The following is a 57,671-nucleotide window of genomic DNA, read 5'->3' on the forward strand; positions in this document are numbered from 1 at the left end:
GGCTTGAGGTGTAGTTAGCGACACATCACGATAGAAGCCACAGTGACCATCCCTATTAAAACCAGGTGAACAAATATCTTCAACAGTTTGAGCAAGAATGGAATTGGCAAGAAGCACGATAAAGATAGAATTGAATATTTTCATGTGTTGTAATTTGATATTTATTGGTGAAATTAATTATTACAATTTTATAAAAGTACTGTAGACAGCCCGTGCACATCTTGTAACCGTGTTGTATGGCCAGGGTTTTAAGAGTTTGCTAGGTTTCAACAAAAAAAAGCCATCTCTCGATGGCCTTTTCCCTTATGATTTTATTCCTTTCCTGATTATGCTGGCTGAGGCATCGGTGTATAGAAAAACTGCTCCGTGACAACTTTTCCATTCTCTACCTGATAGACGCAAACCTCGTCCATGGCGATCGGCTCATTCATGCCTTTGAGCGTGACATTGGACTTCATCGTAATGGAGAAAAAATTCTCTGCCACGAGTGGATCAGAAATGTCACTGGAGTGAAATTCAGCAAGCATATCGTTCCATTGTTTACCCTTTTGAGCAAGCGCCTCATATCCTTGTACGCGAGTTTCCCAAGGACCACCCTCTGGCTCGATGCTTACAATGTCCGGAGAGTAAAGGCTTTGGATGCATTCTTCGAATTTGCCTTCGCGACAAAGCTTTACTAACTGGTTTGCTACTTCTTGTGTCGTCATATATTTTGTGTTTGAGTTGAACATGCGGTAAAGAAATTGGTTAGAGTGACAGCCCTATGTCACCGGTTTGTCGAAATATGAAAAAATGATTGGTGGCAGTGGGGGAAATTTTCCGATCTTGGCGAATTCTATGCGTTTCTTAGTTGCATGTATTTTGTGTGTAGTGCTCATTCCGGGGCAGGGTCAGTTGCTTGACCTGGCCAAGGTGGAGTATCTCTATGTGCCTGGAAGTGGGGGGAATTTTGAATATCACCGTCAGGCGATAGAGGTAAACGTCCCGTTTAAGATCAAAGAGGGCGCCTATTTTTTTGTTGGAATGGACTATAGCCGCATGCTTTTTCGCTACAAAGAGGCGGAAGATTCTTACGACAAGACAAACGCTGAAAATTTCAAGTCCCTTGACCTGAACCTGACCTACACCTTTGAGATGAAAAACCATTGGCGGTTGGGCATTCAGGTGACACCCTCCTTCAATAGCAACTTGCAAGGAAAACTCATAGCTGATGACTTTCTGGTGAATGGAGTGATGGCATTTATCAAAACCAAAGATGGGACGAACGGAAAGAAACCCAATCGGCTTATTTTGGGATTGGCGTATTCTACGACCACCCGATTTCCCATTCCCTTCCCATTTGTGAACTATTACAGAAAATTTCATCCGCGCTGGTCCTACACCATTGGCGCGCCTTACTCCAACATACAATTTCATGCGTCTGAAAAAAATCGATTCAAGATTCATGCAGAAGGAGAGGCCTTCAATACGCACATACAGCAAGGCCTGATTGTAGAAGACGCCGGAGTTGCCGATAGGCTGAGGTTCTTTTTGATTAATGTAGGATTTCGCTATGAGTATAAATTTTCGGAACACATAGAATCATACCTGATTCTTTCCAGAACGGTACTTTCAGATCTTCAGCTCAGAAAAGGAAAGGATATCATCTTTCAGCCGTCGTTGGATAACGTGATGTTTTTCAGGTTAGGTGTGCGATGCAAAATATAGCTACTTCCAAAAAGTAGCAAGAAACGCGCGCCAGAATTGAGGCCTATTGAGCGAAAACATGACTTTCAAATCCTCTGGAATGGAACTCTCCTCATCCAAAAATCTGAAAACAGAATGAATCTTTGGCTTGGTATACAGCCGGGTGAAAATCTCCTCTCCCAGATCATTTCTGGAAGCCAATACATTCAGGAAAATGGAATCGTATGTCCTATACCGAGAAGTTGCAATCCCTCTCTCAGGTCTTTGTCGTTTTTTAATATTTTCCACGACCATCGAGGAGTAGCGATCGGCATTTTTAAATGAATAGCCAGATGAGGGTCGAACCCAGCCTCCAGCGGTGCCAATCTTGGTACAGTGCTCAGTGTGATGCTTGTGAAAGGGATAATTGGACATGGGAATAGCGCCCTGCTCTACTTCCGTGATTTGATAACTGTCAATTGCCAGATACGTCTGAATGTACTCTTTGAGATACTCATCATACGTTTCATCGGGCAGCAATTCGTCATTGAATAGCGTGAATTCAACCAGCGCTGTAGTTGAGGAAAGGGGCAGCACGTAAGTAAAGCTGGTGCTGTCTTCCCACTTTAGTCGATAGTCCATCATGGTGAAGGTGGCTGGGTCAAACATCGGTTTTTCTGTTTGAATGAACCAGCCTTTGAAATGTTGAATGAGCGAATGGTATTGGTCTCTCTTGCTAGCAAACTCTTCAGGGATTCGACTATCAAAAATGTGCTTGGACGTGTAGGTGTTTTCTGATCCTGTGATTTGATGACCTTCCACACTGACCACATCATCTTTTATCCAATCGACGTTCCTGGCCTTCGCAATTGTGCTTTTCGCATAGGCATAAAAGTCTGCCGATCGCACCATCTTGTACCGATAGGGTGCAAGGTCAAATGAAACGATTTCTTTTTCATTGTGAAAAAAGCCGGTGCTCCAGGTATGCGTAGCGAGTGTATCCCATATGGTTTCTCCTTTTTCCCAAAAGCACCACGTTCGGTCATTGGCTACTTTATCATCCTTGTCCAGGAGAAGGATGCGTTTTTCATTAAAAAAATCATCTTTGATCATTTTCAGTGCAAGCTGAAGTCCGGCGGCTCCAACACCTACAATCGCATAGTCATAACTGGCTTGATCCATTTCAGCCCTAAATATAAGTAGCCCCGCATTTGCAGGGCCACCACCACCAACATTCGCGAGGGCTATTTCCCCTGGCTCAATGATTCAATTCGGAACATTGGTATCCGAATTTTTCTAGTATGACAGCAATGTTTTCACAAGAAAAAATAGAGGATTCTACTTTCAAAACATGCTCCCAGTCGTCAAGGTCTACACTCCATCGCTGGATGTATTTCATCTGACTGAATATTTGATTGACTTGTTCTACATCCTTTCTGGTTTTGATATTGCTTTTCAAAATCAGCAGGTTGAGGTCTTTTTTCGAGCTAGTGAGTGTTTGCATAGGATTTAAAATTGAATGCGATACATCACGTCAGGGAAGAAGCCAATTTGGTCTACCACATTTACCTGATCGGTGACCTGATTGTATCTTCTGACGAATTCATTTTTTCTATTGGTTAAATTCTGGAAGTCAACAAAAAACTGATGAGAGACTTTCTTTCTGTTTAGCCGTACACCAAACTTGGCATCCCATCTGAAGTACTGTCCATACCTTTCACTAAAGGCAATGTCATCCTGACGCACTTCTCTGCCTAAGTTGTTGCGCGTAGCATCGATATCGAGCGGCGTGTAAGGACGACCTCCCGAGATGGTGGCTTTGGTGTCAAACGTCCAGGCGTTCTGTCCATTCGGACCAAACTTCCATTCCTTTCCGAAGAGGACGTTTAGTACGTAATTGTTATTAAACACAGTGTTTCGTTGAATGCCATCACTTCCTTCATATTGTGACTCGAATAATGAGGTCGTTAAAAGCATGTAATAGTTCCGGCTGAAGAATTTTTCCAGTGTGATTTCTGTGCCGTAATTGAATCCGGATCCATCACTTACAAGTGATCCCTTTTCCTCAAAAATGAAATCGTTCCCCTCATTGAGCACAGAATAGCTGGATGATGACTGCTCTACCGGTACATCAAAGATGCTTTGATAATATACTTCCGTTTTCAGTCTCCAATCCGTTCCTAGATTTCGGTCCATTCCCAAGACAAAATGATGCGCTTTGATGAAGTCCAGGTTTTGATTGGTTCGTTGCGTGTTGCCAGGAGTCACTTCTTCCTGATAGAAGAGCACGGGAGCAGGTACTGCTTGTCCGTGCAAGCCATAAGCGATGCTCCAACGCTGTACGGGCGTTTGTTGCCAGCTAATTGCTGCCCGCGGCTCGATGATGGATTTATCCATGAACTCATGATACTGACCATGAAGTCCGAAAGTGGTAGAAAGATTATCCGTGAGCTTATACTCTGCCTGTCCATACACCTGCAGCAGGTTGTAAGTCTCGTCTACATTGGTGGTGGTAAGGAAGTAATCCGGGATGTCGTCATTGTTAGCATCTGGAATAGATATCCGATTGTCCCGATCCTCTGCAAATAAGTCAAGATCATAGGTCTCGTTGAGGAACCCCGCCCGAAGGTTCCATCGTGCATTGAATTTAGTATTGAGCGTGGAAGTAATGGTGTAACGATTTTCCCTGTTTCGGACATTCGTCGCTCGATAGGTTCCTAAGAGCTGGTCATTGTCATCAAGCATTCGATTGTCTTGAAGGTATTCGTTGAAGTTTGTTGAAGCGCCGAATGAAGTCTTGAGATACGTATTCTGCCCCATGCGGATGGTGTGCGCCAATCCGATAAGCCCAAGTTCGTTTTGCACAAATGCATCTTGCTCAGGATTGGCGAAAAGGTCTGTGTCATCTATGTCTTCACCTAAAAAATCAATGCTACTCTTTCCGCCCAAGCCGAAGATTTCGAACCTACCAAGCTTGGTGTCCCCCAGGTTTGCCTTAAAAGAGATATCCTGATAGAAAGGAATAGCTGAGGTACCTGTTGCTGCTAAGCTTGCAATTCCGTAACGATATGAAGTCACAAAAGAGGAGTTGTTCTTTTTGCTGATGGGACCTTCTGCCATAAATTCTATTCCACTGAAGGCAGAGAGCTGGCCGGTGAATTCAAACTTGTCTGTATTCCCATTGCGGAAGAAGACATCAAAAACAGCGGAATTGGCATTGCCATATTCTGCAGGGAAAGCTCCAGTTAAAAAATCTGAGGTGCGGAGTAGGTTGGTATTCAAGGCATTTACAGGTCCTCCGGTTGTTCCTTGAGTAGCAAAGTGATTGGTCGTAGCAATGGGGATTCCTTCAATTCTCCAAAGCAATCCAATCGGTGAATTTCCTCTAACGACAATGTCATTTCGGGCATCATTGGTTGCATTGACTCCTGCAAATGAGGTAGCCAGTTTTGCAACATCATTTCTTCCTCCAGAGAAACGCGTCACTTCTTCTATGCTGAATGTTCTGGCACTTACTTTGGCCAGGTCATTAATGGGGAGATCTTTGTCTGCATCGGCCGTTACGACTACTTCTTGCAACTTCTCAACGGATTCTTCCAGGAGCACGCGTAGGATGACTTCTTTGCCTGACGTGACCAGCACATTGGGAAGTGAAATGCTTTTGTATCCAATGTAGGTTACAGCAAATGTCTGCCTTCCTACAGGTACATTTTCAATTCTGAATGAGCCATTGACATCTGCAATAGCTCCTTGAATGGGATCGGAACCCACCAGTTGAATGGTAGCTCCTATCAAGGGGTATTCTGCCTGAGCATCAAGTATGACGCCTTTGACAGTTTGATCTTGTGCCATACTCGCTATAGATACAAGTATTCCGAGGATGGTAATGATAGCTTTCGAATGTTTCATCGTGAATGTGATTGTTGTTTCGACGGCTAACCTATTGGTGAACACAATTGAAAGAAACGATAATCATAGCCAGGCGCTTCGTTAGTGCATTGAAACGTAATTTTTTCATGCTGAAACCGCAGATCAGGGGATCATACCGGATCGTCAAGTTGAGGTCTTAAATTCCGGGTTTCATCCGCGATTTTCTTGTCTTCGTTGGGTTTTGTGTCCGTATTCTGTCAAACCTTGATTTATCTTTAATCCAGTTATGAAATTACGAGAGGTATATATTCGCTGGATTGGCATTCCCATTGTGGCGTTGATCGCAGATTCAACGGATGGCGACCATATGACGGGTGAGCCCTTCTGGTATACCTTTTTTATCTCTCTGTGCTTTACTGCGGTATATTGGAATGGAGCTTGTTTTTTTATCTATCGCTTTCGAAAGATGTTTCCGGAGATTAGCCGCACGGCCAAAAGACTGCTTTTCACATCCTTGGGAATCATTTTCTGGATGACATTTGCAGGTATTCCAGTGAAACTTACATTTGGCCTTTGTACCGTATCGGAAGCATTCACCGTGGATACGAATTTTTTACCATTCAATTTTGTAGCCGCAACTGTAGTCACACTTGGATACGAAGCATTTTACTTTTTTGACAAATGGAAGGAACAGTTTACGTTGAATCAACAGTTGAAAAATCAGCAGATCAGGACACAGTATGAGGTGCTTCAAAATCAAATGAGTCCGCACTTTCTTTTCAATAGCCTCAATACACTCACAACGATTATTCCGGAAAATGCAGATGCAGCAGTCTCTTTTACGGAAAAGCTTTCTGAGGTCTATCGGTACATTCTCCAGAATAAGGATCGTGAGCTCGTAAGCCTCAGCGAGGAGATTGATTTTGTAAAGTCATACCTGTTTCTTTTACGCATGAGGTATCCCGATAACCTTTCGGTGGATTTCAAGATTGATAGCAAATACCATGATCTTACGATTCCTCCATTGACTTTGCAAATGCTAGCTGAAAACGCCATCAAGCACAATGTGGTATCCAAGGCCAAACCGCTTCACATAGATATTTATATTGAAAATGGTAAATCTGTGGTGGTGAAGAACAACCTGCAACGAAAAGACTCTTTGGATAAATCTACCAAGACAGGGCTGGAGAATATTCGAAAGCGTTATCGCATTTTAGGACAAAAGGAAATAGATGTAATCACTAGCACAACCAACTTTATGGTCGCTGTGCCACTCATAGATTTACTGGAGGAACGAGACCTGAGATTTACCTAACATGAAAGTATTAATTGTTGAAGATGAGGCTCCGGCTTTTAGGAGGTTAGAAAAAATCCTTTTAGAGATTGATCCAACCGTTGAAATTGTGGAGGTATTGGATAGCGTAGAAGAAACGGTGAAGTGGATGAATAATCATGAACGACCAGATCTCGCACTCATGGACATCCAAATAAGTGATGGCATAAGCTTCCAGATTTTTGATCAGATAGATGTGAAGTGCCCTGTTATTTTCACCACCGCATTTGATGAGTATTTGCTTAAAGCATTTAAGGTAAATAGCATCGATTATTTGCTTAAGCCAATCAAAAAAGAGGATCTGGAGCGGTCGCTTGAAAAGTACAAAAGCTTGCATGCCAGCTTTAACCAAAATGGGATTGACATGGCGGCTCTTCTAAATCAGATCAATTTGACTGAGGCTAAATACAAATCTCGTTTCTTAGTGAAGCAGGGAGATAAAATGCTGGCCATTCGCTCCGAAGATATTGTTTGCTTTCAAAGCAAGCATGGAGTTGTTCATATCAATACTAAAAATGAGAAAACCTACTTGTCAGATTTCACACTTGATGAGCTATCAACTCAGTTGGATCCTCGGTTATTCTTCCGTGCAAACCGTCAGTTTATTATAGATGCTGATTACATTCATACTGTGCACAAGCATTTTAAAGGGAAGCTCCTGGTAGAGCTTGAACACTTCTCGGATGAGCAAATTTTGGTAAGCAGTGAAAAAGCCACAGCATTGAAGCAGTGGCTAGATCAATAGGGCATTTCTAATTGCTTTTTGAGCTAACCAATTCAATTGAAAGCGCTGATGCAGGAACATTAAATTTGACAATTTTGGCAGGTTTTTCTTTCGCAATCCATATTCGATTTTGCGGCATTTTACCATCCGTCATGAGGTGAACAACTGTGCAATCAAAAGTGCCGGCAGGCGTGGTGACCGTTTCATCTTGAAGGTAATGCAGCGATGCGTCAGATACGGTCATGCTCGTAGGAATCAATACCTTCATATCAATGGTATCTCCAGCTGTGTAGTCAAGCGTTTGCATCAGCATGTAAAGCTCACTTCTGACAACATCATATTGGTACAGGGAGTCCACAGGATAATCATTGATCGTGTCTCGAGTAATTCGATACAGTCCGCGCACTTGCTTATCCGTTGCATTGAAATCTACATTGAGTTTTGTTGTATTTATCTGCATGGCAATCGAAACGTCTTCGAGTTCAAACCTTCCGGTATCAAACACAAATTCTGCCTCTTCATAGACGCTACCATCGTCGAATGATGAGGTATCTCGTGAAACAAGCTTGCCATTTTCAAAGTATGTACCGAAGATCATTGAACCGACCTTTGTGCCTGTTTTGTCCAGCATGTGGTAGGTGTTAACTACAGGCTGAATGCTTTGAAAGTCAACTTTTTTCCCAAGCCATTCTTTTTGTACAGCGGAGTTTTTTTCTGAAGGACTGCAAGCGATGAAGAGCAAGGTGATGATGAAGAGATAGTTTTTCATGGTTAGATTTTTATTCAAAAACACTTGATCAAAACTAATCCCATTCCATTAGAATGGGAACAAGACCGATTATCTAATAAGCCACTAACTATCCAGCCAGTCTTTGAATAACCGCACTTTTTCCCGGCTCACTATGATGTTTTCAATAAACGCTGGTTTCACAGAGACCAACAGGCGATTGTTAAAGTAAGAATCTATTGAATTGATACTTTTATCGCACAGCATGATGTGCCTATTTACTCTAAAGAAGCATGCAGGATCAAGTAAGTCTTGCAATTCATCCAATGAATGATCAATGATCATTGCATCTCCTTGATCGGTCTTTAGATATGTGGTGCTTGATTCACTGTAGAAATAGGCAATTTCAGACACATGTACCGATGTGTATTTAAGGCCGGTTTTGACCAGAAATTTCTGCTTGAAGGATGAGCTAAGTTGATTCTTGAGTTGGTTGATTGCATCGTTGATGTTGTCCTCCGACCCAACTTTCTTAAACTTCTCAATGGCCAAAATCAACTTGTCTGCCTGGACAGGTTTTAGCAAATAATCTAAACTATTGTACTTAAACGCATCCAGAACATATTTGTCAAAAGCCGTGGTGAAAATCACGTGAGGATAAGTATCTAGTTTCTCCAGGATGTCAAAACCTGTACCATCACCAAGTTGGATATCTAGAAATAGCAGATTGGGGCACTCATTTTCACTTAACCATTGACTGGCCGCTTTTACTGAGTAAAAGGTTTGAAGAATATTGACAGGGGTGTGCTCCGTTACCAATTTCAGTAATCGATCAGCAGTTAGTTTTTCATCCTCAATGATTATCGCATTCATGACAATGATAAGGGTAATCTTACTTTGAAGCTTTCTTCGCTATCCGTGATTTCTAGTGCCTTACCAGCAGAGAGTAGGAGCCTGCTCGAAAGGTTTTTCAAGCCGATTTTTGTGCTGGAGGCTAAATGCTCTTTTTTGCGCTTTTCATTTTCTACCACAATTGCTCTATTCCCTTCGTTTTTAATTGAAATGTGGAGCGGGTCATCAATGGAAAAGGAATTATGTTTTACCGCGTTCTCAACTAATATTTGGATTGACATGGGAGGAACAGCTTGATCGAGATTATCCAGTGAGATGTCCTTATCCACCACGATGGCCGATTGGTGCCTCATTTGAAGGAGAAAAACATAATTATCTAAAAAGTCGAGCTCCTCCTGCAAGGACACCACACTTTTTTCATCATTTTCAAGAATGTATCTGTAGATATCAGAAAGCTTAGCAATGAATTCTACAGCCGTTTTCGAATCTTTTTCTACAAGGGAGCTAAGCACACTGAAGCTGTTGAAGAGAAAATGAGGGTTTACCTGATTCTTTAATCCCTCATACTTGGCAGCTACCAGTTCCTTTTGAATTTGCTCTTTCTCTCTTGCCGTTCTTACAGCATAGGAGATATAGAGCTTAAAAATTTCGTATAGAATGATGATTTGAGACAGTACAAATCCTTGCGCACTCACAATTTGAAGGTTCTGCATAGTTGGTAGTCGCCCGGGATAGCAAAGTGGCTCAATAAAATACTGATTTATATAGGAAAAGAGTAACACAAAAGGCAGTACAACAAGTACTGCCTTAATGGATATCTTGTAAAGATCACTGTTAGATGAGATTCCATGCTTTTTATAAAAGAATGATATGGACCACGACGCTACTTCCCAGCATATGAGCACAACAGAAATTGTGTAAGAAAAGCTGATGAGATTAGTCAGGCTCCATTCAAGAAGCGAGTGTTCTCCAGTATCGGTAAATCGAAAAAAGAGAAATATCAGAAAGCCGATTAAAAGCCTAAATAGGTACTTCTTCATTTTTCAAAGTTACTCACCATCTTTTGAAGCTACACTTTTCTCAGGGTTAACACTGAATGTTAGTGTGGTACCAGTGACTTTTTGGGTGCTTTTACTTTTAGCAGATACGGTTGTAAAATATTGACCCGCTTCTACACCCTTAGCAGAAACCTTTACCAAGTAGTGATCCAAGTTTTCTGGGTCTTGAGTAACTTCAAATGTAAGTTCAGAACCACTCAATAAAGAAGGAGCTGAAAATTTCGCTTTTCTGGCTGCTTTGGATCGGACAATCCATAGATCGAACGTCGTGTCTCCGTCAACGTCAAGATTTAGCGTGTATTCCTGCGCATGAATCTTCGCACCTTTTTTCGGAGCTTCGAAGTTTTGAGCCATTGCTAATGAGGAAATAAAAAGTATAATAGATAGAAGGGTAACGTGCTTTTTCATAGTTGTATGCTTTTGGTTTTCATACAAATGACACGTGTGTTTAACTGCCTTCTACTACAATACTGACTGGACTGAGAGAAAACCTGTTGAGTTGTCAGTTTTAATGATTGAGCCGTTTCATCGATTTCAACAATTATAAGCGACTTCCGATTTTCCATGATTGCTAAAAGTCCATCCTGTCCCAGATGATTATAGGTTTTTTATACAAAACATGAAAAAATAAAAATAACAGCCTTATGTCTTTGTATTTATTTTTCATACATTTAGTGAATTAATCAATATTCGGAAAAATGAAAGGAACGAACCTTGGTGAATTTGAGGAGATTGTATTGCTCACAATAGCTTCCCTGATGTCTGATGCTTATAGCGTCAATATTGTCGATGAGATAGCAGAAGTCACTGGGAGAAAAACCAAACTTGGCGTAGTGCATGCTGTACTTAATCGATTGGAAAAGAAAGGACTAATCCTATCGGAGTTGGGTGAGCCAACTAAGGAGCGAGGCGGTCGAAGGAAACGATTTTTTCAAATCTCCCATGCGGGGAAGGTATCCTTGATGAAAGCCAAGGAGCAAAGGGATAGACTCTGGAATAACATTCCTGAATTAGTATTTCAGGATATCAGATGAGCGAAAATCGCAATATACCACCACGCTGGATGAATTGGCTCCTGGAGTTGTACTGTTCCAAAGAGCTATTGGAAGACCTTCAGGGAGATCTTCATGAATACTATGCCAGAAACTTAAAGAAGAGTCGATTCAAAGCCAATGCAATATTTATTCTGGATGTGATCAAGTTTTGTCGACTCTACACCATTCGAAAACCCAAAATACTAGGACAAATGACTTTCTTAAATCTAATGAACAACTACTTCAAGACTTCCGCGAGGAGCCTTGCAAGAAACAAGCTTTTCTCTACCATCAATATCCTTGGACTTGCCATTGCCATGTCAGTTGGGGTACTGATGATCACCTACATAAGCGAGCTTTTAAGTTTTGATACTTTTCATGAAAAAGGAGATCGAATTTATCGCGTGCAGTCTACGTATAGCAGTATCTCATCACCAGAGCCCAATGATTTTGCATCTACCTCAGTTTTCATTGGAAAAAAGCTAAAGGAGGAATACTCAGGTTTTGAGAAGGTATTGTTCATGAGACGAAATTTCAGGGCTGACCTGAATAAAGGAGAGAATACCATCTCCATTAGGGGTCTCTATGCTTCCAGAGAGTTTTTTGAAGTCTTATCATTTGGATTGGTTGCCGGGGATCCACTTACAGCTCTTTCTGAACCAAATTCTATTGTGCTGACAAAAAAATCAGCTGAAAAACTATTCAAAGATGAAGAAGCAATAGGGCAAGTTGTGATATCTGGAGATCAGTCGTATACAGTGACCGGAGTTGCCGAAAACCTCCCCAAAAATTCTCATATCCAGTTTGAAGCCTTGCTGTCGTTTGTGACATTAGAGAATAGATATGCAGATAGTGAAACCACTACTTTTTTCGATTGGAGAAGCATTTGGATGAACTATGTGTATCTGCTGCTCCCAGAAGGACAGGATCCGAATGTCATAAACGGGTATCTCAAAGACATTGCAATGGTAGAAAATGCCAAGACCGATCGGTTTAAAATCACTCATCAAGTGGAAAGCCTCGCCAATCTTGTGCCCAGCCAGGAGTTGTCCAATCAGATCGGACCAAGCATGAGTTGGACAGGCATCTATCAGTTGGTTTTCTTGACACTATTTGTCATCGTTTCCGCCTGCTTTAACTATACCAACCTTTCAATCGCAAGATCTTTGAGAAGAGCAAAAGAAGTCGGTGTGAGAAAAGTTGTGGGTGCAGGCAGGTATCAGATTTTTACCCAGTTTGTGTTCGAAGCTGTCATTGTCGCTTTGATTTCAGTGATCATTTCCTACGGTTTGTTTATGCTAGTGAAACCCTTCTTTATGGAGATAGTGATTGGCTCGAATGATTTGATTACTATGAACTTTCAATGGGTTCATGTCATCTATTTCATAGCTTTCGCGCTTTTCATTGGGTTAATAGCAGGTATACTACCCTCACTGGTCCTGGCCAAACTTAAAGCGATTTCAGTCTTTAGAGACGCATCGTCAGTTAAGCTAATGAAAGGTCTGAATCTCAGAAGGGTCTTGATAGTCTTGCAGTTTACTATGTCTATTTTCCTGATCATAGGATCGACTATAGCTTATCGGCAGTACAAATTTGCGCTCAATTTTGACATGGGCTTCACCACTGAAAATGTTTTGAATGTTTCTCTACAAAACAACGACTCTAAGATATTGATGACTGAAATGGAAAAACTTCCAGAAGTAAGTAAAATATCTCGCTCTGGGATGATTCCAAATACAGGAGAGATTTGGGGTGAAGAAATCAAGTATAAGGATCCTCTTGACTCGGCAGATGTATTTGTAAACTTTGTTGACAAGAGCTACTTCTCTACACATGAGTTCACTTTTTTGGCTGGAGGCTCTTTTCCGTATGATCAGGAAGATGGAGACGCAAAGTTTGTAGTTGTTGATGAACTCCTACTAAAGAGATTCAGTTTTGAAAGCCCTCAAAGTGCAATTGGTGAAGTGATAACTGTGAGTAGAAGACTGGAAGATTTGAAACTTGAGATTGTTGGTGTTGTAAACGAGTTTCAATACACTAAAATTCATAGCGAATCAGAGCCAGTCGCCTTAATTCAAGGAACACCGGAAGATTACATGCATCTCAACCTGGTCGTTAAAACCAACGATGTTGTGGCATTTATGGATAAGCTTGAAGCCATTTGGGCGGAAGTGGATCGTGTTCATCCTTTTGAAGCTCAATTTTATGATGACCTAATTCAGGAGTCTTATAATGCTCAAGCGACACTATTTAAAATCTTTGGATTTTTAGCTTTTTTGGCTATATCTATTGCAAGCATGGGCTTGTTAGGGATGGCTGTGTTTACAACCGAGACTCGCCGCAAAGAGATTAGTGTACGAAAGGTTCTTGGTGCAAGCATGAACAATTTAATGTTCATTTTATCCAAAGGGTTCATGGCGATGCTTCTTGTGTCAGCACTTATTGCTATGCCTCTTAGCTATTTGTTTTTCAGTGAGATGGTAATGGCAGATTTTGTCAATCGCATAACCATAGGTCCTGTAGAGTTACTTTCTGGAGTGTTTATTGTTTTCGCTATCGGAATACTAACCATTGGTTGGCAAACCTCCAGAGCAGCTAAAACCAATCCAGCAGACATGCTACGAGACGAATGATTTTCATATTTAATGAATGATTTAATAAAAGAATGAAGGGAACTAATCTTGGTGAATTTGAAGAAATTGTTCTTCTGACAATCGCTTCTTTGATGTCGGATGCCTATAGCGTCAACATTGTTGATGAGATAGCAGAGGTCACAGGAAGGAAGACCAAACTAGGTGTAGTGCATGCTGTACTCAATCGATTGGAAAAAAAAGGACTAATTCTATCGGAGTTGGGAGAGCCCACTAAAGAAAGAGGGGGCAGAAGGAAGCGTTTTTTCACCATTTCGCATGCAGGGAAAATTTCACTAATAAAAGCCAAAGAGCAGCGAGACAGGCTGTGGAGCAATATTCCAGAACTTGTTTTTAATGGAATTGGATGAAGGAAGAGAGTAAAGGGCCACCTCGTTGGATGAATAGAATCATTGAATTCTACTGCGACAAAGACCTTGTCGAAGATTTGCAGGGGGATCTTCATGAATACTATGCTCGAAATATCAAAAAAGGGCGACTAAGAGCAAATTTTATTTTTCTCCTTGACGTGATCAAGTTCTGTCGACCATACACTATTCAAAAACCCAAAATACTAGGACAAATGACATTCTTTAATCTACTAGGCAACTACTTCAAAACATCTATTCGAAGTATTGCCAGAAATAAGCTTTTCTCATCAATCAATATTATTGGACTGGCAGTATCCATGTCCATTGGTGTGCTAATGATTACCTATCTGTCTCAATTATTCGATTATGATGAGTTTCATGAGAATAAAGAACGGATTTATAAAGTAGGAACGCTCTATACGGACAATGACGGAGATGTCATTGACCTGGCGTCTACATCCGTTTACATAGGAGATATACTGAAGGAAGATTATCCTGGAATAGAAGATGTATTGACCATTCAAGGTTGGGCGGATAAAGATTTCACTTTTGAAGACAAAACACTCCAATTAGAAGGGATTTACGCCTCAGCATCTTTTTATGATTTTTTCAGTTTTGAAATGGTAGAAGGAGATCCAGAAACGGCGCTAAATGAGCCGTTTACAGTGGTATTGACAGAATCAGCTGCTAGAAAATTTTTTGAAGATGAGAGTCCTATCGGAAAAGTTTTCGAATCTGGAGAAGACTTGTATACCATCACAGGCGTAATGAAAGATATGCCATCAAATACGCACCTGCGGTCATTTGAAATGATCGAGTCTTTCGCAACTCGAAGGCACAAGGCTAAAAATAGTAAGGGATTCTCTAGCTGGGGTAATGTATGGAACTATCATGTATATCTTCTTCTGGATGAAAACACTTCACCAGAAACTGCCGAAGGGTATCTGGAAGCAATAGCGCTTGAAGAAAACGAAAAAAGAGATCGCTATTCACTCACCTTTGATTTGGTGAATTTGGCCAATTTGATACCAGGAACAGGCAAGTCAAATAACATTGGCCCGTCCATAAAGTGGAATGATATAAATAAACTATTGATATTGACCGGTATTATTCTCATTACCGCATGTTTTAACTATACAAATCTTTCGGTAGCTCGTTCGCTGCGGAGAGTAAAAGAAGTAGGTGTAAGAAAAGTAGTAGGAGCGACCAGGAAACAAGTTTTGAGTCAGTTTTTGTTCGAGGCTATACTTATTTCTGCAATAGCTCTGATTCTTTCCTTCGGCCTGTACCTGATGATAAAACCCGGATTTATCAAAGAAGTAATTGACTCAGAAGGAGTTGAACTTCCCTTTCGTATGAATCACATTTTTTGGTACATCTCTTTTGCTATTATCGTGGGGTTGTTTGCTGGACTTCTACCAGCAATGATCCTCTCCAAATTAAAAGCAATATCCATTCTAAAAGATGCGTCCAGATTGAAGCTTTTCAAAGGGCTAACGCTCAGGAAGGTGCTGATCGTTTTTCAATTTACCGTATCAATGGCTTTGATTATTTCAGCAACAATTGCCTATCGGCAGTATGAGTTTTCTATCAATTATGACTTAGGATTTAGATCAGAAAATGTGTTAAACATTAATTTAAGTGATTCCGACCTAGATGTGGAAATGCTTAAAACCGAGTTAGCAAAACTTCCGGAAGTTTTAAATTCTTCAAGTGCAATTATGTTACCAGGCACACAGTCACTTTATATGTTAGACATTCATTATAAAGCGGATTCGCTGGGTATATTCTATAACATGGTTGATGCAGATTATTTAAACCTTCATGAAATTTCCTACACAGCTGGAGAGGGATTTCCATTGGAACGAAAGGATAGCCTGGCTTACATTGTAATAGATGAAAAAATATGTGAGAAGTTCGGTTTTGAAAATCCTGAAGACGCCATTGGTGAGGTTTTTACGAATGCCAATGATGGTTATAGGCTTCAAGTAAGTGGAGTATTGAAAAATTACCAATATGCAGACCTTCAAAATGAACTGGGGCCTACAGCTTTTGTCCAAAACTACGGGCGAAGAGCTTATTATTTAAATGTGTTGGTCAAATCTGACAACATGATTGCATTGATGGATAAATTAGAGGAGGCCTGGAGAAGTGTGGATAAAGTTCATCCGTTTGATGCGGAATTTTATGATGATCAACTTCAAGAAGCATATGCTGAATACAAGACCATATTTCGGCTATTTACATTTCTATCACTTATCGCTATCAGCGTGTCGCTAATGGGTTTACTCGGTATAGCCGTATTCACCACCGAATCGCGGACGAAAGAGATAAGTGTAAGGAAAGTTTTGGGAGCTTCGGAAAAGAATTTAGTTTTTATTCTATCCAAAGGCTTTATCATGATGATCGCGATTTCCGCAATAATCGCAATCCCGCTAGCCTATTACGTTTTCGATACCTATGTCTTAGTGGAGTTTAGGGAGCGAATAAGTATTGGAGCACTGGAACTTTTACCAGGGGTAATGCTTATCATACTTGTAGCTCTGGTTACAATTGGCGGACAAACATTAAGAGCATCCAAAACAAATCCTGCAGACATGCTTCGAAACGAGTGATTTGACTTGATCTTGCTATTTTTCTGTTATGAACAGGAAAGAAGCCAAAGAAATTCTGACTTCCATGACTGATGGTGAAAGCTTGCTTAGACATGCTCGCACAGTCGAATTGGTCATGGAAGCTTACGCACCTAAGTTCGGAGAAGATCCGGAAGAGTGGGCCATCACAGGCATGTTGCATGATGCTGACTATGAAAAATACCCCGAAGAGCACCCCAATCGAATTGTCGCTATGCTCAGGGAGAAGGGGGAGGAGAAAATTGCACACGCAATCTCTGCGCATTATACTAAATGGAACATTTCGTATGACACCACACTTGATAAAGCTCTTCTAGCTTGCGATGAGTTGACAGGCTTCATAGTGGCTTGTTCACAAGTAAGACCAGAAGGTATTTCTACCCTCACGGCTAAGTCTGTGAAGAAAAAGTTAAAGCAGGTGAGTTTTGCCGCCAAGGTTGAGCGAGATGAAATAGCTAAAGGAGTGGAACTTTTGGGTGTGGATCAGACAGATCATATTACCTTTATCATAGATGTTTTGAAAGAACATAAAGAAGAACTCAATATCTAATCTACCCATCATGAAAAAGAAACTACTCATTGGCTTTGGAATACTCGTTGTATTGATCGTCGCATTTATGGTCTATGCGAACAACCGAAACAGGACCTTAAGCCCTCCAGGAGAGGCAAGCCTTTCGATTGGTGGAATGGAGGTCAATGTCAGTTACTCCCGGCCATCTGTGCGTAACCGAATGATTTTTGGTGAGGAAGAAGAAGGGGCCTTACAACCCTATGGTGTTTATTGGAGATTGGGAGCGAATGAGCCGACACTCGTTGAAGTCACTTCAGATTTCAGGTTTGGTGATGAATCTTTTGTAGCTGGTAAGTATGTGATTTATGCCATTCCGCGCAAAGGAGAAATGGAGATACGATTAAGTTCAGATCTACGGTTTTGGGGATATACAGAACCAGACTACTCGCAGGATCTGGCTACCGTCGTAGTGCCTGTGTCTCGTAATGAGCATGTGGAGCAATTCACGATTGAAACGCAAGAAGCGAAAAGAGGAGTAGAGTTAAAGTTTGCCTGGGGCAACTACCAGTGGGCATTGATGCTCGAAAAGAAATAATTAGGTCATCTTTTGCTGACCCAGTCTTTCAAAATCAAATTGAAAAGACTACTTGAAGTGAAAGATATCAGTGTATTTCAGACATTACTTTTTCTACAAGATCATCACACTTGGAAAATCCAAATTCAAATAGCGAAGAGGTTTGAGATTGATCGTATAGGCTTTCTTTTATCATAGCCTTGGCACGATGAATTCTGACTTTTACATTAGAAATGGATAAATCAAGGCAATCACTGATTTCTGCAATAGACATTCCTTCAACTTCTTTCATGATGTAAGCGCTTCTGTATTTCTGATCCAGTTGTTCGATCGCTGCTTCAAGCATTTGTTTTGCCTCCATTTGAATAAGTCTATTTTCAGGTGTGTGGTTTTCATCAGAAATCGCTATTTCACTTTCATCCTTGCCTATCAACAAATGGACTTGCTTATTTTTTTTAAGCCTGTACAGCGCTTTATTGATGCCTATGCGTATCAGCCACGTAGAAAATGCTGAATCGAGACGGTATTGTGACAGCTTTTCATAAGCTGCCAAGTAGGTCTCCTGCATCGCATCTTCGATATCTTTTTGATCCCTCAAGTAGCCTCGCAAAACCCGATATAATTTTTGATTATTCCTCCTCAAGAGTATTTCATAAAGACCTTTTTCTCCTGAAATAACCTTTTGCACTATTTGCCTTTCAGTGAGCTTATTGTATCTGCTATCGGTAATCGATATTGGGTTCATTCTTTAGATTATTTGAGTATTAGATTACACTTTCACGTGAAAGTTACAATGTGTAACCTTTTTTCATTTTTCTTATCCAATCCCGGAAACGAACAAAACAAAAAATGGAAACAACAGTAAAAAATGTATTTAACCTGCTTAAGTATGCTTACGGTATAGTACCTATAGTAGCAGGGTTGGATAAGTTCACAAATCTCCTAACTGACTGGACGCAGTATCTAAGCGAAGGGATGATCCCAATAGATGCCGGGGTATTCATGATGATCGTTGGAGTAATTGAGATTGTTGCAGGTATTCTTGTGCTTTCGAAGACAAAGATTGGCGCATTGATTGTGTCACTGTGGCTGATGCTAATTGCGCTTACACTTTTAGTGAGTTGGAATTATGTGGATGTAGCCGTTAGGGATCTAATGATGGCATTAGGGGCATATGTATTATACAAGATTTCGGATCACGTTTGAAGGTAGGGGCAGAGCAATCTGCCCCTTCTAAAGACTTTGTTGCAATCTTGTCCAAATTTCTTCAAGCCAATCTTCATGCTCCGGTTTCATTAGGGAAGACCTTAAGCAAATGAGGTATTCAGAGTCAATGTTGAAATCAACATTCTCAAATTTTGACGTTGGATATTTGTAAAGTGACAGATACAGGTGATTCTCCTCAGCTTTTGTAAAAAACTGCTGAGCTTTACCACTCATTTCACTTGTGCTTGATCCTTTGAGTGTCCAGGCCACTATGTCTGTTTCCGGAGCAACGACGGGTAAAAAATGATCACTACCCAATAGTTTTTTGTATAGCGCAACTGAGGCGTTTCTGGATTTTTTTAAATCCTTTGAGAACTCGCCATGAAGCACGGGTGGTAACAGCTGATGAGTGGCCCAGAGGCCAACGGCAGAGGCTCCGGCACGTGAGCATTCCAGGCTAATTTCTCCCAAATGAAGTTCATCAGAAGTAAAATAAGTGTAGGGTGAATCGTGGATATAATGTTTGGCTACCTCAGGGTCTTGGAAAAGAACACACCCGCATCCATAGGGCTGGAGTCCTTGTTTGTGTGGGTCAATTACAAGACTGTCTACCTGGTTTAAGTGAGCGTATTTTTTCTGGGTGTCAGTTTCCAGGTTATCAACCAAGCGAAAATATCCTCCATACGCCGCATCAGCATGTATTCTAAATGAATACTTCTTTTGTAATTCCAGTACTTCTACTAGTGGATCCACTGCTCCCAGGCCGGTAGTGCCCATGGTGCAGACTACCGTACCCACATCACCTTTCTTTAATTTTTTCTCCAGCACATCTAAGTCGAGTCTTCCTTGCTGATCCGATTCAACCTTTTCAAACTTCAGTTTAAGTACCTCGGAAATACGCTCATGCGTATAATGTGCTTGATCTGAGGCAATGATTTTTTTATCTGGATGTATGTTGCCCGCCACCCACAGTGCTTCAAGATTGGCCATCGTACCACCGCTGGTTAAGTGACCCAGGTGAGTCGTCCAGCCAAACATACCCGCTAAGTCTGCCACAACTTCCTTTTCCATGGGCGAACTAGCTTTGCTGCCATCCATGGCATGATTGTTTGGATTGATCCACATTGCCAGCATGTATGCTGCTTTGGCAATTGGGTGAGGCGGCTTCAGCATTTGCCCAACAAATAGTGGATGAAAATAGGGATAGTTATTCTGCATCTTTTCCGCCGTTTGCAGAATTACCTCTTCCATTTTGTCTGTATCGAAAGTTTGCTCCATGTCTGGAAGGTTAAATCCTGACTCAAGTTTTTCCAGAGCTTTTATAAGTAGTGTTATTGATTCTCGTTCCAGTTTCATATGTCAATCCATTCAGTTTTTTCTTCAATGGGTTTCTTTTCGTTTACTCGCTCAGAAGAATTACAATAACCAATATAAAAAAAGCCTATGCACGATTCATTGTCGGCCAACTCGATATGATCTCCAAGGAATTTACAAAGAGAAGGGCTACTCCAATACCCACCCAGCTGATATTGATCGAGCCCCAGCCAAATATTTTGCACAGCGCACGCTACTGATGCCACTTCTTCCCATTCGGGAACGCGTTCGTCAATGTCTCTATGGAGAATGATGGCGAGAACTGCTCCTGCTTTTTGAGGATTAGATTTAATTTTTTCAATTTTTGATGAGTTGAAATCTGGGGTTATCTCCCGATATTTTTTAGCAAGAAATTCACCGAGGTTCTTTTTTCCATTGCCTGTAAAAACCTTAAAGCGCCAGGGTTCCGTAAGTTTATGAGTAGGGGCATGATTGGCATTTAGAAGCAACTCTGTCAGAATTTCCTTTGGGATAGGCTTATTGATATATTGCAAAGGGTAGACCGATCGTCGTTTCCTTATGTTATCGTTTATTACACTCACTATTTTTTGAATTAAGAATGATTAAATCTAAAAACATATTGATTACCGGAGCTTCTACAGGTATTGGTTATGACCTGGCAAAGGTATTCGTTGAGCATGGTTATTCGGTATATGGAAGTGTAAGAAAACAAGCAGATGCAGAAAGACTTTCACAGGATCTCGGCGAAAATTTTAAGCCTGTACTTTTTGACGTGACAGATCATGCGGCTGTTGACAAAGCAGCGGAGAAATTGACAAAAGAAATTGGTGAAGAGGGGTTTGGCGGGTTGATCAATAATGCAGGAATTGCCATTGGTGGCCCTATGCTTGACTTGACAATGGAAGATTACCGACAGCAATTTGAAGTGAATGTGTTGGGCTTGATAAAAGTGACAAAAGCCTTTTTGCCATTGTTGGGGGCTCGCGTGAATCATGGGGTGGCACCTGGCAGAATTGTTCAAGTATCTTCCGTTGCTGGAAAAATTGGGATGCCATTCATGTCTCCGTATGTGGGATCGAAACATGCAGTGGAGGGGTTGTCAGAAAGTTTAAGGCGAGAGCTACAGCTATTTGGGATAAAAGTGATTGTCATTGGGCCTGGACCAATCAAGACTCCTATTTGGAATAAAGGCGTGTCTGAAGAAACAAGTGAGCGGTTTAAAGACTCTCCGTATGCAGAGTCCGTTCATATATTTCAAAACTCTTTCGTAAAAGATGCAATTCAAAAAGGCTGGACATCTGAAAAGGCGGCAAGAATCATCTTCAATGTTTTCGAGAAAACAAATCCGAAGTTTCGCTATGCACTCGTTCCTCAACGTTTTAAAAACTGGGTCTTACCCAGATTGCTTCCGAGCAAAGCTTTAGATAAATTCGTTGGTAAGAATTTGAAGCTAAGACCAAGAAAATGAAATTTGGAAGCGTAGAAAACCCTCAAGAAATAGATTTTAGTCTACCTGACGATCACCATGATACCGATCGTGTATTGAAGAAAGGCAAGGGCCTTCAAGAGGTATTTGTAGGTTGTGCAAAGTGGAATCGTCAGGACTTGAAAAAGTTTTATCCACGCGGTACCAAAGATGAATTGGAGTACTATTCTACGCAGTTCAATTCCATTGAATTGAATGCTACTTTTTATAATCATTTTCGCATTGAACAAATTGAAAAGTGGGTAGAAAAGACTCCCGAAGATTTTAAGTTTTTTCCTAAAGTACACCAAATGGTTAGCCACATAAAGCGACTGAATAATGTGGAAGAGCCTATTGAGCGATATGTGACAAATATTCGGGCGTTTGGGGACAAACTAGGCATGTGCTTCCTCCAGCTTCATGATAACTTCAAACCAGCAAATATGGAGCGTTTGATTACCGCCGTGGAGTATTGGCCAAAAGATGTGCCTTTGGCAATTGAATTACGGAATACCGAGTGGTTCAATGATGCGGAGGTGGCAAATGAAGTGTATGCTCTTTTTGAAGAAAATGGTATATCGAATATTGTAACTGATACGGCCGGCAGAAGAGATTTACTACATATGAGATTAACGTCTCCCTCGGTGTTTGTTCGATATGTAGGGGCAAATCATGAAAGCGATTATTCCAGGCTAGATACCTGGTTAGGACGTGTGAAGAATTGGGCAGACGCAGGAATGGAGAACCTGTATTTCTTTGTGCATCAAAACCTGGAAAAAGAATCTCCTGTACTTTCGGCTTACTTTACTCAAAAGCTGAACAAGGAGCTAGACTTAAATTTAACAATACCAGTAGGTCAGGATCAGCAAAGCTTATTTTAATAAAAAACCCTCCTTGAGGAGGGCTCGTTTCATCTTTTTCTTCTTTCCCTTTTACGCTGGCGTCTCTGCCGTACATTTTCGCGAATTTCCCTGTGAATTTTTTTTAGCTCAGCCCTTTGTTTGGTGTTCAATATTTCACTGACACATTCCTCTCGCCTTTTCATGATCTCTGCCTTGGCCATCATAATTTCGCTTCTTGAGCTGGCATCATCATTATGAATGGCTTCTATTTCTGGCTTAAGGGATTCCCTCATTTTTTTAAGGTCCGAAATTTGACTTTCACTGAGTTTCAGACGCTCTTTGTAGGCTTCAATTTTTGCTTTCGATTTTTCTCTTATCGCATCCTTTGTATCCTGCGCAAAGAGAATATGCCCTGCGACAAATAATCCAATAATTAATGTGAGTTTTTTCATTCTATTAGTCTTTGAGTTTAATCATTAGATTCTAAAAATGCTCAAAGGTTTAAACTAAGAGAACGGAATCACTCAAATCTCATGTGTTTCACCGACTCACCTGAATTGATCAATTCCGATAGCGAGTCTATTCCAATATCTAAATGGTTTTCTACAAACTTGGATGTTACTTTTTGATCGCTTTTGGAGGTCTTCACCCCTTCAGGTACCATTGGGTTGTCCGAAACCAGTAAGAGTGCACCTCTTGGAATTTTGTTTGCAAACCCTACGGTAAACAAAGTAGCAGTTTCCATATCTATTGCCGAAGCTCTAATGGCTCTTAGATAATCTTTGAATTCTTCGTCATGCTCCCAAACCCGCCTGTTTGTAGTGAAAACAGAACCTGTCCAGTAATCAAGACCTTTCGCTTTGATGACGTGTGAGATGGCTCGTTGTAGTCGAAAGGAAGGCAGCGCAGGAACCTCAGAAGGTAAATAATCGTCTGATGCACCTTCTCCTCGAATGGCGGCTATCGGGAGGATTAAATCTCCGAGTTGATTTTGAGCTTTAAGCCCACCGCATTTACCAAGGAAAAGTACAGCTTTTGGCATAATGGCAGAAAGTAAATCCATTACAGTAGCTGCCATGGCGCTTCCCATACCAAAATTAATAATGGTTATGTCTCCATTTGTAGCAGTTTGCATGGCCCCATTCTTGCCTTTGATAGGGACATCAAAGCGTTCAGCAAAAAGCTCGACATAGTTTTTGAAATTTGTGAGAAGGATGTACTGGCCAAACTCATCCAACTCGGTACCCGTGTATCTAGGTAGCCAGTTTTCTACGATTTCATCTTTTGTATTCATAAGCGGCAAAGGTAAATGTTGCGAGTGGACTAAGCGCTTTAAGGATATACAAAATGAAGAAATCTTATTATTTCAATAGGTAGCCAACCTTGAGTGAAAGGGTTAGGTTACGTACATCTCTATCTGGCTCATAGTACCAATTACGTCGATAGCCAGAATTAATGGTAGCATCAATACTAAAATCTCCAACAAAACGAAGGTAATCGAGACCTAGACGAAATCGTGCATCATTAGGCTGAGAAAATGCAGGAGCAAAATTATCAGTCAAATAATCATCATTGAAACGGACTCTGTCTATGGTAAAAGCAACTCTTCCATTCGATGTAAAATATTGAACTTTTATATGATTGGCGTTAGACCCTGGGCCGATATATGAACCAACTATTTGTCCATTATTGGTATATCCGTTTTCCACAACTGAATGAATGTAATATGGAGCGTGACCGGAAACTATGGATGATAATTTTAGCCTATTTAACTTAGTGTGCTCAAAGACAATTCTTAGAATATTATCATTTTTCAGGTCAAAAGTTTTGACAATTCCCATGGTAACCCCCCTCGTACGTTCGGGATTTTCAAAGAAGTCAACAATGACGCCAGGATAGTCATTTCTAGCAAATTCAATATAAGAATCAAATCCATGTTCCTTGAATTTCCAACGTACCATTAGAGACATCATTTGATCATATTCGTCATTGATATTAGCTTGTGGTGCATTAATTTTCCCCCATAGGGCAGCAAATGCATCAACCAATTTGAAATTGCCATCAAACATATCTCGATAGAGTACGCGGTTTATTCCAATACTTAGACCTTCTACGAAACTTGGTTCATAACCAAAAATTGCTCCCGTCAAATAGCGCTGATCATTACTGTCATCCTCATCAAAATAATCAGACTCGTCCATCAGTCCCCAAAAGGTTCTGAACTCTATTTTTCCGATTTTGGTATCTACAGGAACTGCTGTTCCAATGTCAAAATGAGGTATTCCGGCTGCATTGTTAGACATCACGACAGGTGATACTTGAGCAGGACCCCATATCATGGATTGAGTCGAAATGCCAATTGTTGCTTTTTTGTACGTGAGTCTTACCTCTGACTGACCAAGATTAAACTGATTGATGGATTGATCCCCGTATCGGACGACCCAATCTATTTTACGTTCAAATGGATAGGAAAACTCACTTTTAGTAAAGGTTGACGTAGGTATGTAAAAATCTTTGTTTTGAGCGGTATAAACTACTGGAGCAAAGGTGAATGAGAGCATCCCTTTTTTTCCAGTAAATCCAAAATTCAGTGAGCTGTTGAATCCTTTTCCCTCCCAGACTGAACCATCATTGTAGCTATCTGGAAATGCACTTGAGTACCCGAATTTTGCATATGGATCCAAAACCTCGATGTAATCATCTCCTTTTTTTGAAATATCGAATTTGCCATCCCATAAATCCCACCTCAAGGTCGAATCTGAAGCATAGGCATCAATGATGGATGGATGAAAGGTTATAGGATCAATAAGTTCCGGATTCTTCATCCTCAGTAGATGGTAGTATTCATTTAAATGATGATACCCAGGAAAAAGGACTTGAGCATTCAATGTAACTGTCGTACAAACAAAGAGAAGAATAGTGAATAACCTCATCAATTGGATTTTTGCTTAAAATTTGATGCAAAAGTAGCCGCATTTAGCTGATACCAAAGACCAAAAACGCTAGAAATGAGCTCATATTTTCCCATAAGAAAAGGTAAAAATGTTATCAAATGAGAAGTTTATGAATTAAATTAAGATATGGAAACATCAAACAGAGTGTGCGTAATCACCGGCGCTGCTCAGGGTATTGGTGCAGCTACCGCCAGATTAATGAGCTTGCACGGAATGATGAATGTGGTTTTGTCAGACCAAGACAAAGAAGGAGCGGATTCCCTTATGAATCAGCTAAATACAATTCGTCCAAAATCAGCTGTTGCCTTTACGACTGACGTGTCTGACGCCAGGCAAATGGCACAGCTGATGAAAGCGGCATATGATCGATTTGGTAGTCTGGATGTATTAATTAACAACGCTGGAATAAGTCAATCTAAAGTAGCTAAGACAGCCGATAGCTCATTGGAAGATTGGGATAAGGTGGTGGCGGTAAATCAAAGTGGGGTTTATTATGGAATGAAATATGCCCTCTCTTACATGCTTGAACAGGGGCATGGCATTATTGTTAATGTAGCTTCACTTGCTGGACAGATTGCTGCGCCAAACAACATCGCTTATGCAGCAAGCAAAGCCGCAGTGATAAATATGACGAAAACAGTGGCGCTTGAATATGGACGCAATAATATACGCGTCAATGCCGTTTGCCCAGGATATACAGATACCAACCATTTTGATCAATTGCACGAGACTAAGCCGGAACTGAAAGAACGGCTATTGCGTGCAACACCAATGAAACGCTATGCAAAAGTCGATGAGATTGCGGACACGGTGTATTGGCTTTGTTCGGATCAGACAAGTTTCATTACGGGTCAGACGATCACCATCGACGGGGGTATTTCTCTCTGATTTCTGAGTATTTTCGAAGGGTGAACAAACTAAACCCTTTCGTCACGGTGTATTCCGTATGGATTCTATTGATGGTCTGTGCTGGCTGTGATACAAGCGAAAATTCAAATATTGCCTTGATTCCAAAGCCTACTGAGCAAATAGCTCATCAGGGTTTATTCAAGGTTGATAAAAACACCAGGCTCGTATTTGATGAGACTTCTTCAAGTCTGAAATCAATCGTTCAAGAATACTTGAATTCCATTACCGCTTTTGAATTAGCCATTGATTCTCAAGCAAAGGATAATACTTTTTGTTTTAAGGTATCTGATATGCCTCAGAATGAATACCGGCTTATTGTTAGCGAAAAATCAATCGAGCTGACGGGAGGAAGTAATCAAGCACTTTTAAATGGATTTCAGTCCATTAGGCAGTTATTGTTGATCAATGATGGGAAAACGGTGCCAGCGATGGAGGTTGTGGATAGTCCAAGGTTTCAATGGCGAGGGCTTTTGTTGGATTGTTCAAGGCATTTCATGGAAAAGGATTTTGTGAAAAGATACATTGATCTTCTTGCTCTGTACAAAATGAATGTTCTTCACTGGCATCTAACGGAGGACCAGGGTTGGAGAATTGAAATTGATAAGTATCCTAAGCTGACAGAAATTGGAGCTTGGAGAGATGACGGTAAAGGAGGTAAATACGGAGGCTTCTATTCCAAAGATGATATCCGGGAAATTGTTGAATATGCATCCAATCGAGAAGTGACGATTGTTCCAGAGATAGAATTGCCCGGTCATTCGCAAGCAGCATTGGCGGCTTACCCGCAATTTTCATGTACAGGAGGTCCATTTGAAGTCGAGACAGACTGGGGGGTGTTTAAAGAAATATACTGCGCCGGAAATGATTCTACATTCATGTTTTTGGAAGATGTTTTAGAAGAAGTCATTGAATTATTCCCATCGGAATATATCCATATAGGAGGGGATGAAGTGCCAAAGTATCGGTGGGAACATTGTGTGAAATGTCAACGGAGGATGCAAGTAGCAGGTCTTCACGATGCGCATGAACTGCAGAGCTATTTCATCAGTCGAATTGGAGACTTCCTCGCTTCAAAAGGTAAGAAGATGATTGGATGGGATGAGATTTTGGAGGGAGGCCTGCCTGACGGAGCGACAGTGCAGAGTTGGAGAGGGTTTGAAGGGGCCAAGGATGCTGTTAGATTGGGGAATAGAGCGATCGTTTCCCCCACCTCGCATGCCTACTTTGATTATGGATTGAATGACATTGACTTGGCAAAGGTTTATGGGTTCAATCCGATACCTGAGGGCGTAAGTGAAGAAGAAAGGAGACTCATTATTGGTGGTGAAGCCAATATGTGGAGCGAGCGAGCTCCACAGCCAGAGATAGACTCCAAAGTATTTCCCCGATTGATTGCCATGTCTGAGGTACTTTGGAGTGGCGAGGAAAAGAAGAACTTTGGTGAGTTCAGGGCTCGCTTGTCCAATCACTATCGAATGTTAGATAAACTTGGTGTGCACTACGGCTTTGAAACAGTGCCTGTACAAATTGAGACCAATACAGAAAGTGGGGTTTTGGAAGTTTCTCTTACTTCATATGATTCTTCCATAATCATTTATTATTTCGATGGTGTTGAAAGTCATGTGTATCACGAGTCTCAGGAAATTATGGAGCCAGTAAACTGGGCGATCACTTTCGAGAAAGAATCTGGATTATTTAAAGACACCATCTACCAGCGATTTGAGCCACATTTGGCTAACGGGCTCAAGCCAAACATAGCAACGAAGTATAGTGCAAACTACGCAGCTGGAGGGATTGGTGGAATAACGGATGGATTAAAAGGAAGCAACCAATTTAGAGATGGAAAATGGCAAGGATACTGGGGAGACGATGTAGTGGCTACACTCGATTTAGGAGAAATTAAATCAGTTAGCCAACTGTCATCGGGATTTTTGCAATACAACAACGCCTGGATTTTCTTTCCCACCGAGGTAACCTATGAGATTTCAACGGATGGGATCAAATACATCTCATTAGGCACTATTTTAAATAAAGATTCACCTCGCAATAAGGAGCAAAAAACACAAGAGTATAGCTTAACGATCGATGAAAAAACTGAAGGTCGATTTGTGAGAATTATAGCCAGGAACTTAGGTGTATGTCCCGATTGGCATGACGCAGCAGGTAGCAAAGCGTGGCTGTTTATTGATGAATTTAGTGTAAAATAGCTGCGTGAATTACCAGATTGAGATATGTGCAAATTCAGTTCAATCGGCAATAAATGCTGAAAAAGGAGGTGCCAGCAGAGTAGAACTCTGTGATAACCTATGGGAAGGTGGAACTACCCCAAGTCATGCGACAATTCTGCTAGCAAAAAGAAAGCTGACTATTCCTGTCTATGTACTTGTAAGACCGAGAGGAGGCGATTTTATCTACAGTGATTTGGAATTTGAAATTATGAAGCAAGACATAGTTTCAGCTAAGGCGGCAGGGGTAGATGGCATAGTTTCCGGGGTACTACTTTCTAATGGCGGGATTGATATTGAACGAACGCGTGAGTTAGTGACACTGACTGCCCCGCTCCCATTCACCTTTCATCGGGCTTTTGATCATGTAGAAAATGTAGCATCTGGAATTGAAGATTTGGTTCAAATTGGAGTGACCAGAGTATTGACATCTGGACAGCGAGAATGCGCAATCGATGGAAGAGAAAATTTAAAGAAAATGCTCCATCAAGCTGCTGGTCGAATAGTGATTTTGCCGGGTGGAGGAATTAACAAGCATAACATTGATCAGCTGTTTGAGATTGGCTGTCGAGAATTTCATTTTTCAGCTAAGTCGTTGGTTAAAGGACAAGCATTGAAGACAGATAAAATTCCAATGAATGGTAGTTTGGATATTCCGGAAGATGCCATTCTGATGACGGATTCTAAAATAGTAAAAGAAATCAAAGCCAGATTAGATGAGAAAATTTAACCGTGTCCTAGTTATTTCATTTTTCATTTTTTTTGGTTGTGATACCTCTGAAAAACTAACTCGATCGGATTTAAACGATCATTGGGAGTTTACTCAGGATGGAAAGGACACTTGGAGAAAAGCCACTGTGCCGGGTGTCGTCCACACAGATTTAATGGCGAACAATATGATTCCGCATCCTTGGATAGGGACGAATGAATTGAAGGTACTTTGGGTCGAAAATGAGAACTGGATTTATCGAAAATCCTTTACACTTCAAAAGGCGGAATTGGATAGAGATGCGATAGATCTCGTGTTTGAAGGCTTGGACACCTACGCTGATGTAACACTCAATGGTAAGCTGATTCTCTCAGCGGATAACATGTTTCGTCGCTGGCGAACAAATGTGAAGGACTTACTGAAAGCTGGTGAAAACGAACTCCAAGTCAAATTTTCATCGCCATTGAAGGTCAATCTTCCAAGACTAGATACTTTGGGGTATGAACTTCCTGCCCCGAATGAAACAGTAGAGCGAAAAGTAAGCCCTTTTACGCGCAAAGCTCCATATCATTTTGGGTGGGACTGGGGGTTGAGGTTGGTCACATCAGGTATTTGGCGACCGGTATATCTTGAATCGTACGACGTGGCAAGAATTGAAAATGTGCAACTAGCGCAGAAAAGTTTGAGTGATCGTGTAGCTAAACTCGAAGCGGTAATTTCAATCGACGCAGCATCAGCTTCTGTGATCGACTTGCTTGTTATGGATATAAAAGTGCAAGCAAAGGTCACAAAGGGAATCAATGAAGTCATTGTCCCGCTCGAAATAGTAAACCCTAAACGATGGTGGTCAAATGGGTGGGGAGAGCAAAATATGTATGAAATCCCTGTGACATTGACACAAGAAGGAATACATCTTGATGAGGAAGTTGCCAAGATCGGGTTGAGAACGGTTGAACTCATTCAAGAAGCAGACAGTATTGGCGAGAGCTTCTATTTTATCATAAACGGGCAACCTCTATTCGCCCGTGGCGCCAATTATATCCCGCAAAGTCACTTTCTCCCTTCGGTAAAAGATGAGGACTATGAGAAACTCATCAAAGATGCGAGTGATATAGGCATGAACATGTTGCGCGTATGGGGAGGGGGGATTTATGAAAATGATCGATTTTATGAATTGTGCGATGAACATGGCATATTGGTTTGGCAGGATTTCATGTTTGCCTGTAGCATGTATCCTGGGGATTCAGCATTTATAGAAAATGTTGAAAGAGAGGTGATTGATAACGTAAAGCGATTGAGAAATCATCCTTCGATCGTTCTATGGAATGGCAACAATGAAGTAGATGTTGCCTGGAACAATTGGGGCTGGCAGAAACAGTTTAAATTTTCGGCTCAAGATTCTACCAAAATATGGAATGATTATGTTTATCTGTTCCGTGATCGAATTCCTACCCTACTAGGGCAACTTGACGACCGCCCCTATACCACTACATCACCGCTGAGCAACTGGGGTAGACCTGAAAACTACAACTATGCAAGCATGCACTACTGGGGAGTGTGGCACGGACCTGATGATTTTGATGGGTATAGAAAAAATGTGGGTCGATTCATGAGTGAATATGGATTTCAATCTTTTCCCAGCATGGAAACTATCGCTTATTTCGCCGATTCGTCTGAGTGGAGGCTAGACTCTGACGTGATGAAACATCATCAAAAAAGCTACATAGGTAATGGCATGATTGCAGAGCAATCGCGAAAATACTTTGGTGAAGCTACAAGCTTTGAAGATTTTGTTCTTAAAAGTCAGCAGACACAAGCGAAAGCCATGCAAATAGCCATTGATGCCCATCGATTGAAAAGAGGCCATTGTTGGGGAACGTTATTTTGGCAACTCAATGATTGCTGGCCCGGCCCAAGTTGGAGCGCCGTAGATGTCTTTGGTAGAAAAAAAGTGCTCTATGAAGAGCTAACCTCACTATACGCCCCAGTTGCTTTGATCCCACATTGGGAAGCAGATCAACTGGTCATTTCATTGGTTAATGACTCACTAGATAAGATTGAAGGCACCATGGAGTTGACACTTTTGGATACATCGGGAGAAGAAACAAATCTGAGTTTACCTGTATCTTCAGACAAGAATAGTCTAGTAGAAGTTCACCGCATCACGCGCTCAAAAAATTTTCAAAATGGGGTTGTGAAGCTGATACTGGATGAAAAAATATCCGTCATTCGCACCTTTTAAAGTTGCGATTTAGCCGTCTACAATCCTTCAGCAAAAGAAGATTATTTTTGCCGAAAATCACGTCTCAATAAGCCATGTCAGAAAAGAAGGATACCTGGATTAAAAAAGCTTTAAGAAGGTTGTTTTTAATCTATATGGGCATCGCCTTTTTCATTGTATTTATACTCCTATTCCCACTTTTCCTGCTGATAATACTTTTTAAGAAAAAGAAGCTGGGGCTTGTGCTAACAAGACATTTGACCACCCTGTTTTATTTCCTTATTGGAATAAGGATTGAGGTTGAGAATAAACATTTTCTGGATAAGAAATCGACTTACATATTCTGCCCAAATCATTTCTCCTTTCTTGACATTACCACAATGCCCCAGGTGCCAAAACCATTCAAATTTGTTGGTAAGGAGTCACTTTCTAAGATCCCCGGCTTTGGATATTATTTCAAGAATTTTCACATCATGGTAGATCGGGACAATCCACGAAGTAGCATTGCGACCTTCAAAGAGAGCATACAAGCACTGAGAGATGGAGTTTCCCTTACCGTATTTCCGGAGGGTGGAATCGAAGTGGGAAATACCATAGAATTAAGTGAATTTAAAGAAGGTCCTTTCCGTATGGCGTTAAAAACGGGCGTTCATTTGGTGCCTGTTACCATTGCAGATAATTGGCGCATTCTTCCGGATGACGGGAAATTTAAAATGAGCTGGAAGCGGAAAAGTCGTGTAATCATTCATGAACCAATTGACCCCTCGAAGTATGATTCGCGTTCAGTAAATGAATTTCAGGAAGTTGTAAGAAACACGATTCAAAAAGAACTTCATAAGAGGAATTCGGTCGGTTGATTAAGATTGAATTTTAGTTTTTTGGTGTAAGATGACTTTTGATTAGGCGAACTTGCAAAACAAGCAGAAGTTTTTTGAATTGGATTGCATCATATTGGCAAATATGACGCAAATGACAGTGGGGTATTTTTATGCTAAATTGTATTCTTATTAGAGAAGATTAATTATACATGGATACTCCCAAGCTGCGAGCTAACTCCTTTTTACTCCTTTTACCGATACTTCTAATTTGTGGGGTCAGCTGCCAACGTTCTGCGACCACTCAAGCAGTAGAGCAAGAATATCAATTTCTGGTGCTACTAGCCTCTGAACGATCAAATTTGGATGATATTGAAGAACTTGGATCAGACATTCTGATCGAAAAGAAAAGGACAAGCCGATCTCAAAATCAATGGCTTGTTAAAGTGAAAATGCTCCCATCTGAAATGGACGGATTTGTAGAGAAATTGAAGCAAAATACCCGAATCGAATCCATAGAAGCTTATCAGAATAATTGATTCTTATCAATAAATCCAGATCATTCATTCTAAACAAACTGACATGCAAAAATTAGTGTATTTAGTGTTTTTTACCTGTCTTGTAGGCATTGGGCAAGCTCAAACGCGCAAAGCAATAAAGGACATAGATGTGGCGAGTACAAAAGCTACGTTCTTCGGCAAGACAGAACGGCTGGATCAATTGATTGAAAAAGGTGAAGCTATAAAAGGAAGAGGCACAGCTAAGCAAAGTAAGAATTTGCCTCCCAATTTTTTTGGTAGAAAAAATAGTAAAATAAAACGCCCCGAACTTGAACATCAAGGAGTTGACCCGTTGAGATTTAATGCGCAGCAAGCCACCAGTGCAGGAACCATCGTTCCCACTGTAAATATGGATGGTGTCAGTGGCAGTAGTCCGAATGATCCTTCAGGAGCAATTGGTCAAAATCATTATGTACAAGCCATTAATGCTACCAGAATAGGTGTTTTTTTGAAGGACGGTACATTGGTAGAAACCTTTAACGGAAATGTGTTCTGGGAAAATGTTGATCAAAGGTCTGCTGGTGATCCAATCATTCTTTATGATACGGAGTACCACCAATGGATCATTACTGAATTCGCTCCCCAATCTACCTCATTGCTGCTCATAGCCATTTCAGAAGATGAAGATCCGTTGGGCGTATATTCTGTTTACGCTTTTGCAACACCAAATTTTCCTGATTATCCGAAGTATGGCATTTGGGACAATGCACTTGTGGTGAGCACTAATGAGCAAGGCCCAGGACAATTGCATCAATACTTCATCGAAAGAGAAGCTTTGATGGCAGGTGAAAAAGACGTGACCGTTCAGCGTGTGACTGTCAATGGGAATAATACCGAGGCGGGCTTTTTTGTTACTACACCCGTGAACTGGTCAGGCGGCCCAAAACCCAAAGAGAGCAAGCCACTTGCGGTAAAGTTGAATGACTCCTCCTGGGGAGAAGTTTCGGAAGATGTGATTGAAATCATTTCATTTGATATCGACTTTGAAAATCCAGAAAATACGATTGTTGAAGAACTGGAAATCCCAACCTCTCCATACGATTCCAATCCATGTTCTGTAACGGGCGAAGGTTTCCAATGTGTACCTCAAAGAGATGGAGGAGGACTGGATGCCATTCCGGAAGTAATCATGAATGTGCCTCAATATCGAAATTTCGGAACACATGAATCTTTCGTGCTAAGTTTTGTGACCGACGTAACTGATGGACAAAATTTAGCTGGCGTCCGCTGGACGGAGATGAGAAGAGTGGAAGGTGAGGATTGGAAGCTGTACCAGGAAGGAACCTATTCTCCAGACGGCCTGGATCGATACATGAGCTCCATAGCCATGGATGCAGAAGGCAATATTGGCTTGGCTTTTAATGTGAGTAGCGAAGATGAATATGTAGGAGTACGATTAACAGGTAGAAATGCAGATGACCCGCTGGGTGAAATGACCTATGATGAAATAGTAGTGGTAGACGGACGCAATGGAATTTCTTCTGGAGGTAGATTTGGCGATTATGCGCACATGTCAGTAGATCCGGTGGATGGACAAACATTTTGGCATACCACTGAGTACGCTGGCAACGGAGGTCAGAATTCCAGAACAAGAATTGTCTCTTTTAAAATTGCCGAAACTCGAAACAATGACCTACTTGCTGCCAGCATTGATGCACCTGTAAGTGGGGCAGATTTGTCCGCTACTGAAGCTGTTTCTGTTAGTGTTGTAAATCCAGGTGCAATAGATGTGACAAACTTTGATTTGCAGCTAAAATTGGATGGAAATGTAATTAGTACATACACGCATGTTGGTACAGTAGCGGCTGGAGATACACTGGAATATACCTTTGATCAGACACTCGATATGTCTGCAGTTGGAGATTATAACCTGTCTTTTGTCATTGTATACACCGATGATTTCGAGGACAATAATGTTTTTAAAGCCACTATTGAGCAACTCGTTTCGGTGGACGGAGCGATAAAGATGACAAGCAATAAAAGCGGAACTTGCATTGAGGATGCCCTTTTACCGGTAGCCATTCGATTATTCAACAATGGGTTTGACACGCTTAAATCGGCAGATGTAGACCTTGTGCTGAATGGTGAGGTGCAAAAGACTGTAGCGTGGACTGGCAATGTTGCAAGGGGGAGAAGCATAGGAATTGACGAGTCCTTTACCAATATGCCAAGTGGAACTAATTCACTAAAAGCAGTTCTCAGGAATGTTAACAATGATACAGATGGCAAGATGGATGATAATGAAGCGACATTTGACATTATCAATGATCTGAATATGGAGCAACTAGCAATCAAAATTGTTCCCGATAATTTTCCTGGAGAAATTGGATGGATCATTACAGACGGAGAAGCTGACGGCACACTATTCGCTCGCAGTAATTCGTATTCTGGAAGCACCCCCGGTGTTGAGATCGTCGACTTTGCATGCCTTCCAACAGATGCCTGCTATCGAATTTTTGTGTTTGACACTTTTGGAGACGGTTTTTGTTGCGGCGGTAACGGTAATGGATCGTATGAATTGATTGCTCCAGATGGTACGGTGTTGTTTTCAGGCCCCGGTGATTTTGAGGAATTTAGATCCACGGATTTTTGTGTTGGAAATGGATGCCAGCTGGAAGTATTGGTGGAGGTAAGCAATGCTACAGGAAATACGCCAGGATCCATATTACTTACCGCCAGCGGCGGGAGCGATTATGAATACAGCATTGACAATGGGGCGTCTTTCCAAAATGCACCCGTATTTGATGGATTGGATGCTGGCACCTATGAGGTGATAGTAAAAGCAGGGTTAGGATGCGAAGTGATGGAAACAGTGGTAGTTGAGCGATTACTTTCTACGGATCTTGAAAAGGATAAGATTATTATCGCACCCAATCCAACAAGAGATGTTGTGTTACTAACCATTGAGGGACATAGGGATGTTCAAGGGATGTTGGAGGTAGATGTTTTGAATTTGGAAGGTAGAATCTTACAATCTAAAAAGTTGAGTAGATACAATGGCTCATTTAAAGGTGCAATTTCTCTGTATGACTATTCCCGTGGAGTTTACCTCATTCGAGTAAGAAATTCAGAGAGCAATAAACTTGTTAGGGTAGTTAAGCAGTAGGTTTCCGTTGGAAAATTCCAAAAAACTCATTTCCCATACGCGGAGGAATGGAATTGTAGCAGTCTGCTAAACTATGCTCGCTAAAGTATGGCGTTAGATAACTGAGGTACTCTTCTTTTGTACCTCCAAAAGGTCGATTGGAATCTTTTCGTAAAGGATGTTTGAACCACAATCCCACAAGTTTTCCTCCAGGGTTTAGTAGCTCATACATTTGTTTAGCATAGCCAGACCTGTTTTCAACAGTAGGCTCAAGTGAACAAAAAAAAGTTTGTTCGAGGATGAGATCGTACGTATCTGCAAGTTCAAAAAAATTCTGATGCAGCAAATGTGAAGAGGGGAAACCCGGAACACGTGACTTAAACTGCTGCAAGGGAACGTTGGAAATATCCAGGACATACACGTTTCTAAAACCTTGATGAAAGAGATACTCGGCCTCATAGGCATTTCCCGCACCGGGAATGAGAATCTTAATATCCTTATTACTCAATTGATCAATATATGATTTCATGGGCAGCGAAGGATTGCCAATGTCCCATCCAGTGAGATTCTCTTGATATCTATTAGTCCAGTAGGCTTCTTGATTTTCTGAGTTGCTCATTTTGAATGGTCAACAAGGGAAGTAGTTCAATCGTTTCTTACAGTGAGGAATAGTAACTTAAAGGGTGTCCGTTAGTCCTTTTGTGATTTTTTCAAGGAGCGTGACCAAATGCTCTCGCTCAGTCTCATTCAATGTTTGCTGCACTTGTTCACTCATTTCCTTTTTCTTTCTGATCATCATTTTGTGAGTGCTTTGACCTTTTTCTTTTGCAAGGCATACCATAACAACTCTGCGGTCATCTTCAGAATTGAATCGCTTGAGGTAGTCCTTTGATACCAATTTGTCAACGATTCCGGTGGCCGTGCTGAAAGGAACATCAAGAAATTCGGCAACATCTCGCATGATTACATTCACATGCTCCCCAATGAATCCAATGAGCAATAACTCTTGCTTGGTTATATCCTTTGTAGCCTGAACACACCAATCATCCACTTCTTCCATTTTGATCATCAAATTCACAAATGCCTCTGAAAATCGAGAAGTGAAGTCCCGTGTTTGTCCAATTTCTTTATCGTTCTCCGTCATCGCCATATAATTCTTGTCACACTTTATTAATACAATGATCTAAAAGAAAATGTTTCAAGAAAAATAATATTCGAAAATCGAAATTTTCCTGAACTAAAATAAAAAGATAGCGTTTTAGTTTTCATGTATTTCGAAAACCGAACTATTTACTATTCGAAAATTACTTAAAACAAAACAATCGAAATGAAAGAATCACTAAATGACCTCAAAGAACGCTCACAGCAGTTTGGTGAGCGCTGGGGTGCCTGGATCGTCAAAAACCGTTGGCCCGTTGTACTCCTGAGTATCGGGCTTTTCATGGCGTTTGGCTCTGGAGGTGCAAAACTTGGCTTTGATGGAGACTACAGAGTCTTCTTTAAAAAGGACAACCCTCAGCTTCTGGCATATGAGGCGCTACAGAAAAAGTACACACAAGATGACAATGTACTGATCGTCATTGAACCAACGGATGAGCAGATTTTCACGCAGGAGGCACTCTCGGCTATTGAAGAATTAACTGCCGAGTCCTGGCAGATGCCATTTTCTACCCGAGTGGATGCAGTCACAAACTTTCAGCATACCTATGCAGAAGCGGATGATTTATATGTAGAGGATTTGGTTTATCAAGCGGCTTCAAAAACAGGAGAAGAGCTTTCTAAGATTAAGCGTGTTGCTCTGGATGAACCATTGTTAGTGCACAGATTGATCAACGAGGAAGGTACAGTTGCCGCAATCAACATAGCGGTGCAACTTCCAGGTGAGGATGTAAGTGAGAATCCAACGTTGGTTGCCAGGGTTCGCGAAATGACAAGTGCATTTGAAGCAAAGTACCCATCTCTGAAAACACATCTATCGGGTTTGGTTATGCTGAATAGCGCTTTTTTTGAAGCTTCTCAGCAAGACTCGGCCACATTGATACCATTGATGTTTTTGGCGATTATTGTGACCATCTTCATTTCTACACGCACCGTGTTTGGAACAATCGTATCGCTCCTGGTTATCGTTTTTTCAATAGCCTTCGGAATGGGATTTGCTGGACACATGGGAATAAAACTCACACCACCATCTGGAGCAGCACCAATTATCATCATGACGCTGGCCGTTGCTGATAGCATTCACATTTTGATTACGATGATGCAAGGCATGAGAAAAGGGATGGCTAGGAAAGAAGCCATTATCGAAAGTCTACGAGTGAATTTTATGCCTGTTTTCATCACCAGCTTGACAACCATCATTGGTTTTCTTTCCATGAACACTGCGGAGGTTCCTCCATTCAGAGATCTAGGAAATATTGCAGCAGTTGGAATGGCTGGGGCATTCATTTTTTCCGTCACGTTCTTGCCCGCATTGATGTCCCTTTTGCCTGTCAAAGTCAAGATAAAAGATGAGGCTAAATCAAGATCAGGTGGATTTTATGGAAAAATTGCGAATCTGGTGGTTTCTAACAGGTGGGGCACACTTGGGGCGTCAAGTTTGATCATTGCCATCCTGGCAGTTTTTGCCTCACGCATTGAATTGAATGATGAGTTCGTGGAATACTTTGATGATCGGGTTGCGTTCCGTCAAGACACAGACTTTATCAGTGATAACCTTACCGGGATTTACAATGCAGAGTTTTCATTGGGTTCTGGAGAACCGGGAGGTATCAACAATCCAGCGTACTTGCAGAAGCTGGAAGCATTTGAGCGGTGGTTAGAGGACCAACCGGAGATTGTTCACGTAAATGCGTATTCTGAGATTGCCCGTCGCGTGAATCGCTCAATGCATGGCGATGAAGAAGAATATTACAAAATACCAACGAACCGGGAGGAGGCTGCACAATACCTGCTCTTGTATGAATTGTCACTCCCTTTTGGACTGGATCTAAACAATCAAATCAATGTAGATAAATCCGAAACACGCTTAACAGCCACTATTCAGAACATGTCTACAAAAGAAATGATCGATTTTGCAAACCGAGCGGAAGGTTGGTTGGAAAGCAATACCCCAGACTATATGCACACAAAAGGGATTAGCCCAACGATGATGTTTGCCTATCTCTCCCGAACGCAAATTTTGAGTTTGATAAGCGGAAATCTGATAGCCGTTGGTTTGATCACGCTTGTCTTGATACTTGCACTTAAAAGCGTGAAGTATGGTTTACTAAGCCTCATTCCCAACCTAACTCCAGCGATGGCAGGATTTGGACTATGGGCACTTTTTGGAGGACAAATAAACGTAGGAATTTCCATCGTTTTCGGCATGACATTGGGAATCATCGTCGATGACACGATTCATTTTCTTACAAAATACTTGCGAGCCATACGCGATCATGGATATTCTCCTAAAGACGCCATTCACTATGCATTCAATACAGTAGGAAGAGCCCTTGTAGTTACAACAATTGTATTGACCGTCGGATTTTTCATCCTTGCACAATCAAGTTTCGGGATGAACTCAGGAATGGCTAAAGTGACCACTTTGGTGATCGTAAGTGCACTGGTAATCGACTTTTTGTTACTCCCTGCTTTGTTACTGATCACTACAGGCTCAAAGAAGCAAACTGACACACAACTAAAGACAACTTTATCTACCAATTAAATTAATACAATCATGAAAAAGCATATCATTATAAGCATGGTGACGCTCCTTGTATTGGGAGGAATCACCTCAGCACAGTCTCCTGAAGTAAAAGGAAAGGAGATCATGGAGAAATACCTCAAAGAAGATGAGGGTTTTGGATCGTCGGAGGTGAACCTGAAAATGATTCTCCGCAATAAACAAGGTCAACAAAGCGAGCGACTGATGCGCAATAAGACCTATGAACTTACGTCAGATGGTGATAAGTCAATGATCGTTTTCAATAGCCCGAAAGATGTGAAAGGAACAGCGACGTTGACCTTTACTCACAAAGAGGGATCTGATGATCAGTGGCTTTATTTACCTGCTATCAAAAGGGTGAAAAGGATTTCATCTAGCAATAAGTCAGGCCCATTTATGGGCAGTGAATTTGCCTACGAAGATCTGTCTTCTGATGAGGTTGAAAAGTATACGTACAAATTCCTGGAAGAAGCTACGTTCAATGGGGAAAAGGTGCTTGCAGTGGAACAATACCCTGTGGATGTAAAATCAGGATATAAGATGCGCATAGCTTATTACAATCCAAGCAAAAATTATCGCTTAGAGAAAATCGAGTTTTTCGATCGCAAAGGGTCTCCCTTGAAAACACTCACGTATTTGGACTATAAAAAATATCTGGATAAGCACTGGCGAGCAGATAAGTTTTTGATGGTCAATCATCAGACGGGAAAAGAAACAGAGCTTTTCTTTGAAAACTATGCCTTCAAGACAGGTCTGGAGGAAAATGATTTCAATCAGAATGCACTCATTAGAGCTGGAAGATAGATAGCGGATGATTGAATTGTGGTTAGGTAGAAAGTCGTGGGCAGCAATGCTCACGGCTCTTCTTTCCTTTGCAGCAGTTGCACAGGAGGAGGAAAGAGAAACTGATTTTGAACTGGAACTTCAATTTGAAAACAGGTATTTCTTCAGCGAAGGCCTGTATTCTGGTCAGGAGCGAAATTATTTATCATTAGCAGTCAAGCCAGCGTATGAATTGTCCTGGCAAGACGGAGATCATTCATTGAAGATGGTCCTTTTTGGCCGCTTCGATCAGCATGACGATAATAGAACGCATGCAGATATCCGAGAGCTTTATTACCAACGAGTCAAAGGAAGCTGGGAATTGTCTCTGGGATGGAAGAAAGTATTTTGGGGAGTGACTGAATCTGCCCATTTAGTAGATATTATAAATCAAACAGATCAGGTAGAGAGCTTTGATGGTGAGCAAAAGCTGGGACAGCCCATGGCTCATTTCTCTTATTTAAGTGGTGTTGGAACCTTGGATTTCTTCTATCTGCCTTACGCTCGAAAAAGACAATTTGCAGCAAGCGGAGGCCGTCTTCGATTTCCTACCGTCATTGAGCGTGATGACTTTTCTGTGGATCATGATTTGGAAGAATGGTATCCTTCAGGAGCTTTTCGTTGGTCAAACTATTTTGGAGTTTTTGATACGGGCCTGTCGTATTTTCATGGTGTAGGTAGAGAGCCTTTGTTCTTAAATTTAGACTCATCTGACCCGCAATTTTTTTATCCAATCATCAATCAGGTAGGAGTGGATATTCAGGCAACGACAGGGCCATTGCTACTCAAACTGGAGGCCATCCATAGACAGGCAGATCAGCAAAGTTTTGAGTCCTTAGCAGGAGGGGTTGAATTCACGTTTGGCAACATAAAGTCCAGCGGCATTGATTTGGGTTTGATTGCTGAATACCTTTATGATAGCAGGGACGAATTGGCCATTAGTAACCTGGCCAATGATTTGTTTACGGGGTTTAGATTAGCCTTTAATGATGCGAAGAGCACAGAGATATTGGCTGGTGGAATATTTGACCTGGAAAAAAGCACGAAGTTGTATAGTATAGAAGCCAGCAGAAGGATAGCTTCTTCCTGGAAAGTAGAAGTAGAAGCAAGGATTTTTGCTGATGTAAGCAATGAAGAATTCTTGTATTTCTTCAGAGAAGACAGCTTTGGAAAGTTTGCATTGTATAGGTATTTCTAATAGTGCATAGCCAATTTTTACGTTTTTGACATTGACGTTGTAAAAGTTGATATGATCCTTCTTTAGAGAATTGCTCCTTTTCATATTATCTTCTACACTGAATAGGAAATGCCGCTACGATCACTTCCTGAAACAATAAACGTGTTAGAATGTCAAAAATCATTATTGTATCCAATCGACTTCCAGTCAAAATTGAAAAAACATCTTCAGGAATTTTTGAATACAAAACAAGTGAAGGAGGTTTAGCAACCGGGCTGGGATCAATCTATAAGGAAGGAAATAATGTGTGGCTGGGCTGGCCAGGCTTGGCGGTAAATAAAGCAGAAGCAAAAGAAGAAATTACATCAAGACTGGCAGAAGAAAACATGCGCCCCGTGTTTCTCACCAAGAATGAAATTGAAGAATACTACGAGGGATTCAGTAATGAAACGCTGTGGCCAAATTTTCACTACTTCAACCAGCATTCGGTCTATAATGAAGATTTTTGGACTGCCTATAAAAAGGTGAACAAGAAATTTGCCAAGGAACTGGAGGGGATCATGGAAGATGGGGACACCATTTGGATTCATGACTACCAACTCTTGTTGTTGCCGGAGCTCATTCGAGAAACTCACCCTAACAGTAGCATTGGATTTTTCCTGCATATTCCATTCCCATCCTATGAGTCATTCCGACTGCTTCCATGGAGGCGAGAATTATTAAATGGAATGCTAGGTGCGGACTTTATTGGGTTTCACACCTATGATGATATGAGGCATTTTCTGTCATCAGTAAACAGACTCGCAGGAATTGGCAATACCAACGGACAGATGAATGTTGGAAACCGATTGGTAAAAGCAGATGCTTTGCCCATGGGGATTGATTACGATAAGTATGCAAGCGCGGCTTCTTCACCAGATACCCTTGATCGGGAGGTTCGGTATCGCACCTCTTTGGGCGATGTGAAAGTCATACTATCCATTGATCGTTTGGATTATTCAAAAGGAATACCTGAGAGACTCAAGGCCTTTGAACAATTTTTAGCAGAGAATAAATCATTTCAAGGGCGCGTGTCACTTTTGATGGTCGTTGTGCCATCACGAGACACGGTACCTATGTATGCAAGCTTGAAGGCAGAAATAGAATTATTGGTGGGACGCATTAACGGGAAGTTTGGACGCATCAATTGGAATCCCATCCATTACTTCTATCGAAGCTTCCCGCTCAATGCACTTAGTGCATTTTATCGCATGGCAAGCGTCGCACTTGTCACACCAATGAGGGATGGCATGAATCTCGTATGTAAGGAGTTTATTGCAAGCAAGCTTGACAAAAAAGGGGTGCTGATTCTGAGCGAAATGGCGGGCTCTTCCAAAGAGCTCTCTGATGCCATTCTCATTAATCCCAATGACAGTAAACAATTGGTGGATGCGCTGAAAGAGGCGCTTACCATGTCAATTGCTGATCAGCAGGCAAGAATGGAAATCATGCAGGATTCCATCAAGCGTTACAACATTCATTCATGGGTAAGCTTGTTTATGCAGCAGCTACATTCAGTGAAACAGGAGCAGGAAAATTTGCAAACCAAGCCATTTACAAACGATATACGAAAGGAACTTGTCAGCACGTATGTCCAAACAAAGAAGCGAATTCTTCTACTCGATTATGATGGTACATTGGTAGGATTTCATGCCAATCCAAATGACTCCAAACCTGACGCAGAATTAGAACTACTACTTGAAAAGCTGACCAAAGATCCGGCTAACCATGTGGTGGTAATCAGCGGTAGGGGAAAAGATACCTTGGACGAGTGGCTTTCCAAATTCAAAATAGACTTCATTGCTGAGCATGGAGTTTGGCACAAGCAACATGGAAAAGACTGGAAACAGTTTGTTGAGCTTGACAATAGCTGGCAAAATGAATTTTACAAAGTGCTGGAAGTATATGTAGATAGAACTCCGGGTTCATTCATTGAAAAGAAAGACTATTCACTGGTTTGGCACTACCGCAAAGTGGAGACGGGATTGGGAGATCTAAGATCAAGGGAGCTCACGAGCCATCTGAAGTACATATCTGCGGAGCGGGATTTGCAGGTACAAGAAGGAGATATGGTCATTGAGATTAAAAATTCCAGTGTCAATAAAGGGACTGCAGCGTCTTCGTGGCTAAAAAAACAAGCCTACGATTTCTTCTTTGCAGCTGGCGATGATTGGACAGATGAAGATACGTTCAAAGCTATGCCCACGGAGGCATATACCATTAAAGTTGGGGCTTCTTCCTCCGCAGGCAAGTACAGAGTAGAGAGCTACCGTGATGTACGAAAAGTTTTAGCAGCTCTTACCAATCAATAAAAATCCGGAAGGTCAAGCTTTCTGGAGATCCTACTACTCGCATTGAGCAAACCCACATGGCTGTAAGCTTGGGGGAAATTGCCCCACATACTGCCATCGGAAGCTTTGATGTCCTCGCTTAAGAGTCCTACATGATTGCTGTAGCTCACAATTTTCTCAAAGTGGCGCACGGCCTCATCCACCCTTCCTACACATGCCAAAGCTTCAACGTACCAGAAGGCACAAATGAGAAAGGTAGTCTCTGGTGTCCCGAAATCGTCTTCATGTTTATAGCGATAAAATAACCCATCGCCAGCATGCAGTTCTCTTTCCATGGCTTTCAGGTGGTCTTTAGCTCTTTCCGTATTTCCAGGTAAGTAATTCATCAGGATCAGCTGGAGATTACTTGCATCCATTCGATCCACCCCTCTCGCTTGGGCATATCCTTTTTTAGCGCTGACATAGCATTGTTCAATCACCTTTCTGGATTTCTCATGCAGAGAGGTTGCTAATTCTCCTATCTTATCATCCTTCAATGTTTTTGCAATCTTGATTGCTGCTCCACTTCCGGCCCAATGAAACAGATAGGTATAGCAATGATGTTGTGCAAGGTTCCTAAACTCCCACAAACCTGCGTCCTGCTCATCGAAGGTTTGCTCAATCATTTTCAGTGTCTTGAAAATCAAATCAGGAGCATCAAATCTTTCATTGAAAATGATGCGTTGATCATTGAATAATGGAAGCAAAGAGACAAGTACTTGACCATACACATCGTTTTGAATGTGTGTATAAGCGTCATTTCCAATACGTACCGGTTGATTATTCTGATAGCCTTTAAGGTCTAACTCCTTTTCAATGAGCGCCTTCGTTCCATCAATGCCATAAAGTGGTTGATACCTCTTGGACTCTTCGATCGTTGTGTTAAGGATGTAGTGAAAGTACTTTTCAGACTCTTCAAAGTGACCAATGTTGTTGAAGGCATTCAGTGTGTAATAGGTGTCTCTCATCCAGCAGAAGCGGTAGTCCCAATTTCGGGTACTTCCGGGACTTTCAGGAAGGCTGGTCGTAGTAGCTGCTACAATGGCGCCAGTGTCTTCATACTGGTGAATTTTTAAAATCAGAGCAGACCTAATCGCCTCACGCTGGTAAAAGTTAGAGATGTTTGCGGACTTTATCCAGCTCTGCCAGTACTTGGTCGTCTTGGAAAGAAATAATTCACATGTCTCCTCAAGGGCTGCTTCCAGTGGAGGACCCCAGGTCAACACCATGTACTTGGTCTCGTTCAAAACAAAACTCTTGGTATTGAGCACATTGGTTAAGGAGATGTTTGTCGTGAGACGCACGGAGGCATCCAACCCTAGAAATCGAATGTGATTGCTGCCCAGACTTGGTTCGGGAACGACTTGTCCATAGTCACCTTTTGGCTGGCATGTTACAGACAGCTGTGGTGTTCCCGAAATCCGTTCTACTTTCCTGATCAGCATCAAAGGTTTGAAGTATCGATCTTGTTGATAAAACCGAGGAGCAAAATCAGTGATTTTATAAGTGCCAGATGCACTGGTAATTTCTGTGCACAGGATGTTGGTATTCTCGATATAATATTGATTAGAATGCTTTATTCCATCTGCCGGCAAAATAGAATATTCACCCCCTTTTTCATCATCCAGAAGATTTCCGAAAATGAAGCTACTATCAAACCTTGGCCAGCACATCCAGTCGATATTCGAATTTTGATGGATGTGTGCGGTGAAGGCGCAATTGCCGATTACACCATGATCATACGTATGTCTTTCTGTCACTTTGCTATCCGTTTAATTAGGTAAAGTAGAGAGTAAATGGGAAGATTTTATGCAATGAAAGAAAATATTTATTTCCAGCAAAGAGGTCGCATTTCCCTTCAAAATCGATGACTTCACCGATTGCCTAAATAAAATTCTGTGAAACCGAGGGATCAGGCAAAAAACCGAGTCTAAAGAGTAATCAAAATAAAAATGCTATGAAAAATTTATTAAAAATGACCTTGAGTACTGCTTTGGTATTCGTCGCATTGATAGCCGTGAGTCAACCCCCTGGAGGAGGCAGAAGAGGTGGCGGACCAGATGAAATGATTAAGCGAGAAAAGCAGGCGGTCTATGCTAAAATCACGGACTTAAGCGAGGATCAAAAACTCCTTTTGGATGGTATCTATGATGAGTTTGAAGTGACGCTGAAAGAAAAATTTGAGGAAATAAGAAATAGTGGGAATAGGGAAGGTATGAGAGAAAAGATGCAAGCCTTGAGAAAAGAAAAAGATGATTTGGTGAAGGATGTGCTCAATGAAGATCAATTTGCCTTATACCAAGAAGTCAGTGCTCCAAGGCGAGGTAGAAGACAAGGAGCCAACCCCAATGGCGATGGGGAATGAAGCAGGTAAATAACCGTCTGCTAGGATTGATATTGGTTCTAGCGGGTTTTTTCTCAAACGGACAGGAGTCCAAGCTTCGTGCGAGCGGAGCGTTGATTGACCAATCTGACAAATCACCGTTAGTCGGTGCTACCATAGTTATGGTCAATATTAAGGACTCCACACGTTCACGTTTTGCAGTAGCTGATGGGGAGGGGAGATTCGTTATTGATGATTTAGAAAGGGCTTTCTATAAGCTTAGAATTTCAAGTGTTGGGTATGAGCCGTACATGAAATTGCTAAGGATTACCCTACCTGAAACCAATCTGCAGACCATTTCCATTAAGCCGGATCTAACCCTGCTGGATCAAGTTACTGTGGAGACCGAAGTTATTGCCGTGCAACAGATGGGAGATACTACCCAATACAATGCGGCAGCATTCAAAACCAATCCGGACGCTTCAGCAAGTGATCTGGTGAGCAAAATGCCAGGCATAGTGGTTGATAGTGATGGAGTCACCGCCAATGGAGAAAGCATAGAGCAGGTACTTCTGGATGGGAAAAGGTTCTTTGGGCAGGATCCATTGCTTTCTCTCAATACCATTCCAGCAGAAGTTGTAGATAAAGTGCAGGTCTACGATGAAGAAAGTGATCAGTCACAGTTTACGGGCTTTAATGATGGCAATACGACCAAGACGATGAATGTGGTGACGAAAGAAGACAAGCGAAACGGTCAGTTTGGAAAGGTGTATGCTGGGGCTGGAGAGAATGAATTGTATAAAGCAGGATTGACTTTAAATGCCTTTAACAAAGAAAAAAGGCTCACTATTCTGGGAATGAGCAATAACATCAATCAACAAAATTTTGGTAGCGAAGATTTAGTAGGGGTTGGTGGAGGAGGCCGTGGAGGTTTCAGAGGAGGTGGGAATCAAAACTTCATCACGGGAACGCAGGATGGCATTACAACAACCAACTCCGTAGGTGTCAACTTTACCGATGATTGGAGTAAGAAAATGACTTTTGAAGGAAGCTATTTCTTCAATCAATCCAATAATACGAACGATCAACTGTTGACACGGGAATCTTTCCTTTCGGATCAGACTCAATTGTACACAGAAGATCAAAAGACAGATACAGAGAATTATAATCACCGGTTGAATTTGCGAATGAACTATAAGATCAACGACAAAAACAACCTGCTTATCCGCTCCTCATTTAGTTTTCAAGACAATCAGTATGAGGAGGTGACCTTAGGTCAAACCACCAGGTCAAATGAGGTATTGAATGGGACATTCAACACTTTCCTGAGCAAGAACCAGGCATTCAATTTCAACAACAATTTGATCTTCCAGCACAAATTCGAAAAAGTAGGAAGGACCATCTCTTTTGACCTTAACACACGGGTAAATCCAACAATGCGGGAGAGCTTTTATGAAGACCTTACCCTTGATTCATTGATAGAGTATAAAACAGATGAAACTCAACTCACCATTGGATCAGCAGCAACTTACACGGAGCCAGTGGGTGTGTCGGGACAGATTGCCCTGCGCTACCAGGTGAGTCATACAGGGAGAGATTCCGAAAAGGAGACTTTTGTGCTGAATGAGGGTGCAGGCACCAGTACATTGAATGATGCACTATCCAACACGTTTGAGAGTGGCTACACCAGGCATGTGCCTTCCATACGATATGCTAAAAATCAGTTTGGAAATCGCTTTGATGTATCACTCGCGTATCAGGATGCGAGACTCAACAATAGTCAGCTGCAACCTGAAGTCGGTAACTTTGATCGAAGCTTTGGCAACTTCCTTCCTTCCATTTCCGGACGCTTTGAAGTAGGTACTGGGAGTGTGTTCTTTAGATATACGTCATCGACCACCGAGCCGTCTGTGAGTCAGCTGCAAAACGTACTCAATAATAGTGATCCACTGTTCCTTTCTGTAGGTAATCCAAACCTCGGTCAGACATACACACATTCATTGATTACCCGTCTGCAGAAAAACAACCTGGACAAAAACATCACCTTTTCAAACTTTACACGAGTTCAAGCTAGCAACAATTACATCACGACCGGAACCTCTGTCATCCTGGCGGATTCTGTTGCAACAGGGGGAGTAACATTGGTAGAAGGTGCTCAGGTTAACTCTCCGGTAAACCTGGATGGGTTTTGGTCTGTTCGGAATAATTCTTCGTATGGAATGTTAATTCCTTCCATCAAAAACAACCTGAATGTTTCTTTGGGACTTACCTATCAACGACTTCCGGGTATCACAAATGATGTTGTGAACATTTCTAATACGTACTCCATGGATGTGAAGTTTGGGTTGGTGAGCAACATCAGTGAAAATGTAGATTATAACATATACTATCAGATCAATGGTAGTCGGGTGAATAATTCCATTCAATCCGAAAGCAACAATCAATATTATACACAGACCGTTGGTACCAAGTTGAATCTGATCTTTTGGAAAGGTCTGGTGTTTAGAAATGAAACGTATTTTCAGAAGTACAATGGAGTAAACGACTCCTTTGATACAAGCTATACTCTGTGGAATATGGGAGTAGCTAAAAAGTTTTTGAAGAACAACAGCGGAGAATTAGAGCTTTCAGTTTTTGACTTGCTAGGCAACAATCAAAGCTTCAGCCAGACGGTGACTCCACAGTACGTTCAGGAAAGTCAGACCAGAGTGCTGCAACGATACTTCATGCTCACGTTCACCTATCAGATCAGGAATTTCAAATAAAGATTATCGAGATTTTTTCATTCGGTGTCTTCGACCACCTGAGATCATTGGAATCACTTTATTCATGAAGGCTTCAAATTTTACTTGCTGTTCTTCAGTGCAAATACCTTTCAATGCCTCAAAATGCTGATAAGTAGCCAACAGTTTTGCTTTTTTAAGTGCCTGAATTTCTTCTAGAATGACATCTTTCGAGCGGATACTTTCTGGATTGAGGATATGATCGAAGTAAGATTTAATCAGCTCACCTTCGCGTTTTTCTATTTCACGAATTTTGTTTCTATGAGCTTGAGCCATATCCATGAAGGTCGCTTTTTGCGACTCATCCAGTCCAAGCTGATTGCTCAACCTATCTCTCATGTCTCCTTTCCCTGGGCCACCAGGACGCTTTGCTACTAGCAAGGATACCAAAGCAATGTTGATAATCAGAAGAACGAAAAATCCGATTTTAAAAATTTTACCACTCATCTTCATAAAGCGTATAGTTGGAAATCATTTCTGGATACTCTTGCTCATATTCAGCCACTTCTTCTGAAACGAAATAGTCAGTTAAAAGCAATGCGTTAGCGCACAATACCATCAGGATTACAGCAGCCACACCTATCCATTGATAGTTCTTCTTTTGCGACCTTTCCTGATCATTTATTTGTTGCTGGATACCTTCAAACGCGTCTTGTGGTGCTCTTGCATGATCAGCACCTTCAAGACTGTTGAGTACATCATCTATCCATTTTTCTTCACTCATCTTTTCGTTTCTTATAGTTATAGACGTATTTCATGATTATTTCCCTCGCTCTGGGTAATACTTCTTTAATTCTATTCTTAAGTTAGCCTTTGCTCGTTGAATCAACGATTCTACAGACTTTCTTGTTAGATCCATTATTTCGGCAACCTCGTTTTGTGATATCCCTTCCACTTGAGTTAAGATGAATGCCGTCCGTTGGTTTTCAGATAAAGCATCAATCGCTTTGAATAAAAATTTGGCATGTTCTTTCTTTTCAAGTACCACGCCGGGATGCTCAAAATTTGGCGAGTCATAAAGAATCTCCCCAGAATCTTTTTTATAAATGGAGGTAAAAATGCCTTGCCGCTTTTTTGCATGCTTGCTTCGGATAAAATCCAAAGATTTATTCACTGCTATTCGATAAATCCACGTGCTTACCGAAGAGTTGAATTGAAATTTCCCAGCGGTATGATGGACTGTAACAAAAACATCCTGCAGTACCTCTTGGGCATCTTCCTCATTCTTGAGATAGCTAAGAATGGTATTGTAAACCCGATCTCCAAAGTGTTGGTACAGCTCCTTTAGTGCTTCTGGATCACCAAGAGCGATGGATCGTATGCATTGGTTATCATCTATCACTTAAGAAGAATATTCTGCTGGTTAAGATACGTAAGATTGTATTCCCCTCAACTGTCAGGTGAAGTACAGTCCCTTCGAAAAACGTTTGATTTAGTACCGAGAATCGTGATCTTTCCTCTCAATCTCGATAGAATTATTCACTCTATCTTAGAGATGATGAAAATAGGAGGTTTTAGCCATGATGGAAAACCTTCAGATAAATCTGAAAACAACACGAAAATGGGTGAGTGGAATGAAATCACAGATCTTAGTCCAAAGGCACTGTTAGAGACAAGAAATAACCTCCATCAAGCTGTGCAGCTTGTAGGAGCCGTTCCAAGGAATCTTCTCTTGCATGATCCTACAGATGCCACAGCAAGTTTGCCTTGGAATGCAGCTACTGACTGCCTGGAATCACTGCCAATTGAGCATGATGGAAAGGGCATAAAGGTCGGGCTTGCCTTTAGTGATTTTAAGTTGAAAGTTTTTGTGGAAGACCAAGAATGGCAGTCATTGGCATTAGCCAACCAATCTGTAAATGAGGGATTGAACTGGCTTACAACAACATTGGAACAACTCGGTCTGGATTCGACTAAAATCAATTTGAGTTTACCTTATGAAATACCATCATTCGATTTGGATCAACCATTGGAAGTGGACCACTCTTCACTTCAGGTATTCAATGCATTGTATTCGAATGTGCATCTCATTTTGGAGCGAGAAGTGAGCCATTGGAAGGATGCATTCGACATCAGGTGTTGGCCTCATCATTTCGATATCGCTACGCTCATTCCACTTGAGAAGGATAAAAATGGAGAGGTAACGAAGAGCATTGGTGTTGGTTTATCACCGGGAGATGAAGGCGTAGAAGAGCCATACATTTATGTAAATGTATGGCCGTCAGTTGCGTATGAAACACTAGCCAAACATGCTCTCCCAGCAGGACATTGGAATAAGCACGGCTGGTCAGGAGGAGTTTTGACCTATTCTGACTTTGTCGCTGGTAAGCAGGAGGAATTGGTAGCGCATTTTGTACGAGAAACGGTGCAAACGCTGAAGCGGGAAACCAGCTAAGTACCTTCAGTGCTCAGAGCAGATAACAATGAATCCATGAATCAGGTAATTATTCAAATCTTTCATAAACCTTCAGGTGAGTTGATAGCCGAAGGGGTAAAAGGCTGGGCGATGTTCCCCTTTGAGGGCAATTATTACATTTCAAAGAAAAGCCTCCAGACAAACGGATTTAGGTTCTCAGGAATTCCGGGTATTTGCCCGTATAAATTCATTTACTTCTGGTATCATTTCAGGAATGAAAAAGGAGAGAAATTTCCGATGCTGGGATGGAAATATTGGCTTCCTAACCCTCTTTTTCCATTCATAGCTTTCCGCATTGCTGTACCCGCGCGTCATCCACAGATTGAAGTACGCGAAGTGGTAGAGGATTGATTGCCATAGCTGAATTTTCAGCAAAAGATCAAATTCCCCAGTGAGATACGCCTGCTTAGAAACCATTGCTTTTCTGAAGCATGGGTCATTTGAGCCTGATCTAAAAAATATTATCTTGTGTGCTATGAGCGTATTTTCAAAACTATTTTCTAAAAAAGAACTTGTTGAAGAAGCTGGCGTTTGTCCGAATTGTTGGGGTGAGCAGGCCTACGATGACAAATTCATTGATAAGGCAAGAGAAAAGCAGATAGATGTGAACAATCACGAAGGAAGACATGCATTCATTCAGGATTTTGTGGTCAATCACGTTGATGGCATTCACTTGCACAAAGAGGATAATGGAATTGGGTGCCCAAGATGTCACCGGAAGATCACCTGACCGTGGGATTTATCAACGTCTTTAAAGAGAAAGGGCTTAGCTTTGCGTGTGCCTTAAAAAGATTGGCTTCAGTATATTAGCTGAGAATACCACTACATGAAAAAGTTTTTATACTTATTCATTACGTTTTCTTTTTCCCTTCCATTTTATGGTCAAAACAGACAAGTAATTGATTCACTTTTACAAATAACTGAATCGGATATTACCGATCAGGAGCGGGTCGACGCGTATATTAAAATCGCTTTTGAACATGTTGGCTCTGATTCCACTGGAGCAAATTTCTATATTACCAAAGCATTAAAGATTGCTGAAAGTATAGGATATAGCGAAGGAAGAATGGATGCCTTTTATGTTCAGGGAAGGAGTGCATTATTGAGCGGAGATTACAGTGCTTCCAAAAAGTATCTCACGCAATTGCTAAGCGGCTCCCTTGAGTTGAATTACAAAAAGGGAATCGCCAACGCACATTACGGAAATGCCTGGCTCAACTATTATCAGGGCAAGTATGACGAAAGCATAGAGAACCACCTGAAGTCGCTGGAAATTCGAAACACCCTTGGAGACAAAATAGATATATCCGATTGCTTGAGAGGCATTGGAATTACCTATAAACTACTAGGTGAATTTGATAGGGCTCTTGACTATTTAAATAAATCCCTGGACATTGAAATTGAAATCAATAACCAGGGAGGGATAGCTACAAGTTTGAATCACATTGGAATTATCAATAGTCTACGTGGGGATTATTCTAAAGCGATGGACATCTATTTCCGCGCTTTGGTGATTGAGCAAGAGTTGGATGATAAAAGTGGATTGGCCTATACCTTTCAAAACATGGGTGTTATTTATGACTTGCAAGAAGACTACACCAAAGCGCTTGATTATTACAATCGATCATTGAGCTTGAGAGAAGAAATAGGAGAACGCAGAGGTGTAGCTCAGATCATCAATAACATGGGGATCGTTTATCATGCGCTGGCGGATTATGAAAAAGCGTTAGAATACTACCAAAAAGCACTGGATATAAAAGAGAGTTTAGGTGATAAAAGAGGAGTAGCAGATGGGAATTTGAACGTGGGTAAGCTTTTGGATGATCAGGGCAGATTTGATGACGCCATTGCTTACAAAAAGAAAGCATTGAGAATATCCAATCAGATTAGTTCAGATTGGGGTAAGGTAGGTGCATTGATCAGCCTGGGTAGATCATATAAGGACCTGAAAAGGTATGGAGAAGCAAAGAGTTATTTACTGGAAGGTATTCGCCTGGCAACTGAGGTGAAACTCATTGAGAGTGTAAGAGAGGGTGCAAGACTTTTGGCTCTGGTGGAAAAAAAATTGGGGCACTTCGAGGATGCATATGAAGCCCAAATCTTATTTCAGGAAATGTCAGATAGCATTTCCAACGTGGAGACTACTAAGCGGATAACGCTGCTTGAGGCTCAGTTTGAATTTCAAAAAGAGCGTGACTCAGTGCAATTTGCCAATGAAAAAGAAAGGCTTTTACTTGATCAAAGGATAAAAGAACAGCGGACGACTCAACTAACCGGATTGATCATTGTTGTTGTTCTTATCGTCGTGATCTTGGTGATGTCAAGGTATTATCGTCTCAAAACAGATTCGAATAAAAGACTATCTGTATTGAACAATGAAATTCAAAGCAGAAACGAATCACTCAGTGCTTTGAATGAGGAAAAAAACAATTTGATAAGCGTGGTGGCGCACGATCTACAAAATCCACTTTCTGGGATCATTGGGGCCGTTGATTTATTGGACAATAAAGAACTAGAGGAAGATCAGAAAAAACTCATGGGTCTCATCAAAATTTCTTCATCTCGAATGCTAAAGATGATTACAGATATTTTGAATGTGGAAGCCATTGAGAAGAGTGCGGAATCGATGAATATTGAGTCTTACAACCTTTCTGAAGCTGTGACAGCCGTCTGCGATAGCTTTTCCAAACAAGCTGATGCAAAGCAAATCAGCATAAATGCATCCATTGCATCTGATATTCAGGCGCTCGTAGATGAAAGATATGCGGTACAGATCATTGAGAACCTTGTTTCCAATGCGATCAAATTCTCGCCCGAAGGAAAGCAAGTAGAAGTGAAGCTTTCTGCTGATTCTGGCAAAGCTACTCTGGTAGTCTCTGATGAAGGGCCTGGGTTGAATGATGCTGACAAAGCAAAGTTATTCCAGCGTTTTCAACGCTTGAGCGCAAAACCCACTGGCAACGAAAGCTCGACCGGCTTGGGGCTTTCCATCGTCAAGCAGCTGGTAGAAAAAATGGGAGGTGCTGTGCGATGCGAAAGTGAATTAGGAAAAGGAGCAAGTTTTTTCGTTGAGTTTTCAATATAGATGCTATCTCATAATCATTAAGAATTAGCTAGCCAGCTACTCTCACTGTTTCATTTACCACGTAACCTTCTGTAATATTTCCACTGACGTTTTCTGCCAGATTACGATTCAGACTATCTTGAAACTCACCGTCTTGGGAGTTACGGGTGTCAAAATCTCCTTTGTAATTTTGTGTAGCATAGACAGCTTTTGAAACATCTTCCGGAAACGCAGTTTGCGTCACGAGCAGGGAGGAACCATTGGCGTTTAATATCTCCAGATGTAAATGAGGAGCTCTGCCTGGATACCATCCCGGATAGATACTTATGAAAGAGGCGATTCCTGAGCTATTGGTTTTTTGTCTTCCACGTAAAAAATGTTTGCTGGTAAAATCACCATCTAGTTGTCCATTGTATTCTGAATAATTCCCTTTTGAATCACAGTGCCAGATATCAACAAAAGCACCAACCAGAGGCTCACAATTATCATTGACGTTTTCAACTTTAAGGTTGATAATCAATGGTATGCCAGTTCTATCACCAACGATATTTTCCCTTACAAATTCAGCGGGTGTTTTAATAGGAAAGGGGCCAGCCGTCTCGCTTGGTGAGGTGGCACATGCAGTTGGATCCACATCTACTTGGTTGTCATTTTTGCAACTTGCCAACGAACTTGTCAGCGTCAGGGAACCTATCGTACTGATTCCGATATTTTTGATAAAGTCTTTCCTTTTCATAAGATCTTATTTAGGAATTAAAGATTATTTAGTAACGATCAAGTATTGTTCAATTTCTTCTGGGGTCATCAAGTACACATCTCTAGCAGGAGCGGCATCAATCGTAAAGAAGTAGAAGTCTTCTGCCAATTGCTGACTCAATCCTATGTCTGTATAGTATCGAATGAAGAGTTGATGTTCTGGTGCACTTCTGGGAAAATCGGTAGCCTCCTTATTGCCGTCAGACCAAGAATGAACACCTACTCGTGTGTTTTCTCCTAGCGTTCGGCTTATTCCTGCCAGGAAGAGATCAACTGCTCCAGAGGCGATGAATCCATTGTTTTCAACATGGGTATTCAAGGCAACTTCATGGAGTTTACGCCCCAACTGAACATTTACTTCATCGTCTTCTGAGCCTGGAGCCTCTTTAAAAACCAATAATTTAGTTTTTGGATTTTGCCTAATGGCCTCATTGAAAGCTCGCAATGAATTGCCATTGATTACGTCATTTATGGCAATGGTCGTGTCATCCACAATGGAGAAAGGCGCAATGGATTGAGTTACGATATTGCTCTTTTTGCAAGCAAAAAATAGCAAGGAGATTAGCAATAGGACAGAGAGTCGTTGGTTACTCATTTCTTTTATTTTCGTTTCAAATAATTAAAAAAGGCACATACCTCAGCTATCAAAATTTGATAACTGAGGTATGTGCCTTCACACAAGCTGTCTTGTTAATCTCCCAATTTCTTCCTCAGTGCTGGAGATTAACTCAGCCAATTACAAACCCATTACAGCCTGATTTACAAATACCCTACCGATTATTTTAATCACTCCACTTTCAAACCAACAACTGGATTAGCCTTGGACACTTTCCTCACCTGCGTAGAAACGGTAGCAAGTAGGACAAATATCAGAAGCACAATAGCAATCATAACTCCTGAGACGGTCATTGGTATGTGGTATTCATACACTTGATCCATCAGTGCCCCCATGAGTATATAGCTGATGGGACCACCAATACTCAATGAAATAGCAAAGAGCAGAACGTATTGCTTGGTGATATTAGCAGCAATGTTTTTGAGCTGTGCACCTAGCACCTTTCGAATGCTGAATTCTCTTACTCTCCCTGTAACATTGAGGGTAACCAATCCATACAAGCCAAGAGCTGCCAACATTACGGCAATGAAAGCCACCGCCTTCATGAATTTGGCATGATTGCCAATTTGCTCAAAATAATTCCCAAAAACATCTTCTTGATGCCCTCCATTGAACGGTGTTTCGGGAAATAACTCTGCCCATGTTTCTTGTAGCGCAGCATACGTTTCTTCTTCTGTGCCAGCCATTACTTTCAAAGACAAATAGCGGTAGTCTTCTTTTTCTGCCACCCGAAACATTGTTGGTCTGATTTCATTGAAGAAGCTATACACGTGAAAATCCTTTACTACACCGATGATTTCATATTGAACACTGTCTATTTTGAAGAATGAACCTATCGGGTCTTTTAACTCCAAGCTTTTAACCATCAATTCATTTGCTACAACAGCTTTCTTGTCGCTTTCAAATCGATCTCTGAAAAACCTGCCTCCCAGCAATTCTAAACCCATTGATTCTGCATAGTTGGCGTCTACTGACAATTCCGTAACCTCATATTGACGTTCTGGCGTTTCGATAACTCTGGTTAGACTACTTTCTCCCAGATGATTGCGTGATCCCAAAACCTGTTGAACATTCGGATTCTGCATCATGGCAGCACTCATTTTATCATACCCGGATTGATCCGGTACCCTCACATACATGGACTTCAATGGATCGTATCCCCAGCTGCGATTGGCTTGATAGGTAGTGTTTTGAGAGAAAATCACCCCACAGGTAATGGTAATGCACGCAAGAATCAGCTGAAATCCGAGGAAAACTTTGGTGAGTGGATTCTTTTTTCCAAACTGAACAGAACCCTTAAATATCCTAACAACCTCAAATCTGGCAATGTAGAA

Annotated in this window: 53 protein-coding genes (2 of these 53 running past the window's edge); 29 read left to right on the plus strand and 24 right to left on the minus strand. The window is 41.4% G+C overall.

Annotated features, from left to right (window positions below; genetic code table 11):
- A protein-coding gene (locus tag ABJF57_RS15370; protein ID WP_462232211.1) for a hypothetical protein crosses the window boundary here: on the minus strand, positions 1 to 144 show its 5' portion. The gene continues 876 nt to the left of window position 1, outside the view; 144 of the gene's 1,020 nt are visible here — the first part of the coding sequence; its start codon is at positions 142 to 144; its stop codon lies off the left edge, out of view.
- Positions 145 to 326: 182 nt separating this feature from the next.
- Positions 327 to 707, minus strand: a complete 381-nt coding sequence (locus ABJF57_RS15375; protein ID WP_462232212.1) for a SnoaL-like domain-containing protein — start codon at positions 705 to 707, stop codon at positions 327 to 329.
- 130 nt (positions 708 to 837) lie between these two features.
- Here ABJF57_RS15375 and ABJF57_RS15380 point away from each other — a divergent pair, with 130 nt between their 5' ends.
- Positions 838 to 1,707, plus strand: a complete 870-nt coding sequence (locus ABJF57_RS15380) for a DUF6268 family outer membrane beta-barrel protein (RefSeq protein WP_462232213.1) — start codon at positions 838 to 840, stop codon at positions 1,705 to 1,707.
- Here ABJF57_RS15380 and ABJF57_RS15385 read toward each other — a convergent pair whose 3' ends face one another.
- The 3 genes from ABJF57_RS15385 to ABJF57_RS15395 all read right to left on the minus strand — a co-directional run bounded on the left by ABJF57_RS15385 (position 1,708) and on the right by ABJF57_RS15395 (position 5,574).
- Positions 1,708 to 2,847 carry a lycopene cyclase family protein gene (locus tag ABJF57_RS15385; RefSeq protein WP_462232214.1) on the minus strand — a complete coding sequence of 380 codons (1,140 nt, stop codon included), beginning with the start codon at positions 2,845 to 2,847 and terminating at the stop codon, positions 1,708 to 1,710.
- A 76-nt stretch (positions 2,848 to 2,923) separates the two neighbouring features.
- The gene (locus ABJF57_RS15390; protein WP_462232215.1) at positions 2,924 to 3,169 is read right to left on the minus strand and encodes a hypothetical protein; all 246 of its coding nucleotides are present in this window, start codon (positions 3,167 to 3,169) and stop codon (positions 2,924 to 2,926) included.
- A gap of 5 nt (positions 3,170 to 3,174) precedes the next feature.
- Complete coding sequence (locus ABJF57_RS15395; protein WP_462232216.1) at positions 3,175 to 5,574, minus strand: TonB-dependent receptor; 2,400 nt, start codon at positions 5,572 to 5,574, stop codon at positions 3,175 to 3,177.
- Between the two features lie 247 nt (positions 5,575 to 5,821).
- Here ABJF57_RS15395 and ABJF57_RS15400 point away from each other — a divergent pair, with 247 nt between their 5' ends.
- Positions 5,822 to 6,850 carry a sensor histidine kinase gene (locus ABJF57_RS15400; protein WP_462232217.1) on the plus strand — a complete coding sequence of 343 codons (1,029 nt, stop codon included), beginning with the start codon at positions 5,822 to 5,824 and terminating at the stop codon, positions 6,848 to 6,850.
- A gap of 1 nt (position 6,851) precedes the next feature.
- Positions 6,852 to 7,613 (plus strand): LytR/AlgR family response regulator transcription factor, encoded by a 762-nt coding sequence (locus ABJF57_RS15405; RefSeq protein ID WP_462232218.1) that lies wholly within the window; start codon positions 6,852 to 6,854, stop codon positions 7,611 to 7,613.
- Between the two features lie 7 nt (positions 7,614 to 7,620).
- Here ABJF57_RS15405 and ABJF57_RS15410 read toward each other — a convergent pair whose 3' ends face one another.
- The 4 genes from ABJF57_RS15410 to ABJF57_RS15425 form a co-directional block, all read right to left on the minus strand.
- Positions 7,621 to 8,361, minus strand: a complete 741-nt coding sequence (locus ABJF57_RS15410; RefSeq protein ID WP_462232219.1) for a DUF3108 domain-containing protein — start codon at positions 8,359 to 8,361, stop codon at positions 7,621 to 7,623.
- An 84-nt stretch (positions 8,362 to 8,445) separates the two neighbouring features.
- Positions 8,446 to 9,192 carry a LytR/AlgR family response regulator transcription factor gene (locus ABJF57_RS15415; RefSeq protein WP_462232220.1) on the minus strand — a complete coding sequence of 249 codons (747 nt, stop codon included), beginning with the start codon at positions 9,190 to 9,192 and terminating at the stop codon, positions 8,446 to 8,448.
- Positions 9,189 to 10,211 carry a sensor histidine kinase gene (locus ABJF57_RS15420; RefSeq protein ID WP_462232221.1) on the minus strand — a complete coding sequence of 341 codons (1,023 nt, stop codon included), beginning with the start codon at positions 10,209 to 10,211 and terminating at the stop codon, positions 9,189 to 9,191. Before ABJF57_RS15420 ends, ABJF57_RS15415 begins: the two co-directional genes overlap by 4 nt.
- A gap of 9 nt (positions 10,212 to 10,220) precedes the next feature.
- Complete coding sequence (locus ABJF57_RS15425; RefSeq protein WP_462232222.1) at positions 10,221 to 10,637, minus strand: hypothetical protein; 417 nt, start codon at positions 10,635 to 10,637, stop codon at positions 10,221 to 10,223.
- 290 nt (positions 10,638 to 10,927) lie between these two features.
- Here ABJF57_RS15425 and ABJF57_RS15430 point away from each other — a divergent pair, with 290 nt between their 5' ends.
- From ABJF57_RS15430 to ABJF57_RS15455, 6 genes are read left to right on the plus strand one after another with little or no spacing between them, the layout of a single operon-like run.
- Positions 10,928 to 11,263, plus strand: coding sequence for a PadR family transcriptional regulator (locus ABJF57_RS15430; RefSeq protein WP_462232223.1), 336 nt, complete (start codon positions 10,928 to 10,930; stop codon positions 11,261 to 11,263).
- Between the two features lie 29 nt (positions 11,264 to 11,292).
- Complete coding sequence (locus ABJF57_RS15435) at positions 11,293 to 13,896, plus strand: ABC transporter permease (RefSeq protein WP_462232224.1); 2,604 nt, start codon at positions 11,293 to 11,295, stop codon at positions 13,894 to 13,896.
- Between the two features lie 32 nt (positions 13,897 to 13,928).
- Positions 13,929 to 14,264 carry a PadR family transcriptional regulator gene (locus ABJF57_RS15440; RefSeq protein ID WP_462232225.1) on the plus strand — a complete coding sequence of 112 codons (336 nt, stop codon included), beginning with the start codon at positions 13,929 to 13,931 and terminating at the stop codon, positions 14,262 to 14,264.
- Positions 14,261 to 16,879, plus strand: coding sequence for an ABC transporter permease (locus tag ABJF57_RS15445; protein WP_462232226.1), 2,619 nt, complete (start codon positions 14,261 to 14,263; stop codon positions 16,877 to 16,879). The genes ABJF57_RS15440 and ABJF57_RS15445 overlap by 4 nt, the downstream gene beginning before the upstream one ends.
- A 28-nt stretch (positions 16,880 to 16,907) precedes the next feature.
- Positions 16,908 to 17,447 (plus strand): HD domain-containing protein, encoded by a 540-nt coding sequence (locus ABJF57_RS15450; RefSeq protein WP_462232227.1) that lies wholly within the window; start codon positions 16,908 to 16,910, stop codon positions 17,445 to 17,447.
- A 10-nt stretch (positions 17,448 to 17,457) separates the two neighbouring features.
- A complete protein-coding gene (locus ABJF57_RS15455) occupies positions 17,458 to 18,003 on the plus strand; it encodes a DUF2911 domain-containing protein (protein WP_462232228.1) in 546 nt (181 codons plus the stop codon).
- A gap of 67 nt (positions 18,004 to 18,070) precedes the next feature.
- Here ABJF57_RS15455 and ABJF57_RS15460 read toward each other — a convergent pair whose 3' ends face one another.
- Positions 18,071 to 18,727 carry an RNA polymerase sigma factor gene (locus ABJF57_RS15460; RefSeq protein ID WP_462232229.1) on the minus strand — a complete coding sequence of 219 codons (657 nt, stop codon included), beginning with the start codon at positions 18,725 to 18,727 and terminating at the stop codon, positions 18,071 to 18,073.
- Between the two features lie 104 nt (positions 18,728 to 18,831).
- Here ABJF57_RS15460 and ABJF57_RS15465 point away from each other — a divergent pair, with 104 nt between their 5' ends.
- Entirely contained in the window at positions 18,832 to 19,188 is a 357-nt protein-coding gene (locus ABJF57_RS15465; RefSeq protein ID WP_462232230.1) for a hypothetical protein, read from the plus strand.
- A 27-nt stretch (positions 19,189 to 19,215) separates the two neighbouring features.
- Here the strand turns inward: ABJF57_RS15465 and ABJF57_RS15470 are convergent, their stop codons facing one another.
- On the minus strand, positions 19,216 to 20,544 hold the full coding sequence (locus ABJF57_RS15470) for a pyridoxal phosphate-dependent decarboxylase family protein (RefSeq protein WP_462232231.1): 1,329 nt from the start codon (positions 20,542 to 20,544) through the stop codon (positions 19,216 to 19,218).
- Entirely contained in the window at positions 20,541 to 21,104 is a 564-nt protein-coding gene (locus ABJF57_RS15475) for a nitroreductase family protein (protein ID WP_462232232.1), read from the minus strand. Before ABJF57_RS15475 ends, ABJF57_RS15470 begins: the two co-directional genes overlap by 4 nt.
- A gap of 17 nt (positions 21,105 to 21,121) precedes the next feature.
- On the opposite strand from ABJF57_RS15475, the gene ABJF57_RS15480 reads away from it, so the two are divergent.
- Complete coding sequence (locus ABJF57_RS15480; RefSeq protein ID WP_462232233.1) at positions 21,122 to 21,991, plus strand: SDR family oxidoreductase; 870 nt, start codon at positions 21,122 to 21,124, stop codon at positions 21,989 to 21,991.
- Positions 21,988 to 22,869: a DUF72 domain-containing protein gene (locus tag ABJF57_RS15485; protein WP_462232234.1), complete on the plus strand. Its 882-nt coding sequence runs from the start codon at positions 21,988 to 21,990 to the stop codon at positions 22,867 to 22,869. The genes ABJF57_RS15480 and ABJF57_RS15485 overlap by 4 nt, the downstream gene beginning before the upstream one ends.
- A gap of 29 nt (positions 22,870 to 22,898) precedes the next feature.
- On the opposite strand, the gene ABJF57_RS15490 is transcribed toward ABJF57_RS15485, so the two are convergent.
- The 3 genes from ABJF57_RS15490 to ABJF57_RS15500 form a co-directional block, all read right to left on the minus strand.
- Positions 22,899 to 23,282, minus strand: coding sequence for a hypothetical protein (locus tag ABJF57_RS15490; protein ID WP_462232235.1), 384 nt, complete (start codon positions 23,280 to 23,282; stop codon positions 22,899 to 22,901).
- A gap of 68 nt (positions 23,283 to 23,350) precedes the next feature.
- The gene (locus ABJF57_RS15495) at positions 23,351 to 24,124 is read right to left on the minus strand and encodes an AMP nucleosidase (protein WP_462232236.1); all 774 of its coding nucleotides are present in this window, start codon (positions 24,122 to 24,124) and stop codon (positions 23,351 to 23,353) included.
- A gap of 67 nt (positions 24,125 to 24,191) precedes the next feature.
- A complete protein-coding gene (locus tag ABJF57_RS15500; RefSeq protein WP_462232237.1) occupies positions 24,192 to 25,763 on the minus strand; it encodes a capsule assembly Wzi family protein in 1,572 nt (523 codons plus the stop codon).
- A gap of 147 nt (positions 25,764 to 25,910) precedes the next feature.
- Here ABJF57_RS15500 and ABJF57_RS15505 point away from each other — a divergent pair, with 147 nt between their 5' ends.
- The 7 genes from ABJF57_RS15505 to ABJF57_RS15535 all read left to right on the plus strand — a co-directional run bounded on the left by ABJF57_RS15505 (position 25,911) and on the right by ABJF57_RS15535 (position 36,329).
- A complete protein-coding gene (locus tag ABJF57_RS15505) occupies positions 25,911 to 26,672 on the plus strand; it encodes an SDR family NAD(P)-dependent oxidoreductase (protein ID WP_462232238.1) in 762 nt (253 codons plus the stop codon).
- Between the two features lie 20 nt (positions 26,673 to 26,692).
- Positions 26,693 to 28,900, plus strand: coding sequence for a glycoside hydrolase family 20 protein (locus tag ABJF57_RS15510; protein WP_462232239.1), 2,208 nt, complete (start codon positions 26,693 to 26,695; stop codon positions 28,898 to 28,900).
- Positions 28,901 to 28,904: 4 nt separating this feature from the next.
- Positions 28,905 to 29,648 carry a copper homeostasis protein CutC gene (locus ABJF57_RS15515; protein ID WP_462232240.1) on the plus strand — a complete coding sequence of 248 codons (744 nt, stop codon included), beginning with the start codon at positions 28,905 to 28,907 and terminating at the stop codon, positions 29,646 to 29,648.
- Entirely contained in the window at positions 29,635 to 31,869 is a 2,235-nt protein-coding gene (locus ABJF57_RS15520) for a glycoside hydrolase family 2 protein (RefSeq protein WP_462232241.1), read from the plus strand. The genes ABJF57_RS15515 and ABJF57_RS15520 overlap by 14 nt, the downstream gene beginning before the upstream one ends.
- Before the next feature lie 74 nt (positions 31,870 to 31,943).
- Positions 31,944 to 32,705 carry a lysophospholipid acyltransferase family protein gene (locus ABJF57_RS15525; RefSeq protein WP_462232242.1) on the plus strand — a complete coding sequence of 254 codons (762 nt, stop codon included), beginning with the start codon at positions 31,944 to 31,946 and terminating at the stop codon, positions 32,703 to 32,705.
- Positions 32,706 to 32,875: 170 nt separating this feature from the next.
- On the plus strand, positions 32,876 to 33,202 hold the full coding sequence (locus tag ABJF57_RS15530; protein WP_462232243.1) for a hypothetical protein: 327 nt from the start codon (positions 32,876 to 32,878) through the stop codon (positions 33,200 to 33,202).
- Between the two features lie 43 nt (positions 33,203 to 33,245).
- Positions 33,246 to 36,329 (plus strand): T9SS type A sorting domain-containing protein, encoded by a 3,084-nt coding sequence (locus ABJF57_RS15535; protein ID WP_462232244.1) that lies wholly within the window; start codon positions 33,246 to 33,248, stop codon positions 36,327 to 36,329.
- On the opposite strand, the gene ABJF57_RS15540 is transcribed toward ABJF57_RS15535, so the two are convergent.
- Both ABJF57_RS15540 and ABJF57_RS15545 read right to left on the minus strand, forming a co-directional pair.
- Positions 36,319 to 36,927 (minus strand): methyltransferase domain-containing protein, encoded by a 609-nt coding sequence (locus ABJF57_RS15540; protein ID WP_462232245.1) that lies wholly within the window; start codon positions 36,925 to 36,927, stop codon positions 36,319 to 36,321. The genes ABJF57_RS15535 and ABJF57_RS15540 overlap by 11 nt on opposite strands.
- A 57-nt stretch (positions 36,928 to 36,984) precedes the next feature.
- Positions 36,985 to 37,452, minus strand: coding sequence for a MarR family winged helix-turn-helix transcriptional regulator (locus ABJF57_RS15545; protein WP_462232246.1), 468 nt, complete (start codon positions 37,450 to 37,452; stop codon positions 36,985 to 36,987).
- 183 nt (positions 37,453 to 37,635) lie between these two features.
- Between ABJF57_RS15545 and ABJF57_RS15550 the strand changes: the two genes are divergently transcribed.
- The 4 genes from ABJF57_RS15550 to ABJF57_RS15565 all read left to right on the plus strand — a co-directional run bounded on the left by ABJF57_RS15550 (position 37,636) and on the right by ABJF57_RS15565 (position 44,361).
- Positions 37,636 to 40,011, plus strand: a complete 2,376-nt coding sequence (locus ABJF57_RS15550) for an efflux RND transporter permease subunit (RefSeq protein WP_462232247.1) — start codon at positions 37,636 to 37,638, stop codon at positions 40,009 to 40,011.
- A 12-nt stretch (positions 40,012 to 40,023) separates the two neighbouring features.
- Entirely contained in the window at positions 40,024 to 40,815 is a 792-nt protein-coding gene (locus ABJF57_RS15555; RefSeq protein WP_462232248.1) for an outer membrane lipoprotein-sorting protein, read from the plus strand.
- Positions 40,816 to 40,822: 7 nt separating this feature from the next.
- The gene (locus ABJF57_RS15560) at positions 40,823 to 42,031 is read left to right on the plus strand and encodes a hypothetical protein (RefSeq protein ID WP_462232249.1); all 1,209 of its coding nucleotides are present in this window, start codon (positions 40,823 to 40,825) and stop codon (positions 42,029 to 42,031) included.
- 149 nt (positions 42,032 to 42,180) lie between these two features.
- The gene (locus ABJF57_RS15565; RefSeq protein ID WP_462232250.1) at positions 42,181 to 44,361 is read left to right on the plus strand and encodes a bifunctional alpha,alpha-trehalose-phosphate synthase (UDP-forming)/trehalose-phosphatase; all 2,181 of its coding nucleotides are present in this window, start codon (positions 42,181 to 42,183) and stop codon (positions 44,359 to 44,361) included.
- Here the strand turns inward: ABJF57_RS15565 and ABJF57_RS15570 are convergent.
- Positions 44,355 to 46,139 carry a glycoside hydrolase family 15 protein gene (locus ABJF57_RS15570; RefSeq protein ID WP_462232251.1) on the minus strand — a complete coding sequence of 595 codons (1,785 nt, stop codon included), beginning with the start codon at positions 46,137 to 46,139 and terminating at the stop codon, positions 44,355 to 44,357. The genes ABJF57_RS15565 and ABJF57_RS15570 overlap by 7 nt on opposite strands.
- 197 nt (positions 46,140 to 46,336) lie before the next feature.
- Here ABJF57_RS15570 and ABJF57_RS15575 point away from each other — a divergent pair, with 197 nt between their 5' ends.
- Positions 46,337 to 46,744: a hypothetical protein gene (locus tag ABJF57_RS15575; protein ID WP_462232252.1), complete on the plus strand. Its 408-nt coding sequence runs from the start codon at positions 46,337 to 46,339 to the stop codon at positions 46,742 to 46,744.
- On the plus strand, positions 46,741 to 49,467 hold the full coding sequence (locus ABJF57_RS15580) for an outer membrane beta-barrel protein (RefSeq protein WP_462232253.1): 2,727 nt from the start codon (positions 46,741 to 46,743) through the stop codon (positions 49,465 to 49,467). The genes ABJF57_RS15575 and ABJF57_RS15580 overlap by 4 nt, the downstream gene beginning before the upstream one ends.
- Before the next feature lie 3 nt (positions 49,468 to 49,470).
- Here ABJF57_RS15580 and ABJF57_RS15585 read toward each other — a convergent pair whose 3' ends face one another.
- Genes ABJF57_RS15585 through ABJF57_RS15595 form a run of 3 tightly spaced genes read right to left on the minus strand, consistent with a single transcriptional unit; the run spans position 49,471 to position 50,827 of the window.
- A complete protein-coding gene (locus ABJF57_RS15585) occupies positions 49,471 to 49,932 on the minus strand; it encodes a Spy/CpxP family protein refolding chaperone (protein ID WP_462232254.1) in 462 nt (153 codons plus the stop codon).
- Positions 49,922 to 50,209 carry a hypothetical protein gene (locus tag ABJF57_RS15590; protein ID WP_462232255.1) on the minus strand — a complete coding sequence of 96 codons (288 nt, stop codon included), beginning with the start codon at positions 50,207 to 50,209 and terminating at the stop codon, positions 49,922 to 49,924. Before ABJF57_RS15590 ends, ABJF57_RS15585 begins: the two co-directional genes overlap by 11 nt.
- Positions 50,210 to 50,245: 36 nt before the next feature.
- Positions 50,246 to 50,827, minus strand: coding sequence for an RNA polymerase sigma factor (locus ABJF57_RS15595; RefSeq protein WP_462232256.1), 582 nt, complete (start codon positions 50,825 to 50,827; stop codon positions 50,246 to 50,248).
- A gap of 153 nt (positions 50,828 to 50,980) precedes the next feature.
- Between ABJF57_RS15595 and ABJF57_RS15600 the strand changes: the two genes are divergently transcribed.
- The 4 genes from ABJF57_RS15600 (at position 50,981) to ABJF57_RS15615 (ending at position 54,986) form a co-directional block, all read left to right on the plus strand.
- Positions 50,981 to 51,880 (plus strand): DUF5996 family protein, encoded by a 900-nt coding sequence (locus tag ABJF57_RS15600; protein WP_462232257.1) that lies wholly within the window; start codon positions 50,981 to 50,983, stop codon positions 51,878 to 51,880.
- A 36-nt stretch (positions 51,881 to 51,916) separates the two neighbouring features.
- The gene (locus ABJF57_RS15605; protein ID WP_462232258.1) at positions 51,917 to 52,252 is read left to right on the plus strand and encodes a hypothetical protein; all 336 of its coding nucleotides are present in this window, start codon (positions 51,917 to 51,919) and stop codon (positions 52,250 to 52,252) included.
- A gap of 124 nt (positions 52,253 to 52,376) precedes the next feature.
- Positions 52,377 to 52,631 (plus strand): hypothetical protein, encoded by a 255-nt coding sequence (locus tag ABJF57_RS15610; RefSeq protein WP_462232259.1) that lies wholly within the window; start codon positions 52,377 to 52,379, stop codon positions 52,629 to 52,631.
- 96 nt (positions 52,632 to 52,727) lie between these two features.
- Positions 52,728 to 54,986 (plus strand): ATP-binding protein, encoded by a 2,259-nt coding sequence (locus ABJF57_RS15615; protein WP_462232260.1) that lies wholly within the window; start codon positions 52,728 to 52,730, stop codon positions 54,984 to 54,986.
- A 28-nt stretch (positions 54,987 to 55,014) separates the two neighbouring features.
- Here the strand turns inward: ABJF57_RS15615 and ABJF57_RS15620 are convergent, their stop codons facing one another.
- The 3 genes from ABJF57_RS15620 to ABJF57_RS15630 all read right to left on the minus strand — a co-directional run.
- Positions 55,015 to 55,701 (minus strand): dioxygenase family protein, encoded by a 687-nt coding sequence (locus ABJF57_RS15620; RefSeq protein ID WP_462232261.1) that lies wholly within the window; start codon positions 55,699 to 55,701, stop codon positions 55,015 to 55,017.
- A gap of 24 nt (positions 55,702 to 55,725) precedes the next feature.
- Complete coding sequence (locus ABJF57_RS15625) at positions 55,726 to 56,316, minus strand: hypothetical protein (protein WP_462232262.1); 591 nt, start codon at positions 56,314 to 56,316, stop codon at positions 55,726 to 55,728.
- Between the two features lie 191 nt (positions 56,317 to 56,507).
- Positions 56,508 to 57,671: the 3' portion of an ABC transporter permease gene (locus tag ABJF57_RS15630; protein WP_462232263.1), read on the minus strand. The gene runs 1,197 nt beyond the window's last position; the window shows 1,164 of its 2,361 coding nt (coding positions 1,198-2,361); the start codon falls outside the window, past its right edge; it ends in the stop codon at positions 56,508 to 56,510.

It is taken from the genome of Ekhidna sp. (genome assembly GCF_039940915.1).
Taxonomy (GTDB): Bacteria; Bacteroidota; Bacteroidia; order Cytophagales; family Cyclobacteriaceae; genus Ekhidna.

Coding starts and splice junctions, on each gene's coding strand:
- ABJF57_RS15415 (WP_462232220.1), bottom strand. CDS start 9,192: ATGAATGCGATAATCATTGAGGATGAAAAACTAACTGCTGATCGATTA.
- ABJF57_RS15615 (WP_462232260.1), top strand. CDS start 52,728: ATGAAAAAGTTTTTATACTTATTCATTACGTTTTCTTTTTCCCTTCCA.
- ABJF57_RS15500 (WP_462232237.1), bottom strand. CDS start 25,763: ATGAGGTTATTCACTATTCTTCTCTTTGTTTGTACGACAGTTACATTG.
- ABJF57_RS15575 (WP_462232252.1), top strand. CDS start 46,337: ATGAAAAATTTATTAAAAATGACCTTGAGTACTGCTTTGGTATTCGTC.
- ABJF57_RS15395 (WP_462232216.1), bottom strand. CDS start 5,574: ATGAAACATTCGAAAGCTATCATTACCATCCTCGGAATACTTGTATCT.
- ABJF57_RS15420 (WP_462232221.1), bottom strand. CDS start 10,211: ATGAAGAAGTACCTATTTAGGCTTTTAATCGGCTTTCTGATATTTCTC.
- ABJF57_RS15410 (WP_462232219.1), bottom strand. CDS start 8,361: ATGAAAAACTATCTCTTCATCATCACCTTGCTCTTCATCGCTTGCAGT.
- ABJF57_RS15455 (WP_462232228.1), top strand. CDS start 17,458: ATGAAAAAGAAACTACTCATTGGCTTTGGAATACTCGTTGTATTGATC.
- ABJF57_RS15495 (WP_462232236.1), bottom strand. CDS start 24,124: ATGAATACAAAAGATGAAATCGTAGAAAACTGGCTACCTAGATACACG.
- ABJF57_RS15625 (WP_462232262.1), bottom strand. CDS start 56,316: ATGAGTAACCAACGACTCTCTGTCCTATTGCTAATCTCCTTGCTATTT.
- ABJF57_RS15600 (WP_462232257.1), top strand. CDS start 50,981: ATGATGAAAATAGGAGGTTTTAGCCATGATGGAAAACCTTCAGATAAA.
- ABJF57_RS15585 (WP_462232254.1), bottom strand. CDS start 49,932: ATGAGTGGTAAAATTTTTAAAATCGGATTTTTCGTTCTTCTGATTATC.
- ABJF57_RS15530 (WP_462232243.1), top strand. CDS start 32,876: ATGGATACTCCCAAGCTGCGAGCTAACTCCTTTTTACTCCTTTTACCG.
- ABJF57_RS15560 (WP_462232249.1), top strand. CDS start 40,823: ATGATTGAATTGTGGTTAGGTAGAAAGTCGTGGGCAGCAATGCTCACG.
- ABJF57_RS15430 (WP_462232223.1), top strand. CDS start 10,928: ATGAAAGGAACGAACCTTGGTGAATTTGAGGAGATTGTATTGCTCACA.
- ABJF57_RS15485 (WP_462232234.1), top strand. CDS start 21,988: ATGAAATTTGGAAGCGTAGAAAACCCTCAAGAAATAGATTTTAGTCTA.
- ABJF57_RS15605 (WP_462232258.1), top strand. CDS start 51,917: ATGAATCAGGTAATTATTCAAATCTTTCATAAACCTTCAGGTGAGTTG.
- ABJF57_RS15460 (WP_462232229.1), bottom strand. CDS start 18,727: ATGAACCCAATATCGATTACCGATAGCAGATACAATAAGCTCACTGAA.
- ABJF57_RS15580 (WP_462232253.1), top strand. CDS start 46,741: ATGAAGCAGGTAAATAACCGTCTGCTAGGATTGATATTGGTTCTAGCG.
- ABJF57_RS15590 (WP_462232255.1), bottom strand. CDS start 50,209: ATGAGTGAAGAAAAATGGATAGATGATGTACTCAACAGTCTTGAAGGT.
- ABJF57_RS15400 (WP_462232217.1), top strand. CDS start 5,822: ATGAAATTACGAGAGGTATATATTCGCTGGATTGGCATTCCCATTGTG.
- ABJF57_RS15385 (WP_462232214.1), bottom strand. CDS start 2,847: ATGGATCAAGCCAGTTATGACTATGCGATTGTAGGTGTTGGAGCCGCC.
- ABJF57_RS15390 (WP_462232215.1), bottom strand. CDS start 3,169: ATGCAAACACTCACTAGCTCGAAAAAAGACCTCAACCTGCTGATTTTG.
- ABJF57_RS15505 (WP_462232238.1), top strand. CDS start 25,911: ATGGAAACATCAAACAGAGTGTGCGTAATCACCGGCGCTGCTCAGGGT.
- ABJF57_RS15550 (WP_462232247.1), top strand. CDS start 37,636: ATGAAAGAATCACTAAATGACCTCAAAGAACGCTCACAGCAGTTTGGT.
- ABJF57_RS15540 (WP_462232245.1), bottom strand. CDS start 36,927: ATGAGCAACTCAGAAAATCAAGAAGCCTACTGGACTAATAGATATCAA.
- ABJF57_RS15525 (WP_462232242.1), top strand. CDS start 31,944: ATGTCAGAAAAGAAGGATACCTGGATTAAAAAAGCTTTAAGAAGGTTG.
- ABJF57_RS15470 (WP_462232231.1), bottom strand. CDS start 20,544: ATGAAACTGGAACGAGAATCAATAACACTACTTATAAAAGCTCTGGAA.
- ABJF57_RS15465 (WP_462232230.1), top strand. CDS start 18,832: ATGGAAACAACAGTAAAAAATGTATTTAACCTGCTTAAGTATGCTTAC.
- ABJF57_RS15480 (WP_462232233.1), top strand. CDS start 21,122: ATGATTAAATCTAAAAACATATTGATTACCGGAGCTTCTACAGGTATT.
- ABJF57_RS15450 (WP_462232227.1), top strand. CDS start 16,908: ATGAACAGGAAAGAAGCCAAAGAAATTCTGACTTCCATGACTGATGGT.
- ABJF57_RS15620 (WP_462232261.1), bottom strand. CDS start 55,701: ATGAAAAGGAAAGACTTTATCAAAAATATCGGAATCAGTACGATAGGT.
- ABJF57_RS15520 (WP_462232241.1), top strand. CDS start 29,635: ATGAGAAAATTTAACCGTGTCCTAGTTATTTCATTTTTCATTTTTTTT.
- ABJF57_RS15425 (WP_462232222.1), bottom strand. CDS start 10,637: ATGAAAAAGCACGTTACCCTTCTATCTATTATACTTTTTATTTCCTCA.
- ABJF57_RS15490 (WP_462232235.1), bottom strand. CDS start 23,282: ATGAAAAAACTCACATTAATTATTGGATTATTTGTCGCAGGGCATATT.
- ABJF57_RS15545 (WP_462232246.1), bottom strand. CDS start 37,452: ATGACGGAGAACGATAAAGAAATTGGACAAACACGGGACTTCACTTCT.
- ABJF57_RS15405 (WP_462232218.1), top strand. CDS start 6,852: ATGAAAGTATTAATTGTTGAAGATGAGGCTCCGGCTTTTAGGAGGTTA.
- ABJF57_RS15565 (WP_462232250.1), top strand. CDS start 42,181: ATGTCAAAAATCATTATTGTATCCAATCGACTTCCAGTCAAAATTGAA.
- ABJF57_RS15380 (WP_462232213.1), top strand. CDS start 838: ATGCGTTTCTTAGTTGCATGTATTTTGTGTGTAGTGCTCATTCCGGGG.
- ABJF57_RS15445 (WP_462232226.1), top strand. CDS start 14,261: ATGAAGGAAGAGAGTAAAGGGCCACCTCGTTGGATGAATAGAATCATT.
- ABJF57_RS15535 (WP_462232244.1), top strand. CDS start 33,246: ATGCAAAAATTAGTGTATTTAGTGTTTTTTACCTGTCTTGTAGGCATT.
- ABJF57_RS15555 (WP_462232248.1), top strand. CDS start 40,024: ATGAAAAAGCATATCATTATAAGCATGGTGACGCTCCTTGTATTGGGA.
- ABJF57_RS15435 (WP_462232224.1), top strand. CDS start 11,293: ATGAATTGGCTCCTGGAGTTGTACTGTTCCAAAGAGCTATTGGAAGAC.
- ABJF57_RS15375 (WP_462232212.1), bottom strand. CDS start 707: ATGACGACACAAGAAGTAGCAAACCAGTTAGTAAAGCTTTGTCGCGAA.
- ABJF57_RS15440 (WP_462232225.1), top strand. CDS start 13,929: ATGAAGGGAACTAATCTTGGTGAATTTGAAGAAATTGTTCTTCTGACA.
- ABJF57_RS15610 (WP_462232259.1), top strand. CDS start 52,377: ATGAGCGTATTTTCAAAACTATTTTCTAAAAAAGAACTTGTTGAAGAA.